Annotated in this window: 33 protein-coding genes, 1 pseudogene and 1 riboswitch; of the genes and pseudogenes, 26 read left to right on the top strand and 8 right to left on the bottom strand. The window is 40.2% G+C overall.

All coding sequences use genetic code 11. The features are described from left to right. Positions 1–105: 105 nt before the first annotated feature. Both V7121_RS23020 and V7121_RS23015 read right to left on the bottom strand, forming a co-directional pair. Entirely contained in the window at positions 106–1,557 is a 1,452-nt protein-coding gene (locus V7121_RS23020; protein WP_420490747.1) for a cbb3-type cytochrome c oxidase subunit I, read from the bottom strand. 240 nt (positions 1,558–1,797) lie between these two features. Continuing rightward, positions 1,798–2,291: pseudogene (locus V7121_RS23015) on the bottom strand (nitric-oxide reductase large subunit); the annotation flags it as partial. A gap of 392 nt (positions 2,292–2,683) precedes the next feature. Between V7121_RS23015 and V7121_RS23010 the strand changes: the two are divergent. From V7121_RS23010 to V7121_RS23000, 3 genes are all read left to right on the top strand, one after another. Further along, the gene (locus tag V7121_RS23010) at positions 2,684–3,487 is read left to right on the top strand and encodes a basic amino acid ABC transporter substrate-binding protein (RefSeq protein WP_335503362.1); all 804 of its coding nucleotides are present in this window, start codon (positions 2,684–2,686) and stop codon (positions 3,485–3,487) included. Positions 3,488–3,592: 105 nt separating this feature from the next. Beyond that, positions 3,593–4,249 carry an amino acid ABC transporter permease gene (locus tag V7121_RS23005; RefSeq protein WP_335503359.1) on the top strand — a complete coding sequence of 219 codons (657 nt, stop codon included), beginning with the start codon at positions 3,593–3,595 and terminating at the stop codon, positions 4,247–4,249. After that, positions 4,246–4,968 (top strand): amino acid ABC transporter ATP-binding protein, encoded by a 723-nt coding sequence (locus V7121_RS23000; protein WP_335548029.1) that lies wholly within the window; start codon positions 4,246–4,248, stop codon positions 4,966–4,968. The genes V7121_RS23005 and V7121_RS23000 overlap by 4 nt, the downstream gene beginning before the upstream one ends. A 33-nt stretch (positions 4,969–5,001) precedes the next feature. On the opposite strand, the gene V7121_RS22995 is transcribed toward V7121_RS23000, so the two are convergent. Continuing rightward, positions 5,002–5,268, bottom strand: a complete 267-nt coding sequence (locus V7121_RS22995; protein WP_335548027.1) for a zinc ribbon domain-containing protein — start codon at positions 5,266–5,268, stop codon at positions 5,002–5,004. 17 nt (positions 5,269–5,285) lie between these two features. Continuing rightward, entirely contained in the window at positions 5,286–5,792 is a 507-nt protein-coding gene (locus tag V7121_RS22990) for a hypothetical protein (RefSeq protein WP_335503349.1), read from the bottom strand. A 159-nt stretch (positions 5,793–5,951) separates the two neighbouring features. Here V7121_RS22990 and V7121_RS22985 point away from each other — a divergent pair, with 159 nt between their 5' ends. The 3 genes from V7121_RS22985 (at position 5,952) to V7121_RS22975 (ending at position 12,118) form a co-directional block, all read left to right on the top strand. Next, positions 5,952–7,631: an acyl-CoA dehydrogenase family protein gene (locus V7121_RS22985; protein WP_335548025.1), complete on the top strand. Its 1,680-nt coding sequence runs from the start codon at positions 5,952–5,954 to the stop codon at positions 7,629–7,631. A gap of 371 nt (positions 7,632–8,002) precedes the next feature. Then, the gene (locus V7121_RS22980) at positions 8,003–10,756 is read left to right on the top strand and encodes a dynamin family protein (RefSeq protein WP_335548023.1); all 2,754 of its coding nucleotides are present in this window, start codon (positions 8,003–8,005) and stop codon (positions 10,754–10,756) included. Between the two features lie 135 nt (positions 10,757–10,891). Next, positions 10,892–12,118: an RtcB family protein gene (locus V7121_RS22975; protein WP_335503339.1), complete on the top strand. Its 1,227-nt coding sequence runs from the start codon at positions 10,892–10,894 to the stop codon at positions 12,116–12,118. 115 nt (positions 12,119–12,233) lie between these two features. On the opposite strand, the gene V7121_RS22970 is transcribed toward V7121_RS22975, so the two are convergent. After that, positions 12,234–13,196 carry a D-2-hydroxyacid dehydrogenase gene (locus tag V7121_RS22970; protein WP_420490745.1) on the bottom strand — a complete coding sequence of 321 codons (963 nt, stop codon included), beginning with the start codon at positions 13,194–13,196 and terminating at the stop codon, positions 12,234–12,236. A 138-nt stretch (positions 13,197–13,334) separates the two neighbouring features. Continuing rightward, entirely contained in the window at positions 13,335–14,708 is a 1,374-nt protein-coding gene (locus V7121_RS22965) for a GDSL-type esterase/lipase family protein (protein WP_335548019.1), read from the bottom strand. A gap of 298 nt (positions 14,709–15,006) precedes the next feature. Here V7121_RS22965 and V7121_RS22960 point away from each other — a divergent pair, with 298 nt between their 5' ends. Further along, positions 15,007–15,774 carry a 3-hydroxyacyl-CoA dehydrogenase gene (locus V7121_RS22960; RefSeq protein ID WP_335503330.1) on the top strand — a complete coding sequence of 256 codons (768 nt, stop codon included), beginning with the start codon at positions 15,007–15,009 and terminating at the stop codon, positions 15,772–15,774. Positions 15,775–15,853: 79 nt separating this feature from the next. On the opposite strand, the gene V7121_RS22955 is transcribed toward V7121_RS22960, so the two are convergent. After that, a complete protein-coding gene (locus V7121_RS22955) occupies positions 15,854–16,060 on the bottom strand; it encodes a zinc ribbon domain-containing protein (protein WP_335503328.1) in 207 nt (68 codons plus the stop codon). Between the two features lie 146 nt (positions 16,061–16,206). Between V7121_RS22955 and V7121_RS22950 the strand changes: the two genes are divergently transcribed. The 7 genes from V7121_RS22950 to recQ all read left to right on the top strand — a co-directional run bounded on the left by V7121_RS22950 (position 16,207) and on the right by recQ (position 27,161). Next, entirely contained in the window at positions 16,207–17,952 is a 1,746-nt protein-coding gene (locus V7121_RS22950; RefSeq protein WP_335548017.1) for a sigma 54-interacting transcriptional regulator, read from the top strand. Between the two features lie 176 nt (positions 17,953–18,128). Next, the gene (locus tag V7121_RS22945) at positions 18,129–19,652 is read left to right on the top strand and encodes a class I adenylate-forming enzyme family protein (RefSeq protein WP_335548014.1); all 1,524 of its coding nucleotides are present in this window, start codon (positions 18,129–18,131) and stop codon (positions 19,650–19,652) included. A 67-nt stretch (positions 19,653–19,719) separates the two neighbouring features. Continuing rightward, the gene (locus V7121_RS22940; protein ID WP_335548012.1) at positions 19,720–20,865 is read left to right on the top strand and encodes an acyl-CoA dehydrogenase family protein; all 1,146 of its coding nucleotides are present in this window, start codon (positions 19,720–19,722) and stop codon (positions 20,863–20,865) included. Between the two features lie 14 nt (positions 20,866–20,879). After that, positions 20,880–22,037, top strand: coding sequence for a thiolase family protein (locus tag V7121_RS22935; protein WP_335548010.1), 1,158 nt, complete (start codon positions 20,880–20,882; stop codon positions 22,035–22,037). Positions 22,038–22,224: 187 nt separating this feature from the next. Further along, a complete protein-coding gene (locus V7121_RS22930) occupies positions 22,225–23,799 on the top strand; it encodes a fatty acid--CoA ligase (RefSeq protein ID WP_335548008.1) in 1,575 nt (524 codons plus the stop codon). A gap of 15 nt (positions 23,800–23,814) precedes the next feature. Further along, the gene (locus tag V7121_RS22925; RefSeq protein ID WP_335548007.1) at positions 23,815–24,909 is read left to right on the top strand and encodes a CaiB/BaiF CoA transferase family protein; all 1,095 of its coding nucleotides are present in this window, start codon (positions 23,815–23,817) and stop codon (positions 24,907–24,909) included. A gap of 119 nt (positions 24,910–25,028) precedes the next feature. Continuing rightward, complete coding sequence (gene recQ, locus V7121_RS22920) at positions 25,029–27,161, top strand: DNA helicase RecQ (RefSeq protein WP_335503309.1); 2,133 nt, start codon at positions 25,029–25,031, stop codon at positions 27,159–27,161. Between the two features lie 157 nt (positions 27,162–27,318). On the opposite strand, the gene V7121_RS22915 is transcribed toward recQ, so the two are convergent. Further along, a complete protein-coding gene (locus V7121_RS22915; RefSeq protein WP_335503306.1) occupies positions 27,319–28,119 on the bottom strand; it encodes a formate/nitrite transporter family protein in 801 nt (266 codons plus the stop codon). A gap of 215 nt (positions 28,120–28,334) precedes the next feature. Here V7121_RS22915 and yfkAB point away from each other — a divergent pair, with 215 nt between their 5' ends. The 12 genes from yfkAB (at position 28,335) to V7121_RS22855 (ending at position 41,467) form a co-directional block, all read left to right on the top strand. Continuing rightward, entirely contained in the window at positions 28,335–29,456 is a 1,122-nt protein-coding gene (yfkAB, locus tag V7121_RS22910; RefSeq protein ID WP_335503303.1) for a radical SAM/CxCxxxxC motif protein YfkAB, read from the top strand. An 89-nt stretch (positions 29,457–29,545) separates the two neighbouring features. Beyond that, positions 29,546–29,652, top strand: a riboswitch (SAM riboswitch). A gap of 127 nt (positions 29,653–29,779) precedes the next feature. Next, positions 29,780–30,892, top strand: a complete 1,113-nt coding sequence (locus tag V7121_RS22905) for a sugar ABC transporter substrate-binding protein (protein ID WP_335503301.1) — start codon at positions 29,780–29,782, stop codon at positions 30,890–30,892. A gap of 68 nt (positions 30,893–30,960) precedes the next feature. After that, the gene (locus tag V7121_RS22900; protein ID WP_335548005.1) at positions 30,961–32,463 is read left to right on the top strand and encodes a sugar ABC transporter ATP-binding protein; all 1,503 of its coding nucleotides are present in this window, start codon (positions 30,961–30,963) and stop codon (positions 32,461–32,463) included. A 2-nt stretch (positions 32,464–32,465) separates the two neighbouring features. Further along, positions 32,466–33,470 carry an ABC transporter permease gene (locus tag V7121_RS22895; protein ID WP_335548003.1) on the top strand — a complete coding sequence of 335 codons (1,005 nt, stop codon included), beginning with the start codon at positions 32,466–32,468 and terminating at the stop codon, positions 33,468–33,470. 221 nt (positions 33,471–33,691) lie between these two features. Then, on the top strand, positions 33,692–34,219 hold the full coding sequence (locus tag V7121_RS22890) for a PadR family transcriptional regulator (RefSeq protein WP_335503292.1): 528 nt from the start codon (positions 33,692–33,694) through the stop codon (positions 34,217–34,219). Between the two features lie 4 nt (positions 34,220–34,223). Further along, positions 34,224–35,831, top strand: coding sequence for an MFS transporter (locus V7121_RS22885; protein ID WP_335503289.1), 1,608 nt, complete (start codon positions 34,224–34,226; stop codon positions 35,829–35,831). Positions 35,832–35,876: 45 nt separating this feature from the next. Then, positions 35,877–36,215 (top strand): YrdB family protein, encoded by a 339-nt coding sequence (locus V7121_RS22880; protein WP_335503286.1) that lies wholly within the window; start codon positions 35,877–35,879, stop codon positions 36,213–36,215. Positions 36,216–36,441: 226 nt separating this feature from the next. Next, positions 36,442–37,431 carry an SIS domain-containing protein gene (locus tag V7121_RS22875; protein ID WP_335503284.1) on the top strand — a complete coding sequence of 330 codons (990 nt, stop codon included), beginning with the start codon at positions 36,442–36,444 and terminating at the stop codon, positions 37,429–37,431. 65 nt (positions 37,432–37,496) lie between these two features. Continuing rightward, positions 37,497–38,789 carry an ABC transporter substrate-binding protein gene (locus tag V7121_RS22870; protein WP_335548001.1) on the top strand — a complete coding sequence of 431 codons (1,293 nt, stop codon included), beginning with the start codon at positions 37,497–37,499 and terminating at the stop codon, positions 38,787–38,789. 72 nt (positions 38,790–38,861) lie between these two features. After that, entirely contained in the window at positions 38,862–39,743 is an 882-nt protein-coding gene (locus V7121_RS22865) for a carbohydrate ABC transporter permease (protein WP_335503278.1), read from the top strand. Positions 39,744–39,762: 19 nt separating this feature from the next. After that, positions 39,763–40,629, top strand: coding sequence for a carbohydrate ABC transporter permease (locus tag V7121_RS22860; RefSeq protein ID WP_335503275.1), 867 nt, complete (start codon positions 39,763–39,765; stop codon positions 40,627–40,629). 16 nt (positions 40,630–40,645) lie between these two features. Beyond that, entirely contained in the window at positions 40,646–41,467 is an 822-nt protein-coding gene (locus tag V7121_RS22855; protein WP_335503273.1) for a PfkB family carbohydrate kinase, read from the top strand. Positions 41,468–41,514: the final 47 nt, after the last annotated feature.

The raw sequence follows: 41,514 nt of genomic DNA, 5'->3' as shown, positions 1-41,514 counted from the left end.
CCCTACGATAAGTCAACATCGAATCGCTTACGCTCTTCGTGTTTCCTTTATCTCAGTTGGAGCGCTCCAGGCCATACGCCGCTGACCAGGGCGCTTCCGCTTTTCTTAGACGTTTTTGTGTTCACTTTCGGCATAATCTAGTCTGTCATTCGTTAGGGACCAGCCTGTTTTTAGGCCGATGATAAACCATACTAGGGCAAGAGCCCCAATCGAAAAGATGGTATCGCCAATAATCCTCATCCAGACGAAGAAGTGGACGATATCCCGAGACATAAATTCAGCGGATCGCGCGTACCACATCCCATGCTGGACACTTGCCCAAGTTTGCATTAAGCCAATTGGAATTAGGCTAATTAGCACCATTAAGGATAGCCCAATATTTATTGCCCAGAAGGCAAGTTTCAGTGGACCGGTTCTCCATTCCTTTTTGACAGTCAAGCCGCGCAGGCAGAAGAGCATTAAACCGATGCCCAGCATCCCGTACACTCCAAATAAGGCTGTGTGACCGTGAACCGCAGTCGTGTTAAGTCCCTGCATATAATAAAGTGCGATTGGAGGGTTAATGAAAAAGCCGAATAACCCTGCCCCTACTAGATTCCAAAAAGCAACGGAAATGAAAAAGTAGATTGGCCATTTATAGGCAGCCACCCACTTTTTCGCGCGGCTTCGGGTCAGGTTTTCGTAAGCTTCAAAACCGATTAACACGAGTGGTACGACTTCAAGTGCGCTGAAGGATGCTCCGAAGGCGATGACTCCGGTAGGTGTACCACTAAAGTATAAATGGTGGAACGTCCCGATAATTCCTCCAAATAGGAAGATGACGGTAGAAAACAGAACAGAGGTAGTAGCTGTCCGAAGTCCTAATAATCCCATTCTTGTAAATAAGAACGCCATTACCACCGTGGCAAAAACTTCAAAGAAGCCCTCAACCCAAAGGTGGACTACCCACCAGCGCCAATATTCTGCAATCGCTAAATTACTGTGCTGCCCCCACAATAAGGCTGGTATATAGAATACTGGAATAGCCGTAGAAGCAATCAAAAAGAGTGCTAGCAGATGACGGCTTTCTTTTAAATTTTTAAAAGCAGGCCAGATGGAGCGAACCATCAGGAATAACCAGAGGAACAATCCAATCGTCAGAAAGATTTGCCAGAAGCGTCCCGTGTCAGTATATTCGTACCCTTGATGTCCAAACCAAAAGTTGGTTGTATGACCGAGCTTTTGTTGAACAGCCATCCATTGCCCAACCATGGAGCCGACAACAATGATAAGTAAACAAACAAATAAGAAATTGACACCAAAACGCTGGAATTTTGGTTCATAGCCAGAGACAGCTGGACCAATAAATAAACCGGTGGCCAGCCAGGCTGTGGCAATCCACAAGATACCTAATTGAGTGTGCCAGGACCTAGTCAATGAATAGGGAATATAGTCAGCAATAGGGATGCCGTAAAAGGCACTTCCTTCCACTTGATAATGCCCTGTGACGGCCCCTAGTAACACTTGGACAAGCCATAATGCGGCAACTACCCAAAAGTATTTCTGTGTTGCTTTCATAGATGGTGTTGCAGACAAGGCGAGCAAAGGATCCTTTTTAGGAAAAGATTCTTCGTCCTCGTGATGTTTTTGGGTCGCGTAATACCACGCCAAAGCACCAACCCCTGCAAGGAGTAATACAAAGCTAACGACAGACCAGACAAGCATTTCGCCTGTTGCTTTATTTTCAATCAGGTCCTCATTCGGCCAATTATTTGTATAGGTAACATCATCTCCAGGCCGGTTTGTTTCAGTAGCCCAGGTTGTCCACCAAATATAGCTGATAAAAGCCCGTAAGCGCGTTGCATCCTTAATCACATTCTTTGGCATGGCATAGGCTTCACGCAATTTATCTACCGAAGAATCATCTGTAAATAAAGCCGCATAATGATTGCTAACCTGCTGAATCGCTTGAATCCTTAAAGGTGATAAGGTAATTTCATTGGTTTCTTTATTGTATGTGTTAGGCCTGATTTCATTTTTGAGCCGCGCTCTAAGGGCCGCTTTTTTTCATCGTCAAGCGCTGAATACTTTTTACCATAATCCTTCTGTGCCCAGTTATTTAACAGCCACATTGATTCCCGGTGCAGCCAATCAGCATTCCAGTCCGGTGCAACATAGGCACCATGGCCCCAAATGCTCCCTAGCTCTTGGCCGCCAATAGACTGCCAAACATTTTGACCATCTTGAATATCCTGCTTGGTATAGAGAACTGTTCCGTCTGAGGAAACGACCCTCTCAGGAATAGGTGGCATGGTTTGATAGAGCCTGCCACCGAAGTATCCAAGTATTGCAAAAGAAACTATAAATACAATTGCTAGGCTAATCCAGAGCTTTGAATACCGCATGCAATAAACCTCCTACTAAATCTGATTTAGCTTGATTGGTAACAGAAGAACTTTCACAAAAGGTAATCTTAACCAGTAATATTTCCTAAAGTTTGGAATAAATGCATTAAGTATTATTATATTTCTAGCAACGAAAGTATTATTCTACAATGTTAAATACTTTATTGGATTACAGTACTAATATAATAAAATATCTAATATATTGAATATTAAAACAAAACAGGTTATAATCATTTTATTCAAAATATTATCAATGTTTTTAATAATTACTTTTATGAAAAAACAATGGAGGGGAAAAAATGAAGAAGTTTAAATTAGTTTCAACTGTATTAATGGTAGCGCTACTATTAGTTCTTTCAGCGTGTGGGACGAGCAAAACAGGGGCAAGCGAAGAAAAGAAGACATTAAAGGTTGTAACGGATGCAGCCTACGCCCCATTTGAATACCAAGATAAAGGAGAAGTCGTTGGTTTTGATATTGATTTTATAAATGCAGTAGCCAAGGAGGCAGGCTATAAAGTTAATGTCAAGCATGTAGGTTGGGATCCTTTATTTGTAGAAATTAAAGGTAAAACAGCTGATATTGGAATTTCAGCTATCACGATTAACGATAAACGAAAACAAACTTATGATTTTTCAGTCCCATATTTTTTATCAACTAATAAAATTATGGTTCCTAAAGGGAGCACGATAAAAACTGCTGCCGATTTAAAGGGGAAAAGGATTGCCGTGCAAAATGGTACAACTGGTCAGGAAGCCGTAGAGAAACTATTAGGCACAGAATCTAATAACCTTAAAAAATTTAAAGATAACAATCTAGCAATCATGGAGTTAAAAGGCGGCGGTGCTGACGCGGTTGTTGCTGACAATACGGTTATTGAGGAGTATGTAAAAAATAATCCTAATGAGAATTTTGTGATCATTGAAGATGCTGCTGCGTTTGAAAAGGAATATTATGGGTTGCTGTTTCCAAAAGGCAGTAAGCTAAAGGCGGACTTTGATAAAGGCGTTAAAGGGATAATGGAGAATGGAGAATACGCAAAAATCTATAAGAAGTGGTTTAAGGTAGACCCTGATTTAACAGATATCAAAGCACAACAATAATAGGTGGGACAAAAATTGCGTAACGCTTCCAAAAGAAAGCAGTTACGCAATTTTTGTTAAAGGTAATGCACAACTCACATGTAGGATTTTTTAGGGGGATTCATGATGGATATTCGTTGGGACATACTTGCTGAATATGCACCATTTTTTGCAAAAGGAACGCTGCTCACCATCGGACTTTCGATTGCAAGCATCATAATTGGTTGTTTACTCGGTTTGTTCATTGGATTGGGTAAATTGACGAAAAATAAATGGATAGCCTTTCCGTTTAATTGCTATATCACTTTTTTTCGCGGAACGCCATTATTAGTACAAATATTATTAGTTCATTTTGGGCTTGTCCCACTTTTTGTAGGGGAAACAAATGGGATTATTGCGGCAATTACGGCCCTTTCCTTAAATTCAGCTGCCTATGTTGCTGAGATTTTCCGCGGCGGAATTCAATCGATTGATAAAGGACAGATGGAGGCAGCACGTTCACTAGGGATGAATCATGTGCAGGCTATGCGATTTGTCATTCTCCCACAAGCTTTTAAAAGGATGATTCCACCTCTAGGTAATGAATTTATCGTCTTGATTAAAGATTCATCCCTTGCGGCCATCATTGCTGTAAAAGAACTCATGTATTGGGGACAAGCGATGCAGGGACAATATTATCGCGCTTGGGAGCCCTATATTACCGCCGCACTTATTTATCTAGTTTTAACTTTTTCTTTAAGTTTACTGTTATCCCGACTTGAAAGAAGGTTGGCCACAGAATGATTACCGTAAAGAATTTAAAAAAATCATTTGGTAGTAATGAAGTTCTTAAAGATATAAATGTAACTGTTAAGCCTAAAGAGGTAGTTGTCGTCATTGGTCCATCGGGTTCAGGAAAATCTACCTTTCTTCGCTGTATTAATTTGCTAGAAACGATTACAGATGGACATATCTTGATCGAAGGAATTGATATTACCGATAAAAAAACGGATATCAATAAAATCAGGACTGATGTAGGTATGGTGTTTCAGCAATTTAACCTATTTCCACATAAAACAGTAATCCAAAATATCATGCTCGCCCCAATGAAAGTAAAGAATGTGCCAAACGAGAAGGCTAGAGCAAAAGCAATAGAACTTTTACGAAAAGTTGGCTTAGAGGATAAGGCAGAAGCCTATCCAGATTCTTTATCCGGAGGACAAAAGCAGCGGGTTGCCATCGCAAGGGCACTAGCAATGGAGCCGAAAATCATGCTTTTTGATGAACCAACGTCCGCACTTGACCCTGAAATGGTCGGTGAGGTATTGGAAGTTATGAAGGACCTGGCAAAAGAGGGAATGACTATGGTAGTCGTCACACATGAAATGGGCTTTGCTAAAGAAGTCGGAGATCGGGTGATCTTTATGGACGGCGGTTTGATTGTGGAAGAAAATATTCCGGACGAATTATTTGATCATCCGCAAGAAGAGCGGACAAAGGCATTTTTAAGTAAAGTTTTATAACATGAAAGGAGGCCGAAGCCTCCTTTTTCAATGTTATTTTCCTTGGTTCCATCTTTCCAATTTAGGAATGTTCCTTGTAAACATCCCAGCAATAAACTTCGGCATCCCAAATTCAACAATCTTTTGCTTTACCCTGTCTTTCATTTCTTCAACAGTAATATCAGGAAGAGTGAATTCTCCGTTAATATAGCAATGGCTGCAGTACTTGGTACTTTTTGTTCCGTTTTCTTCTGTTCCACCCCCTCGTTCATCCTTTGCGAGGGGCATTCCACAGCTTTGACAGTTTTTATAAATGGCCATCTTTTAATCTCCTTTCACTATTCAATTTCAAATACTTCAACTATACGATCAGCTTTTATCCGGTTTTGACATAGTTTAAATATTTGTCCTAAAAATACATCTAAATCAAGTGCCGATGAGGGTAGTTTAATTTGGATGGTGGTTGCACCAAACATTTGCTTAAAATAGGCTTTTCTTTGTTGATTTTTCCCGTCTCGTTTCAATGGCTGATAGGTCCAAATAAGATGTGGAACTCCGTCTATTTCCTGAATTTGTCGTATCTCTGCGCAGGTCGTGGAGTGATCATGAGCATAAATAACTAAATAATAGTTGTCATTACGGTGCCAATCAATGAATACAAAGTAATAACCTGTATCGTTATCAGGCCTTGTAATCTCAAATGCTGCAATCGTAGGTTTCCCATTTGTCCATTGATGAAACTTCGGCAAACAGCCGTTTATTACTTCAAGTTTGTTAATATCATAGGCCGGTGATTTCGAACCCTCAATACAGTTCGCTAAAAATATAGCTTGTTTCTTTTCCAACGACGATTTCCCCTTTAGGTCTTTGAACCAATTATACTTTGATTGCATTTAAAAAAGAAAGAATGTCTCAATTGCCTAAATTTATTTTTATCTGAAATAGAAAGTGGTATACTTTATTTATTGACTTTTCTGAAAATTAATAGGAGGAGGTTATATAAAATGAACTTTTATTCAGATGATAGACAGTTTCAATCGTTACTTAAAGAACTGCTTGATCCTGCATTTTTCGCGTTTGCTGATAAAGAGCTGACAGCGTTTGGTGAAAAATGTGCCACGGTCATTGATGCTCGTGCTCGATTTACGGACAGGGAAGGACAGCCGCGCTTAATCAAATATGATGCGTACGGGGAAGATATTTCTGAGGTATGGGTAAACGAGGGTTACCGGCGAACCGTGGAAGAAACCTATCAAACTGGAATTGTTGGCTATGTTCATAAGAAAATTCCTGAACTCGGGGAAAAGGGGAATTACATTTATTCTTATGCCCAAGGGTATCTGCTCTCGCAAACAGAGCCAGGATTTTATTGCCCGGTCACATTGTCCATGGCCACTGCTTATTTACTTAACCAGTATGCCTCTGATGAAATCAAAGAGCGGTTTTTGCCGCATGTCCTCTCAACAGGAGAAGTTCCTCTCTATGAAGGAGCCACATTCCTAACTGAGCGCCAAGGGGGTTCCGATGTTGGGGCGAATGAGACAAAGGCGGTGGAAGCTGGAGATCATTTCAAACTCTATGGTGAAAAGTACTTTGCTTCAAACGCCGGTATGTGCGGGGTGGCTATGGTATTAGCAAGGAAAGAAGGGGCACCATCCGGAACAAAGGGGCTGACTTTATTTGCGGTACCCTGGCGGAACCAGGATGGCTCACTAAATGGAATCCGGATACGCCGTTTAAAGGATAAACTTGGTGTTAAAGCCGTCCCTTCGGCTGAGGTCGAATTCGACGGTGCCGATGCTTTTGTGGTCGGAGATCCGGCGAAAGGTTTCTATTACATGATGGAGGCTCTTAACCTATCAAGAGTCTGCAATGCGGTTGCCTCCTTAGGAATTATGAGAAGAGCTTACCATGAAGCAAAGGAATATGCTTTGAAGAGGGATGCTTTCGGAAGTAAACTCGCCAACTATCCAATGGTTAAGGATACTTTAACAATACTCGCGGTAAAGCTGGAAATCGAAACCCGCACTCTTTTTACGTATCTTCCTTTGTTTGAACGAGTCATGAACAATCAAGCGAACCAGAAGGAGACGATTCTTAACCGTCTCTACATTGCTCTTTTGAAAAAAGAAACAGCAGAACAAGCGATCCATTTTTCTCATGAAGCCATTGAAATGCATGGCGGCAATGGGTATATCGAAGATTTTGTTACTCCAAGATTGTTACGAGATGCCCAAGTACTAACCGTTTGGGAAGGAACAGCAAATATTCTCGGGTTAGAGGTCCTGCGCTTAATGGAGAAGTTTAAAGCAGACGAACTGTTTCTAGAAGAAATGGACCAACGTTTACGGGCTGTTGCCCATTTGCCATCTGAATGGACTAATCTGGTCGAAAATAGGTTGATCCAGTTACAGAACTTATCGAAATCATTACATATTGCATCGACAGACCAAAAGACCTTTCATTCGAAAAAGGCGGCCGAGCTGATGGTGAAAATTTTTGAAAGTATCGTAGCCCTTGAGCAGGCAGCCAGTGGCGACTCGCGCGCAGTCAAGGTTATGGAGATCTTTTTAGAAGAAACATGGAAATCCTCCTACTTGTTTAATGAGGAAATGAGGACTGTGAATTACTTTGCTGAGATTGTACTGAATTCAAAGAGTGAAAAGACCGTGCCTGTTAGATAGGATGTTATGTTAGTAAGCTTGCCGTTTTTCAGGCGGGCTTATTTTTGCATTATTAGGCAGGGTATTTTCCATTTAATATCCAGGAAATGTCGTAAGTTTCGAAAAATATGTAATAACAATCCAGAAATATGTAATAAGTTTCAAAAAATATGTAATAAAATTATAAAAATGTGTAATAAGATTTAAAAAATATGTAATAAGTGTTACTTTGACTCCAAAATGAAATACGGCTGACATCTTTTTTATAAATTGCTCTGGTAGAATCGTAATGATTGGGACTTATATTCAGGTAATCCGTCGAATAGTATATTGAATAATTATGGCTCTTTTCCATATGAATGACAGAGAGTGTTGTAATTGGAGGGAAAGATATGACATTGGAGACGCAATTAATACAGAAAACGTATTATAAAATGTTCATTAATGAACATGAAAATATCGAGCCGATTCAGGTGCTTGGCGACCTGTTTCAAGAGGAAGCATGTAAGGACCTGCCAGAACTATCGTCGATTCGCTTTGCGCAGGGGGAAGTTTATTTCCATTATAAAGACTATGAGGCTGCTATTTTTAAATGGGGAAATATTATCAATGAACTTGAACCATGGGCAAAGAAAAACATAGCTGATGCCTATTATCGGTTAGGATTGTTGCCGACTGCTGAAGATCTTTATTGTGCAATTGCCAGTGATAATCTTACCTTAAATACCGAAGTGGCCTTAAATTTGTTTTCGTTGTATATAGAGCGTGGAAAGCTTGATTTGGCCTTATCCGTGATCAAAAAAACAATTAATGCAAACCCGGATTATCCGAATGTAACCGAAATTGCACGAACGTTTTTTGAAGAGCAGCAGGATTGGAATCATGCAATTGAACTAGCGGTTAACGAGACACTAAGAACGGGTTCGTTGAAGTGGTTTGATATCGTGATTAGTTATGTAGAAAGGGGTCTGGCTAAGAACCATGCGCCAAATTATTTTTCCCATGCTATTCAGGTAGTGTATAGCCTGGAAAAACAAAAATTCGAGAAACTCGTATCCGCTCTTTGGGATAGTTATGATAATGAAGAATCCTATTTTACTTGGATCAGAGAAATGAATCATTTGTTTTTAAACCTTGATATCAGTCGGGATGAAAATCTATCCGAGCTGTCAACTCTTCATAAAGAAGCATTTTTTAGTTTAATTGATGGAAGGTACTTTATAAAAAACCTTCAGGAATATATACCAGACTTACTTACAAATTGGTTACGTCTGGCCGATGATAAGAATACGGTTCTAGCGGCAGCGGCCGTGCTTTCCTGGAATGAGCTTTTTCCAGCAAGCTTAAGTATGTCGATCGTTAATGAGGCTGAAAAATTAATCAGTGTAACGGGAACAGAAATGGACGAATTAGAGGAGTGCCTGACACTCTTTGATGCGATTACCAATTGGGCCCAAGCAAATGAGATGGGGGAGAATAATCGAGTAAAATGGATAGTTGAGCAATTGGTTGATTTTGATACTCAACATTTTCTGATTACTGGGTTAAGTGGAAGTGGAAAGTCAACTTTTGTGAATTTGGTTCTAGGAGAAGATGTACAAGACAGTCCAACTTCATCCATTGTCATGTTTAAAGATTCCGCGGAAGAAGAAATCATCGAAATCACTGACCGTGAGATTACTAGTTTGACCGGTTTTTCAGAATTTCAAGAACGAATGGACCGCCGCCGCAACGCGTTGGAATCAATCATTGAATTTAAGCGTCCCAATGCTTTTTTACAGGATAATAAGGTCGCATTTATTGATACTCCTGGTTTGAAAGGGAACTATCATGATTCTTATGAGGTCTTAAAGAATTTACAATTGGCTGATACTGTCCTGTTTGCGCTTGATGCGAATGCACAATTTACAGATAAAGAAAGATCTATGCTTTCGAAAATCCAAGAGTTGGCTCCTGATATTCCGGTTCATTTTCTACTCTCTAAAACAGACACAATTGTTAATGAACAGGAAGCAATCAGAGTGTTCGACGAAACAAGGGCAAGGATTCATTCCTATTTACCGGATGCTTTAGTGTTTGCTTTTTCATCCGAATATGAAAGAAGCCAGCAGCTTAAGGAAATTCAAGAATTTATTCAATCGATTAAAAATACCAGAAACATTGCAGATAAACGTTTGGCAAAATTATTGTTCTTTATTCGGACAACGATTGCCAGTCTAATGCAAAAACGAATCGATGTTGAAAATCAGTTGGTGGAATCTGTACGATGGAATGAAGAAATGCTCCAGAAGTTAACTGGAGCGGTAAATCAACTGAAGGATACGGAGACGCAGAAGACCAAAGCAGTTGTACAGTCCTATCGTGCGATCAAAGAAACGATAGAAAGGGATATTTCCGAATCTGTTCCCACCATGCTTCAAGAATGCTCTGCTTTCATCAAGGAAGATAGTAATTTTAGTAAGATTCACCTCGAACTCAATGACGAGATGAACAAAAGACTTGAAGACTATCTGGATCAGACTGTGTTGCCAAAATATTATCGTTTACTGCAAGAATGGATTGACGGCTGTAAAGAGGAGTTTGATCAAGGTCAGGAATTCTTAAATGAAATCGGTGAAAGCTTTAATTATATGTATGGAGAAGAACGCCTCAATCTTGAGTGTGATTTTAAGGTGCTCGAGGATTGGCACCGCGATACGGATCGGATGACAAGCCGATTCCAGCTAGAACCAATCAATATTTTATTGCGCAGAACCCCATCGCAATTTTTATTAAAAAGTGCTGGGAAGCTGTTTAGTGCCTTATCACAAAATAAAGCGATGCTTTTTAACAAATATAAAGCTTTTGTTGAAAATGAGGATTATGAAGAAACGATTACAGCGGTGAATCAACAGTTCTTCAGGCAATTTGAGTTGTTTGAAAGGTCCCTTGAGCGAGACATATCTTTATTTTTCAAGAGTCCATTAAATCAGTTAAATCGTTCTGTCGAAGAAGCGCGTTCAGGAATTCAAACCAACCAAGGAATGCTGACAAATATGAACACCAATCCAGAAATGTTCCGTGATCCATTGACATTATTTGAAGTTAGATTGCGTCAGTTTGAATGGATGACCGTAGCTGGAAAAGGTATGCAAACGATTTATTGATAGTATTGAAAAAGGAGGGTGTCCAAGTACATCCTCCTTTTAAACATGTAGACAAAAAATTGTCGCAAGAATTCCGTTGCTCAAATGTCCATAAAATGGTAGCCTGTTGGTAATCTGCTTTGAAGGAGGGAAAACGTGATTAAAGTAACGGGTACACAAACAGAGGCAAAAGTATTTTCAAACTATCCTCAAGAAACAGCACTTGAGCAAATACAAGAGCTTTGTAATCAAGTATTTTTAAAGGATACAAAGATTAGTATTATGCCAGACTACCATGCCGGCAAAGGCTGTGTGATTGGAACGACGATTCAACTAAAGGATAAAGTTGTTCCGAATCTAGTTGGTGTGGATGTCGGCTGCGGCGTGCTGACCGTTAAGCTTCAGGATAAAAAAGTTGATTTTAATAAATTGGATCAAGTGATCCGAACCTATGTCCCGAGTGGACAGGAAATTCATACAGATGAGACAGTAGGGTTTATTAGCACGAGTTTTCCCGCTATTCAAGAATTTCAAGCAGAGCATATTTTGAGTGAAAATCGCAGCCGGTATAGCTTAGGGACACTAGGCGGCGGCAATCATTTTATTGAAGTCTCTGTTGATACCAATGGCTATCATTATTTAACCATTCATACTGGGAGCCGCTATGTCGGGTCGAAAATAGCCACTTACTACCAAAAGGTAGCAATTTCTAAACTTCGTCAGCACGATTTATCTGAACTCATTGGCCAGTTAAAGGCGGAGGGACGCCAAAAAGAAATCCAGGCCATGATCCAAAGCATTAAAGAAAAGAATCCCGTTATTCCGAATGATTTAGCGTATTTAGAAGGCGAGGATTTTGATCACTATATCCATGACATGAAATTAGCTCAGGCCTTTGCAAAAGCAAACCGCGAAGAGATTGCCAGAGCAATTACAGAAAATATGGGATTTGAGGAGCAGGACCGCTTCGATACCGTGCACAATTATATTGACACCGATAACCTAATTCTACGAAAAGGGGCTGTTTCTGCTCAAAAAGGGGAACGTCTTATCATTCCAATTAATATGAGGGACGGGTCAATTTTGGCAGTCGGGAAAGGGAACGATGATTGGAATTGCTCGGCCCCGCATGGAGCAGGCCGTGTTCTTAGCAGGACCAAAGCGATGAAAACTCTTAACATGGATGATTTTCAAAAAACAATGGCAGGTGTGTGGACAACGTCTGTTTCAGAAGAAACCTTAGATGAGGCGCCAATGGCCTACAAATCCATGGATGAAATATTAGAAAAGGTTGAAGAAACGGTAGAGATTGCCGGATTCATTAAACCCGTATATAACTTTAAAGCCAGTGAAAAGTACACACCTGAAAGATTTAAAAAATAAAAAAGATAAATATTTTAAGTAGTTAAGGGTACCTCAATTTAAGGTACCCTTGACTATGTCCTAAGAGAAGCGTTTAAGATTTTCTGTGCTTTAGTGCCAATAAATGAAGCTTGTTTTAATAACCTTTCGAAAAATCTACAAGATTAATTGGTGGAACCTTACTAGAAAGATAGGCCTTTAAATTAGGAATTAAGATATTTTCAACTACCCGCTGATTATACTGTTCGGTAGATCCGGATGTATGCGGGGTAACAATCACATTTTCCATCTCCCATAACGGACTTTCCTTGCTTAACGGTTCGGTTTCAAACACATCGAGTCCAGCTCCCGCGATCGTTCCTTCCGTTAGAGCCTGGATAAGGTCAGTCTCCACGACAATCTCACCGCGGCCAATATTAATAAAGAAGGCTGACTCTTTCATTTGCTTGAATTGTTCTGCTCCAAACCACCGACAGGTTTCCTTTGTGAGCGGTAACGTAACAACCACATAATCACATTTAGGAAGCAGATGATCTAATTGGTCCGGGGTAAACATTTCATCAACATTTTGGACAGCTAATCCCGAGTGCCTGACACCAAGTACCTCCATGCCAAATGCCTTTGCGATTTTCGCAGTTTCTTGCCCAATCGTGCCCACACCAATGATACCAACCGTTTTTCCATGTATTTCTTGACCCATATGGGCATGATGCCAAGTTTTCTTCTGCTGATTTCTAACATATGTATGGATTTTCCGTGTTAATCCCAACATTAACCCAAAAATAGTCTCAGAGATTGGATACGCATGAACGCCATTTGCACTAGTCAGGAAGATGTTTCTTGAATTCAGTGCTTCAAGCGGCATGGAATCAACGCCTGCACTCCAAGATTGCAGCCACTTAAGCTTGGACTGGGGGTGAAGACAATATTCAGCTAGCCCTTTACTCCAGCCAGCAATGATTTCCGCATCCATTACGTGATCTTTCCAAATGTTTTTGTCTTTACCTGCAATCACTTCCCAATCGGGAATAATTTCCTTGATTTGTGCTATGTGATTTTGATCAATATTTCGGGTGATAACCATTTTTTTCATTATCAGGATTCCTCCATTTTAACAATGTTTACTTTATTTAATGATAACGGAATTTCCAAAGAATGATAAGAATTTTGTCATGTAGCAACTCGAAAGACGAAAAAGGTCAGGACCTCCTGTTAACTGAGCCCTGACCTGTATCTTTTAGATATTCTCTCTTCTTCTAGCGTTTTGGATTTTCAAAACAATCAAACCAGCAAAAATTAAGCCTAAACCTGAAACTAAATAGTTGTACATTGGTGATGCGGTGTCCGGTAAGGTGTTTCCAGATTCTGCAGCCGTGTCACCAGTTGCAGGACTGCTGGTATCTACTGGAGCAGGATTCGAATCGTTCCCATTATCGCCAGGAGCAGGGTCTGGAGTGCTTCCAGTATCACCTGGTGTAGGATCTGGATTATTACCTGTATCACCAGGCGTTGGATCTGGGGTGTTACCAGGATCGCCAGGATTCGGATCTGGTGTGTTACCAGGATCATCTGGATTAGGTGTTGGATCCTCAGTGCTTATATTTTCAATTTTTATCGATGTAACTGTCTTCGCACCTTTATTATCTCTAACATAAACCGTATAAGTCCCATTTTCAGTTACTTCGAATTTGTTGTCTGTGATATCTGTACCAACATCGACCGAGGCAAAATCTTCAATTGTCTTTTCACCCTCAATCCATTGCATCGCGAGGGCTTTCGTTACAGAGGATACAGTGATGGTCACAGGTTCAGTTGTTTGTTCTGTAGTTGAAGGAGTTAATGAAACGGTAATAGCTTCAGGAACCTGTGCTGCTAATAGTGACGTAGATAATTCTGCTAGCACTTGTTGGCCTGTTTCATTTGGATGTACATCGCCGCCGTGAAAAATATACTCAGTTTGATTACCTTTAAAAGCTGTATAGGCGTCGGCTATTAGTGAGCCCGATTGTGCAGCAACATTTTGGATTCCTAGGTTTACGGATGGAAGGAATAGTTCGCCAATTGGATAGAGGGAAGCTAAAGAATCTGTAAATGGATTGTAAATGTTGTAAACAATAAGATATGCATCAGGATTTTGAGCTTTAATCGTCGCAATGATTGTGGTTAAGTTGGTAAATAGTTGATTAGAAATTCCCTGAATGATTCCCTTGAAAACGACAGGGTCTTTCGGTGTGGTTGGATTATTTCTAAGCGTCTGGATATTGGGATCTTGCAAAAAATCATTACTGCCAATATCAAGTGTAATGACATCCGCGTTTTTAATAGCTTCGAGGTTTTCGGGTTTGCTAATTTCCGTTAACAATTGTCCAGATGTCCAGCCTCCACCACTGATGTTTTTCGCAACATCGAATTTCCCATTTCCAATTAAATAGGGAAATGCCTTTAACGATTGATGAGAGTTGTCTCCCTCTAAATTCCAACCATATGTAATTGAATCTCCTAGTGAGACAATGTTGGGCTTGACGTTGTTTTCCGCAAAAACAAACGATGAAAAGAGTGAATGCAGTGCGAGCATTAGTATGAACAATACTGAAAAGCGTTTGACCCTCAAAAATATTCCTCCTTCTAGCATTTTTTCTTCCAAAATCTATTATAATCTTCCTTTTTTCGAATATTCAATATATATCATTCTACAAAATATGCAATTAGACCTATGATGATAGAACGTAAGGAACTATTTGATATTTGTCACCTGTTCAGGATTTGGTCACTTTTCTAGATTATCTGTCCAAACTACAAACACTAATGAAAAATAAGCTCCCTCAGTGTAGCCAATATTTTATGGAAACTGTTGTGGCACAATACTTGCAAAATAGTAAAATATAAAAATTTTCTATGGGGGCTAAAATATGCATATGAATACATGCCGGGGAGTCGTTACTGGAGGTGCTTCAGGACTTGGAGAGGCGACGGTTCGGGCGATTGTTCAAAACGGAGGAAAAGCGGTTATTTTTGACCAATCAGAAGAAAAGGGGGTTCGACTTCAAAATGAATTAGGGGAAGCTGTTTTGTTTATAAAGACAGATGTCACGAATGAAGAGGAAGTCACAGAGGCTGTTCATCAAGCATCCGAATTTATGGGCAGTGTAAATACAGTTATAAATTGCGCAGGAATTGGAATCGCGGAGAAGGTGATTGGTAGAAATAACGTGCATAATCTGGACCTTTTTTCAAAAGTCATTCAGGTGAATTTAATCGGTTCATTCAATGTCATTCGGATCGCAGCTGAGAAAATGATCAGCAATGAGGCTAACGAACAAGGGGAGAGAGGGGTCATTATTAATACCGCTTCGATTGCTGCCTTTGACGGACAAATTGGTCAGGCAGCATATAGTGCCTCAAAAGGCGGGATTGTCGGCATGACCCTGCCAATTGCGAGGGAACTTGCTCGCTACGGAATTCGAGTCATGACGATTGCGCCTGGATTATTCCACACGCCCATGTTTGATACCCTCCCGCAAGAAGCGAAGGATTCACTTGGAAAAATGGTGCCTTTTCCATCAAGGCTCGGGTCCCCGAATGAATATGCGCAGCTAGCCCAAAGTATCATTGAAAATGCAATGTTAAATGGAGAAACCATTCGGTTGGATGGGGCTATTAGAATGCAGCCAAGATAATGAAGTAAACTGGAGATAAAAGTAGATACACGACTTGCCAATAGAATAAGGGGGAACCCAATGGGATTCCCCCTCTCAATCATCCTCCAAAGAATAAGTCCATGATATTGGAAGCCGTGGACGTTTTCTTATTGTAAAACTCCGAATAACCACAATTCTTACAAAAGATGACAGTAAAGGTGTTGTGTTGTAAGTCAAACATTTTTGACAAACCAGTCCCGGTCATTGCGACATCCTTTGTTCCCGTATCTCTGCTCCCACATTTAATACAGCCTTTTTCACTCATATCATCACTCCCCTATGTAGGTTCACTCCTTCAATCTACGATTTAGGTCTATAGAAGTTTCAAAATAATTTCCTTATTGTTAAAAAATTCAAAAATGTCCCACTTTTTTGTTACAATAAGAATATGTAAAAAGTGGGGGGTAAAAAATGCTCCAATTGAAAGATATTATTACACCAGTCGATTATGTAATTACTGAGGGGACAACTCTCACTGAAGCGATCAGTCTAATGAATAGAAATAAGTGGAACCTGCTGCCTGTAACTGATATCGATAGAAAACTTATTGGTGTTTTTACACGCACTAGTTTATTTCAAATGGTTCTAGACGAGAAGCCCCTAACTACTCCAATCAAACACTACATAAAAGAACAAGTAGAAACGCTGCCTATCAATACCCCTTATGAAAAAATTGATAAAATTGTGAAAAATAGTCAGGTGGGCACCGGTGTAATCATCGATGAGCAAGAACATGTGGTTGGAATGCTTACAAAAACAGATATGGTCATGTCTCTGCTTCAAACATCACAGGAATTAAAAATAGTTCAAACTTTAAAAAGAACATTAGAAACAGCTTTAATTCATGCTTATGACGGGATTGTTATGACAGATGAAAAGAAAATCATCCAGATGGTCAGTCCTCCTTTGCTCGAATTATTTAATCTTCAACCTGAAGCAGTCCTATACAAACCTGTTACCCAAGTATTACCGGTGCTCTTTCTAGACAATGTTTATCAATCTGAAACAGCAGAAGTCAGCGGTTTTTTAGAGATTAACGGCATCAAATATATTGTTCACAGGATTCCAATCTTAGAGGATGGAAAAGTCATTGGAGCAATCGGAAAGGTGGTTTTCCGCCAATTAAATGAAGTCAGCGAGTTGTTTAAAAAGCTGCAGAAGGCGGAAAGTAAGGCGAGTTTTTATCATCAGCAATTTCAAAAATCAGAGTCAGCCAGGTTTACTTGGGATCATTTATTCACCATTGATCCCTATATGGAAAAATTAAAGAAGAGCGCAGTTAAAGCTGCAAAGGGCAGGTCCACGATTCTGATTCGCGGGGAAAGCGGCACGGGAAAAGAGTTATTCGCCCAAGCGATTCATAACAGCAGTGCTAGAAGTACAGGAAAGTTTATTGTGGTCAATTGTGCAGCAATACCTGAGGATTTGCTAGAATCAGAGTTTTTTGGTTACGATGAAGGGGCATTTACAGGTGCAAGGCAAAAAGGTAAACTTGGCAAGTTTGATTTGGCAAATGGCGGGACCCTTTTCCTTGATGAAATAGGAGATATGTCGCTTTCCTTACAGGCCAAATTACTGCGCGTGCTTCAGGAAAGAGAGTTCTACCGGGTCGGAGGAACGATAAGAATTCATGTGGATGTCAGAATTATTGCGGCCACGAACCGTAACCTTGAGGAAATGGTCAGTGAGGGACTTTTTAGAGAGGATTTATATTATCGTCTTAATGTCATTTCATTAAATGTCCCGGCGCTCCGCGATCGACTTTATGATGCAGACCATTTGATTGGCAGATTTATTATTGAGTTGAATCAAATTCTCGGAACCAGCATTACAGGGATGGAGGATAGGGCAAGAGAAGCCATGTTAAGCTATGCTTGGCCTGGAAATGTCCGTGAACTCCGAAATGTTATGGAACGGTCCATGACCTTCGCTGAAAATGGGAAAATTAAGTTTGAGGATCTTCCCGATTATTTAGTAAAGCAGGTTTCTAGCAATGAACCTCCTCAAAATGTATCACTTGTCGAGAACGCTGAGCTCGAAGCGATTAAAAAGGCGCTCGTCCAAGTGCAAGGGAATAAGGTTAAAGCAGCTAGATTGCTAGGAATCAGCCGGTCCGGTTTATATGAAAAAATAAAAAAATACAAACTTCCCAGATAAGGTGAGAGTGTCCAGGAATTGGACACCTTTTTGTACTATATGTGTACATGGAAAACATATAGTCATTAAGGACTGAAGTTTATCAGGTCTGATGGACTACTTGGTGCCATTCAGTTGATTGGCATAAATATTGCATAAAAGTTGTAGAAGCCATTTTTTTGAGGGAGGTTGCTTAAATGAATATTGGAAGCCTTTTAGCGCAAAATGCCCGCAAGTTTCCTGAACTGCTAGCAATTGAATGTGAAGGAAGAAGTTATACGTATCGTGAGTTCAATGTAGAAGTCAATAAGCTTGCTAACGGCTTGCTAGAGCAGGGAGTGAATAAGGGCGACAAGCTTGCATTGATGATGAAGAATTCGGACCACTTTGTATTTACTTTTTTTGCTGCTGCAAAAATTGGTGCTGTTGCCGTACCTGTTAACTTCCGCCTAACCGCTTCAGAGGTTCACTACATATTAGAACAATCCGACACCTCTATCGTTGTGTGTGACAAGGAGTTCGAACACATAATTGCTGATGCGAAAAAAGGAACAGATGTCAGGTTAGCAATTACCATCGGGGAACCACAAACAACTGGTTACGATTCATATGAACGTATTCTTTCTAAAAATGACAGTGAACCAAGTGTTGAGGTTTCAGAGCAGGATGATTTAGAAATCCTCTACACCTCAGGGACAACGGGACGCCCTAAGGGTGCATTATTTGATCATAGTCAAATCTTTAAAGTAGGGATTGCCGTTGTAATAAATATGGGGATTAGACAGCATGAACGTATTCTTCACCTTGCCCCGCTGTTTCACTCAGCCCAATTAAATCTGTTCCTTATTTCCGGCGTTGCCCTTGGTGCCACACATATTATTCATCGCGATTTTCATCCAGTCAAAACACTCCAAGCGATCCAAGAACATAAAATTACCCACCTTTTTGCCGTTCCAGCTATGTATAACTTTCTACTCCAAGTTCCTAATGCGACGGAGTATGATTTATCTTCCATTAAGAGAGTTGGTTACGGGGCAGCCCCAATGGCACCGGAACTGGTAAAAAAAAGCATGCAGCTCTTTAAAACAGACCAATTTTATAATCTCTGCGGTTTGACCGAAGCAGGTCCGGGCGGGATTCTCCTTGATCCAGAAGGGCACAAACACCACCTCGGCAAGGGAGGAAAACCTATTTTCTTGACGGAGACAAGGGTGGTTAATGAAGAAGGCAATGATGTGTTACCAGGAGTTATTGGTGAATTCATTGTTCGCAGTGACATGGTGATGAAGGAGTATTATAAAAAACCAGAGGAAACCAAGGGTACCCTTAAAAATGGCTGGCTCTATACGGGCGACTTAGCCACGATTGACGAAGAGGGCTATATTACATTGGTCGACCGAAAAAAAGACATGATTATCTCAGGTGGAGAAAATGTGTATTCCGTTGAGGTGGAAGGTGTTCTCTTTGAACATCCGGCCGTGCTCGATGCAGCAATCATTGGACTGCCTGATGAGGTTTGGGGCGAAGCCGTTTGTGCGATTATTGTACCAAGGGATGGTGCTGTGATTGATGAGCAGGAATTGAAGACCTTCTGTCGTCAAAAACTAGCAGGCTATAAAGTTCCGAGGCGTATTTTTATCGAAGAGCAGCTGCCAAGGAACGCCTCAGGGAAAGTTCTGAAATATCAATTACGTGAGAAGATGAGAAATGTAACCATATAGACTCTGTTTAGGTAAGTTTTTCATCAAAAAATGTAAACGTTACCACTTGAGAGGAGAGGTATTTTAAATGAAACATCCCTATTTAAATGAAGATCATGAAATATTTCGCAATGCATTGAGAAAGTTTTTGGACAAAGAAGCATATCCCTTTTATGAGCAGTGGGAGGAAGAACGGATGATTCCGCGCTCCTTCTGGAAGAAGATGGGTGAACAGGGATTTCTGTGCCCAGATATCGATGAAAAATATGGCGGCAGCGAGGTCGACTGGGGATTTGCAGTCGTCATCAATGAAGAACTGGAAAAAGTGGGCTCAGGCCTCATTGGCATCGGTCTCCATAATGATATTGTCGTTCCTTATATCACCGCTTACGGGACGGAGGAACAAAAGCAGCGCTGGTTACCGAAATGCGTGACAGGTGAAATTATTACCGCGATTGCGATGACAGAACCAGGTACAGGCTCTGACCTCGCCAACATCAAAACGACAGCAAGGCTGGACGGAGACCATTATATTGTCAATGGACAAAAAACGTTCATTACCAACGGAATTCAATCCGACCTGATTGTTGTCGCCGTCAAAACAGACATCCATGCTGTACCGAAACATAAAGGCGTCAGCCTGTTGGTCATTGAGAGGGATGCACCTGGATTTTCACGAGGAAGAAAGTTAAACAAGGTCGGTCTCCATTGCCAAGATACCGCAGAATTAATCTTTGAAGATTGCCGTGTCCCAAAGGAAAATCTGCTCGGGGAAGAAGGCAAGGGATTTCTGTATTTAATGGAAAAACTTCAACAGGAACGGCTGCTTGTTGCTATTGGGGCCCAAACGGCATCTGAAGTAATGCTGAAAATGACAATCGATTATGTAAAAAGCAGGGAAGCATTTGGAAGGCCGGTCAGCCAGTTCCAAAACACCCAGTTTAAGATTGTTGAAATGGCGACCGAAATTGAAATGGGCAGAGCCTTTTTGGATCAGTTAATTGCTGAACATATAGAAGGGAAAAATGTAGTAACGAAGGTCTCGATGGCCAAATGGAAGCTAACAGATATCGCGAAAAGGATTGCAGCTGAATGTATGCAGCTCCATGGCGGTTATGGATATATGGAAGAATACGAGATTGCGAGACGATTCCGTGATATTCCTGTTTCCAGCATCTACGCGGGCACCAATGAAATCATGAAAACCATCATTGCGAAAAATCTAGGATTATAGAGAGGGAGATTACTATGCGTGAAGTTGTAATTGTCGAAGGTGTACGTACACCTGTAGGTAGAAGAAATGGCGTGTTGAAGGATATCCGTCCGGATGATTTATCCGCGATGACCTTAAAGGAACTTGTTAATCGAGCAGGAATCGACCCAGCATTGGTTGAGGATGTGATTTGGGGTTGTGTAACCCAAGCAGGCGAGCAAGCAGGTGATATTGCTAGAGTGGCTGCGCTTATCGCGGGCTTTCCTATTGAAGTCCCAGGAACCACAATTGATCGTCAATGCGGTTCCAGTCAGCAAGCTGTCCATTTCGCTGCCCAAGCCATCTTGGCAGGAGACATGGACGTAGTGATTGCTGGCGGTGTTGAAAGTATGTCCCGTGTTCCAATGGGTTCCAACTACAAGGGGGCCGAGGAGCCATTCAGTCCCCAGTTAAAGTCGAAGTATGAAATGATTCATCAAGGTTTATCAGCCGAGCGGATTGCTGAAAACTATGGATTTACCCGTGCTGTACTGGATCAATTTTCTCTCGAAAGCCATCAAAGAGCACTAAAGGCGCAGGAAGAGGGATATTTTTCAAGGGAGATTTTCCCGATTGAAGTAAAGCTTCCAGACGGAACAACGACCATTATCAAAGAGGATTCAGGTCCAAGAAAAGGAACTTCTCTAGAAGCATTGGCTGGCCTCCGCACATCTTTTAAAGAAGATGGGGTTATTCATGCCGGAAACTCCAGTCAAATCAGTGACGGGGCTGCAGCTTTACTACTAATGTCCCGTGAGAAAGCAGAAGAGCTTGGATTGAAACCGCGCTTCAGTGTTCACACACGCGTGGTGGTCGGTTCAGATCCAACCTTGATGCTGACAGGACCAATCCCAGCTACACAAAAGGCACTTGAAAAGTCAGGTTTATCGATTGAGGATATTGATGTATTTGAAGTCAATGAAGCCTTTGCCCCTGTTCCGATTGCCTGGCTGAAAGAGACTGGTGCAGATCCATCAAAGCTTAACCCTAATGGAGGAGCAATTGCGCTCGGTCATCCGCTAGGCGGTAGCGGGGCTCGTTTGATGGTGACAATGATGCACGAGCTTGAGAGGACCGGCGGACGATATGGATTGCAAACCATGTGCGAGGGTCACGGGATGGCGAATGCGACAATTATTGAGCGTTTAGATTAGCAGGAATTAACGTTTCGCAAACAAACTCGTTGGTTTCGCAAACAAATCACTAAGTTTCGGCAGACAAATTGAGTTTCGCAAACAAACTACTGAGTTTCGCAAACAAACCTGTGAGTTTCGCAAATAAACTACTAGGTTTCGCAAACAAACCGCTAAGTTTCGCAAACAAACTAATGGAGGCGATTCAATGAGCACGACAATCGGGAAAATTTTTGATTTAACAGTGAAAAAATATCCGAACAAACAAGCCATTTACGATGTCAGAAAAAACGTCCGCTACACGTATAAGGAATGGAACGAACAAATAAACAGACTCGCCAATGCCCTCATAAAAGAAGGCGTTCAAAAAGGTGATCGGGTATCCACCTTCATGTTTAATACCGAAGAGTTAGGAACCGCTTTTTTCGCCTGTGCGAAAATCGGCGCCATATTCAATCCAATCAATTTCCGTTTAACACCGGAAGAAGTTGCCTTTATACTTTCGGATGCCGCTCCCAAGGTGGTTCTTTTTGAAAAAGCCTTAGAATCAGTTATTTCAGCCATTGCCAATCGCTTTGGAAAAACATCCTTCTGGTTTATTGATGAAGAAACACCTGCATATGCGGCAAGTTACCAGGAAAAAATAGCGATCTCTTCAACCGCAGCAGTTCAGGCAGACGTGAATGAAAATGATCTTTACGCGTTTATTTATACTAGCGGGACCACAGGTAGACCCAAAGGAGTTATGCATACCCACCGCAATATGGTTGACCAAAGTATATTCTGTATTGCCTCATGCAAACTTAGTGCAGAAGATGTTGGACTCGTAACGGCACCGATGTTCCATTGCGCTGAACTTCATTGTGCCTTCCTGCCAAGAATCCATGCTGGGGCAAGTAATGTCATCCTGCATCAATTCAATCCAAAAGCCATCCTGCAATTAATTGAACAAGAAAAAATCTCAAAATTCTTTGCGGCTCCAACGATGTGGAATATGCTGCTTCAAGAAGACCTTAGTAAGTATGACCTATCAAGTCTAAAGCTTGGTTTGTATGGTGCGGCCCCAATGGCACCAGCACTTGTCCATGCACTTCATGACAATCTAGGAATCTCATTAGTTCAAGCCTATGGAATGACCGAAATGGGTCCTGCAATCACCTTCCTATCCGAGACAGATCAATTGAGGAAAGCAGGTTCGGCTGGGCAAGCTGCCTTAAGCCACGATATTCGGGTCGTCCGTACTAGAGAAGACGGTCCCTCAGATCCTGATGATATCGTCCCAGTCGGTGAAACGGGGGAAATAATTGTCCAAGGACCGTGTATGATGGTTGGTTATTTTAACCGCGAGGAAGCGACAGAAAAAGCATTGTATAAAGGCTGGTACCATTCAGGTGACATTGGTTACCTTGATGACGAAGGGTATCTTTATGTTAATGACCGCGTCGATGACATGATTATTAGCGGTGGGGAAAACATCTATCCTAGGGAAGTGGAAGACCTCTTGCATGCCCACGCGGGTGTTTTAGATGTGGCAATCGTGGGTCAGCCTGATGACCGATGGGGTGAAACCTGTACTGCATTTGTGGTAAAAAAGGATCCAAATATAACAGAGCAGGAACTGGATGAATACTGCAAAAATAGTGATCAACTTGCCAATTATAAACGGCCGCGTAAGTACATTTTCTGTGAAGCACTGCCGCGGAATGCCAGTGGTAAGATAATGAAATTCGTTTTAAGAAAACAATTGGAGGAGCTGTTTACTCCAGGAACTACAAATTCGTAAAAGAGGGTCATAACTATGTTAAAAGGTATTAAAGTTATTGATTTTACGAACTACTTGCCAGGCCCCTTCGCCACTTTACGTCTAGCGGAACTTGGTGCCGAGATTATTAAAGTTGAGTCTCCGGAAGGCGATCCTGCCCGGCATACAGGGCTTTCCAAACAGGGGGACGGCCTAGTTTTCCTTGCGAACAACCGTCAGAAAAAAAGTATCACCCTTAACTTAAAAGAGCAAGCAGGGCTCGACACTGCTTTAAAATTAATTACTCAGGCTGATGTCGTACTCGAAAGCTTTAGACCTGGTGTGATGGGGAAGCTCGGTCTAGGATATGAGGCGGTGCAAAAGGTAAAGCCAGATATCGTTTATTGCTCGATCTCAGGCTATGGACAAAAGGGAAGGTTAAGCGGGTTAGGAAACCATGACCTCAATTATATGGCTTTAAGCGGGGTTTTAGCCCAGTTAAAGGATAAAGCGGGCAAACCTGTCCATCCATCGATTACTGTTGCTGATTATATAGGCGGTTATGCAGCCAACGAACGAATTCTGACCGGACTTGTTTCGAGATCGTTAACAGGAAAAGGAAGCTATCATTCTATATCGATTACGGATCAACTAGTCTCTTTATTGGGGAATCATGTCATGGTGGAAAAAGAAACGAAGGCAGGAAATGGCATTAATGTACTGAATGGAAGCATAGTTTCCTATGCATTATATGAAACGAAGGATGGTCGCTTTGTGAGCCTTGGTGCGCTCGAGCCTAAGTTTTGGGTTACTTTTTGCCAAGCTAATGATCGGAAGGAATGGATCCAAGCCCACTATTCCTCAACAGATGATTCAAACCCTGTATTTCAGGAAATCACTGCTCTTTTTAAAAGTAAAAACTTCTATGAGTGGATCGAATTCGCCCAAAAGGTGGATTGCTGCATGGCCCCTGTATTAGAGATTGGGGAACTACACACCAATCCATACTTTCAAGAGAAGAAACTCATCTTTGCTTCATCCTGGGGAGACTATCAAGTAAAAATGCATAGTGATCTAGAGCAGGAATCCATTGCACCGCCGCCCCGGAAAAATGAGCATAAAGATGAAATACTGAATAATATTTTAATTTAAATGGAGAAAATAGACTGCCGAGAATTAATTGGCAGTCTATTTTTTAATAAATGCTTTTTAAAAATCGAAAAACTAGCAGTATAATAGAGTAAGATGAAAAATTGAAAGGAGGAAAAAAGTTGTTTGAAAAAGCACTGCCATTACTAGAGTCACACTTCGGTTATAGCTCCTTTAGGACAGGCCAAGAACAGGCAATCCGTTCCGTTTTATCCGGCGAAAACACAATTACAGTTATGCCAACGGGTGGAGGGAAATCGATTTGTTATCAAATTCCTGCACTTGTCCTGCCCGGTACCACGATTGTTATTTCCCCACTAATTTCTTTAATGAAGGATCAAGTAGATGCCCTCAATCAAGTCGGTATTCCCGCTACATTTATTAATAGTTCGTTAAGTTATGGAGAAGCAAATAGGCGGATGCAAGAAGTCAGTCAAGGGAAATACAAGCTTTTATATCTAGCACCTGAACGATTAGAATCACGAGATTTCCTTGAAGAACTATACAGCATGGACATTCCGTTAGTTGCAGTGGATGAGGCACACTGTATTTCACAATGGGGACATGATTTTCGGCCAAGCTATCGCCATATCCAACAATTAATTCATAGCCTTCCTCAAATGCCGATTGTATTGGCCCTTACTGCTACAGCAACACCAAAGGTCCGTGAAGATATATGCAGCTTATTAGGCATTGATGAAGAGAATACGATAATAACGGGATTCGAGCGGGAAAATCTGTCGTTTACAGTGATCAAGGGGCAGGATCGGGACAAATATATTAGAGACTATCTAAAACAAAACGATAAAGAGGCAGGTATAATTTATGCGGCAACAAGGAAGAATGTTGACCAAGTTTATGAGAAGCTGCTTAAAGCCGGTATTAAGGCAGCCCGCTATCATGCGGGAATGGGTGATGTAGAACGAAACCGTGAGCAGGAGCGATTCTTAGCAGATGACGCAACTGTCATGGTGGCAACCTCTGCCTTCGGAATGGGGATCGACAAATCCAATATCCGATATGTGATCCATTATCAACAGCCTAAAAATATGGAAAGCTATTATCAAGAGGCAGGCCGTGCCGGCAGGGATGGCCTCAAAAGTGAATGCATTCTGCTCCATTCCTCACAGGATGTGCAAATTCAACGTTTTTTAATTGATCAATCCAGTGACCGAAGTAGAATGACCCAAGAATTAGAAAAGCTCCAACAAATGGTCGATTACTGTCATACTGAAAACTGTTTGCAGGAATTTATTTTAAGGTATTTTGGTGAAACGGAGACCGAACCCTGCGGACGGTGCGGGAATTGCTTGGATACGAGGACAAGCATCGATGTAACAAAGGAAGCGCAAATGGTGATGTCTTGCGTGATTCGGATGGGACAGCGCTTCGGTAAAACGATTACGGCCCAAGTGTTAACTGGCTCGAAAAATAAAAAAGTAACTGAGATGGGTTTTGACAGACTGCCAACCTATGGAATCATGAAGGACAGGAGTTCAAAGGATGTCAGTGACTTTATCGAATTTTTGATCTCGCAGGAATTAATTGCAATTGAGCAAGGGCAATTTCCCACCCTGTTCGTTTCACCAAAAGGAAAAGATATTCTTTTAGGTAAACAGCTGGTCCATCGCCGTGAAACGGTACTAGTCAAACAGGTAGCCAAGGACGATCCATTATTTGAAGTGCTTAGAGAGGTACGGAAGCAGATTGCCGAATTAGAGAAAGTTCCGCCGTTTGTGATTTTTTCCGATGCTTCCCTAAAGGATATGTGTGCAAAACTCCCGAAGACAACGGAAGAATTTTTACAAGTGAGTGGTGTGGGAGAATTGAAGCTTAAAAAGTATGGTCTTGAATTTATCCAAGCGATCCGTACTTTCTGTGAAACGCATGCAGACTATCAAAGTGAGATGGAACCAGTGGAGAAAGCTACTAAGAAGCCAGCCAAGAAAGCTGGGGTAACTGATTCTCATATGGAGACGCTCAAATTACACCAAAGTAATCTTTCAATAGATGAAATTGCTGAACAGAGGGATTTGGCAGTCAGCACGGTTGAAGGTCATTTGCTTCAATGTGCGCAACAAGGTTTGGATGTTGATTTTTCAAAACATATACCTGCTGATTACTTGCCGCTATTAGAAAATGCCTTGGCAGAAGCTGGACGGGATCGTTTAAAACCAATCAAGGAGCTACTTCCAGATGAAGTAAGCTATTTTATGATCAAAGCATATGTTTATTTTATTAGCAAAAAGAAATAGGTTTTGCAAAAGGATGCCATCCATCCGAGAAATATTACATTTATTTGTATTTTTAGAATATTCTTAATTGTTGTCGATTACCCTCTGATATTGTTGATATTTCCCCGGTAATTTGTCGATATCCCACTTAATAAAAAGAACAGGGCAGCCATAAGACTTAGCTGCCCTGTTCTTTTTCATATTCATCTAAAAATGGCTTATTCGCATAATAGTACATCATGGCCATGAAAACAGCTCCACCAATTAGGTTGCCAATGGTCACGGGCACGAGATTGTGAATGACTCCACCCCATGATATCGTCCCGGGATGATTTAAAACTAAGGCAATCGCAAACGTACACATGTTAGCGATACTATGCTCATAGCCGGAAATAAAGAAACAAAAGACAAACAGCATCATTGCAAACATCTTCGGCCCATCTCCTTTTAACCCCATTGGGAGAAAAAAGGCCATACACACAAGCCAATTACAAAGAATCGCTCGGAAAAATAATTGGGTTGTAGGGACCTGCATTTTAATTTCAACAACATGGAGTAAAAAACCGTTAACCTCTGAACTTTCATAAAGTCCTGTTGTAAAGATGATAAAGGCGAAGACTGCTGCACCGAGAATATTTCCTGCATAACTACAAACCCATAGTTTGAGGACATCAATCCAAGCCATCTTCTTTCGAAGCGCTGCATAGGTGTAATAAAAAGTATTTCCGGTAAACAAATCCCCGCCGCCATAGGCAATTAAAATGATCGCTGCACCGAAAGTAAGTGCCGCCATCGGATAGGCCAATGGGTTATCCTTAATATAAAAGAAGTTCCCTGTTTTAAAGGCCACGATAACACCAAAACCAATAAACATACTAGCCAATGTTGCACGTAAAATATAACGAAGAACACTTTGACGAAAGATTTTCATCTTTTTCAGGGCGAGTTTTTCTGCTTCTCCTAAAGGCTGCATTTCCATTTTGACTTTCCCACCATTCACGATTAAGTATTATCCATTTATCTTTTATCCAAAAGCGCGTGGTTATGTATGGAGAGGTAAGATTTTCTTCAAACTAGCATAGAATATTTATTTTTTTTCACACATAAACATTTGTAATGGTTGAAAATAGCAAAAACATCCGGAAATCAGCTATAATAGAGAGGTTTTTTGAAGACTGATTTTAAGGAGATATTATGTCGACATTGAAAAAATTTACCCCTTTATATGATCCATGGGAAGCCTATTTAGATATTGAGCAATACGGTAAGCCTCAGCTCACCAATATCGAATTTACCACTACAACCCTTTGTAATATGCGCTGTGAACATTGTGCTGTAGGCTATACACTGCAAACAAAGGATCCGCAGTCTCTGCCACTTGAACTTCTCATTCAAAGGCTGGAAGAAATCCCAACCCTTCGTTCGCTAAGTATTACTGGGGGCGAACCAATGCTATCACTTTCCTCGGTAAAAAATTATGTAGTACCGATTTTAAAATATGCCCATGAGCGTGGTGTTCGAACACAGATTAATTCTAATTTGACCCTAGAACTGGATCGATATGAATTAATCGTGCCTTATTTAGACGTCTTACATATTTCGCATAACTGGGGGACTGTCGACGATTTTATCGAGGGCGGTTTCGCCAGAATGGAGCGGAAACCAGAATATGAACAACGAGAAAAATATTTTAAAAGAATGATAGAAAATAGCCGTGAACTGGTAAAAGCAGGGGTGATGGTATCTGCAGAAACGATGTTGAACAAGCGAACCCTTCCGCATTTAGAAAAAATCCATCGTCAGATTGTCGATGAAATGCTTTGTCAGCGTCATGAAATTCACCCTATGTACCCAAGTGACTTTGCAAGCAATCTTGAAACCTTATCACTAAAGGAAATTAGGGAGGCAATCTATGATTTACTGGATATAAGAGACGAAAACGTTTGGATGCTTTTTGGCACGCTGCCATTTTACGCCTGCAGCAGTGAACAAGAGGATTTAGCTCTATTACAACGTTTGTATCAGAGTAAAAACGTCACAGTCAGAAATGATCCTGATGGTCGTTCACGGTTGAATGTGAATATCTTTAACGGAGATATTATTGTGACTGATTTTGGAGATACACCACCACTAGGAAATATTCAAACAACGAATCTATTAGATGCATATAACACCTGGCAGTCGTCATCCATTGCACAGGAACTAAGCTGTCATTGCCCGGCGGTTAAATGCCTTGGTCCGAACATTCTTGTTAAGAATAGTTATTATCAAGACGTTGATTTCACCAACCTAGAAAATAAAATCATAAGGAAATAATAACTTAATTAAAAATATTCAAAACACTATTGACAACTTGTGAATAGGAGACTAAAATCAAATTTATTAACTTAACAGAATAATTTGTTCTCTTATCAAGAGTGGCAGAGGGACTGGCCCGATGACGCCCAGCAACCGTTCCGATTGGAATTGGTGCTAAATCCTGCAAAACAATTTTTGTTTTGAAAGATAAGAGAGGAGTAGTCCCTTAATTTGTGATGAAACCTCTCTTTTCTGGAGAGGTTTTTTTATTTATTAAAAACCAACTTCTCCAATAGGAACAGTGAAGTATTGATAAGGATAAACAAGGGGGAGCTGTAAAAATGAAAAGAAATATTTTTAAAAGTACGCTCGTATCAGCATTAGCCGCCACACTATTACTCACTGGCTGTGCTTCAGGGGAAGAAACCAAACAAGCTAGTGGTAAAAAGTTTTCACTTGAAGGTGTACCAGAGAAATTTACAAGTGGAGATCCATTGAAAATTAAGGTCATTCGTAAAATTGGCGGCGACGATCACACGGCTCAATTTCTAGCGGGTGCAAAAGAAGAAGGGGAAGCTCTTGGTTTTCAAGTCGATGTGTTTACAGCAAATGGAGACACCGCAAAATTCCATGATGCGATTAATCAGGCCATAGATCAAGATTATGATGGATTTATCATCTCGCATGGTGACGATGATGCAACAGTTAATGATGTAAAGAAGATTACTGAAAAAGGTAAAAGTGTGGTTACATTTGACTCGAATGCAAATCTAGCAACGGTGAAAGGTGTCACTCTTACCTCTCAAGATGATGAAGCATTAGCAACATTAGCTCTTGATCAACTCGTCAAAGAAACGAACGGCAAAGCAAATATTGCTTACCTTTGGGTAGATGGTTTTCCACCAATGGTGAGACGTAATAAAGTTTATCAGGATGTTTTAGCAAAAAATCCGGGATTAAAAGAAGTAGAACGCTTTGGCGTCGCATCTGCTGATACAAGTGTGCAAACTCAAAATGCTGTTGCAGCGATGTTAAATAAATATCCAAAAGGCAAATTAGATGCCATTTTCGCTACTTGGGATGCCTTTGCAATTGGTGCAGCGCGTGCATTGAAAGAAGCTGGCCGTGAAGAAGTGAAGATTTATGGTATTGATGTTTCTAACGCAGATTTACAAGAAATTCAAAGAAAAGACAGTGCTTGGAAATATACAGCAGCTGTCGATCCTAAACTAATCGGTGCTGTTGACATGAGAATCCTTGCTAAAAAGCTTGCAGGAGAAGAAACTCCACAGACATTTGATTTAGAAGCTTCACTAGTTTCCCAAGAAAATCTACAACAATCAAAGGATCCTGTAAATATGATTAGTCTTGCGAAAAGTATCCCAGGATGGGGGAAATCGACTGCATTTGAGGAAGATTGGATTAAGACGTTAAAAAACCATTATAAAAAATAGTCAGTTAATAACAAGACACTCTCTTTTTCACTGATTAAGAGAGTGTTTGCTTAAGGAGGTAGACTTTAATGAGTTCAACATTAGAGATGAAAAACATTTCGATTGAATTTCCAGGCGTTAAGGCACTGAAACAAGTTGACTTTTCAATGAAGACAGGAGATGTTCAGGCTTTGATAGGCGCAAATGGCGCTGGGAAATCAACCTTAATGAATGTTCTCGCCGGTGCTTATGACCACTATACTGGAGAAATCCTCTTAGATGGAAAGAGACTTAAAATCCGTTCCCCGAAAAATGCACAGGACGTTGGAATTCAAATCGTTTACCAAGAAGTAGATACAGCTCTCATATCATATTTAACAGTTGCTGAAAATATTATGTTGCTCGATACAGTCCACAACATGGGGAATAAACAGTGGATGAAATGGAAGGACCTTCATCAAAGAGCAGCAGATATATTAGCGAGAATGAACATTACACTTTCAACAAAGAAGCTAGTTAGTGAATTAACATTAGCCGAAAAGCAGATGATTCTAATTGCTAGGGCTGTTTCAAATCAGTGTAGGTTTCTTATTTTGGATGAACCGACAGCACCATTAAGTCATAACGAAACGACGGAATTGTTCCGGATTGTCCGTGATTTAAAAAAACAAGATGTAGGAGTTATCTTTATTTCCCACCGCTTACCAGAAATTTTCGAAGTCTGTGATGACGTTACTGTTATGAGGAATGGGGAATTTGTTGCGAAAGAGAAGGTGGCAAAAACAAATACCAATAAAGTGGTTGAGCAAATGCTTGGTCAAAAATTGGAGGAGCAGTTTCCAAAAAGGTCTACAAAGATTGGAAACACGGTCCTTGAAGTGAAGGGTCTTTCGGATAAAGGCAAGATAAGAGATTTAGATATTCATGTTAACTCAGGGGAGATTATTGGAATTGCTGGCCTCGTCGGGGCTGGAAAAACGGAATTGTGTAAAGCATTATTCGGCGCTGAGAAATTATCGGCGGGGGAAGTTATTCTGAATGGGAAGACAATAAGATTTAAAAACCCCTATGATGCGGTCAAGAAGGGAATTGCTTTAGTTCCAGAAGAGCGGAGAAAAGAAGGAATACTCGTACTTGAATCCGTTGAAACGAATTTAACAGCGGCAAATTTAGGATACTTTGCACGTGTGTTTAGCTTATTAGATCGAAAAAAAGAAACAGCAACCGCCAGACAGCTGATCCGTCGCCTCGGCATTAAAACTCCGTCAGAAGAAACAAAAGTCCAAAATCTTTCTGGTGGAAATCAGCAAAAGGTGGCGATTGGAAAGTGGCTTGTAGCTGAAGCGGATGTGTATATTTTTGATGAACCAACCAAGGGTGTCGATGTCGGAGCAAAGAAGGATATCTTCGAGTTAATCGCTGAACTGGCAAGCAGGGGAAAAGCGATTATTTATGCATCTTCCGAGCTATCTGAAATAGTAGGGATTACTGATCGGGTTTATGTTTTATATGATGGTGAGTCAGTAAAAGAGGTTGAAACAAATCTTACAAACGAAGAAGAACTTTTATTTTATTCAACAGGGGGCAGGTAAAAATGGAGGCAAATATCGCAGCAAAGAATCATGAGGCCCCAGCCAAAAAAGTATTTGAGTTATTCCACTTCTTATATAAATACGGGACAATTATAACGATTCTTGCACTTATCATTATTTTTTCGGTTGCCAATCCAACTTTCATTCAAGGAAGTAATATCATCAATATCTTACGTTCTATCTCGATTGTAACAATCATCGCCATTGGAATTACGATTTCTTTGTCAGTGGATGGATTTGATTTATCGGTAGGGTCGGTTGCATCCTTATCAAACGCGATTGTCATTTCGATGTTTGTATGGTTTTCACAAAACACACTGGTAGCGATTATTTCTGCCATTGCCGCATCATTAGTTGTAGGTGCGGTAAACTCGTTTATGATTGTAAAACTAAGAATTCCAGATATGCTGATGACACTAGCAACCATGTTTATTATCCAAGGTACGGCACTGACGTATACCAAAGGAGCAACCGTGTCGCAGAATATGGTGATGCCTGATGGCTCAATGGCAAGTGGTCTGATTAGTCCCTTTTTCACAAAAATTGGCGAAGTGCCATGGATTATCATAATTATGGCAGTTGCGGTGATTCTTGTGCATATCTTTTTGAATTATACAAAGCATGGCCGCTATATGTACGTAATCGGTGGAAACAAAGAGGCAGCAAGACTTTCAGGGATCCCAGTCAATAAATACAAAGTGGCTGCGTACCTGCTTTCGGCATTGTTTGCTTCCGTTGGCGGGATTGTGCTGGCTTCGAGGGTGTTAACATCAGAAATTAATTCTGGCGCACCGTACCTAATGGATTCAGTTGCAGCTGCGTTTATTGGCTTTTCGGTGCTCGGGGCAGGAAAGGCCAATGCGTTTGGAACATTTATTGGTGCCGTCTTAATTGGGATTCTCCAAAACGGACTCGTGATGATGTCGGTTCCATATTATGCGATGGACATTGTCAAAGGCACCGTCTTGGCCTTTGCATTAGCGATTACGTATTATAAACAAAAGTAGTTGAGGGCAAGTTTGAGACCTATTCACATTGTGGATAGGTTATTTTTTTATGTAAAAATGGAAAGAGGCAGATAAAATCCAAAAGTGGCGGATAAACCATCAAAAGCGGCAGATAAATCTCAGCGGCGTTTTAAAATATGTAAAATTATCCAAATTATATATTGACAATAATTATATTAACAATGATAATATAAACATAAATAATATGAGGTGAAACTGAAATGAATATACAAGATGTAATCTTAGGCTTTTTATACGAAGAACCAATGAGCGGTTATGATATTAAACAAATGATGGAAAACTCAGTCTCCTACTTCTTCGATGCTTCCTTTGGTGCGATATATCCCGCCCTAAGAAAGATGGAAAAGGAAGGACTCGTTGAAAAACAAATTATCCAGCAAGACGGAAAGCCGAACAAGAATTTATTCGTCATTACCGAAAGCGGAAAAGAACAATTTCAACATTACTTAAACAGCCCCATCAATCCAACAATCACAAGGTCAGATGTTCTTATCCGGATTTTCTTTGGCCGATTTACGACCAAAGAGAAACTCATTGAGTGGTTAGTGGGAGAACGTGAAAAGAGTCAGGCAATGTACAACAATTTAAAAGGAATTGCAGATCAATGGGGTTCAGAAATGGAACATCATAAACGGTTTACTTTAGAGTTTGGAATCCGTCAAGCAGAAATGATTATGGGAATGGTGGATGAAGAATTAAAAAAATTATCTGAACAAAAAGGGGATTGACGGAATGAAAAGAACAGGTGGAATGAAAATCGTTTTGCTCATGTGTATAGGGTTATTTGTATGTATGCTGGATTCAACGATTATGAATATTACCCTGCCGGCGATTCAGAAAAATTTAAATACTTCATTGGAAACGAGTTCGTGGATGCTAAATGTATATACGATGACGATAGCCGTTTTAGCCATCCCATTGGCGAGGTTTGCCGAAATGTTTGGGAGAAATAAATTTTATATTTTCGGGCTGTTTGTTTTCGGTTTTGGGTCAGCCTTGTGCGGATTAGCAGGCAATGGTGATTTCTTAATTGCAGCGCGTTTCATTCAAAGCATTGGGGCAGCGATTTTAATCCCATGCAGCATGGTTATTGGGATTGCCGCCATGCCGCTTGAAAAACGGACACTTCCACTAACTTTACTTGGTGCAACCCAGGGATTAGCTACAGCTCTTGGGCCGACAGTTGGTGGTCTCATTACCGAAAAGCTAAGCTGGCATTGGGTTTTTTATGTCAATGTTCCAATTTGCTTACTTGCTATTGTCGGAGCTTTTCTTATCCTAACTATTAAGAGAGAAAGTCGTGTAACATCTAAGATAGACTGGTTGGGTTTGCTCTTTTCTATCGCATCTCTTTTCCCCTTGAATCTCGTTTTAATCAAAGGAAATTCGTGGGGCTGGGAAAGCATGCAAGCAATCATCTGTTATTTTATCACCATTGTTTCTTTTGGCCTTTTTATATTAGTTGAGAAAAAGTCCAAAGACCCGATGGTTAATTTAAATCTCTTTAAAGACCGCTTGTTTACAGGCTCAGTCATCACAGTGACAACTGGCTTTATCTTCCTCATCGGTGTAATGGTCCTACTACCTCAGTTTCTAACAAACTTCCAGCACAAGACAGAGCTCCAAGCCGCATTACTCGTCACTCCCGTATCAGCAGCCATCTTTGTATTTTCCCAGATCGCCGGTTTACTAACAAAAAAAATTGGTTATACCTGGCCAGTCATATTTGGATTTGGAGTTATGGGCGGAGCCTATTATCTATTACACAATTTAAATCTATATAGTTCATCAAAAGAAATTATTTTACTCTGTAGTCTTCTAGGATTGGGATTCAGTTTTGTTATATCATCGGCAACGATTGCTAGCACCTCCTCTTTCGAAGGGGAGATGTTAACAGCTTCCCAAAGTGTATTTTCCATGTTAAGACAAGTAGGTGTAGTTTTAGCGGTGGCTATTTTTGTTGCAGGGCTAACCAATAACATACAGGCTAAAAAACAAGAAGTTGTCCATTACGCAACTAAAAAGCTTGAAAAACTCGATATTCCAGAAATTGTCAAAACACAGATTTTAAGCGAAACGAAAAAGTCAATTAATTCACAGCAACTTACTCATACCAATGAAAAGCAAGTTGATCAAGAGATTGGTCAAAGTGGGAACATGGTTACTATTTATCGGAATCAAGTAGAGAATTATGCATTAAAAACAATTTCCTTGAGTTTTGCAGATTTGTATAGAGCGAGCATTCCGTTTGTTCTTATTAGTAGTTTAACGGGAATCATTTTTGGGGTGCGAAAGAAGAAGCCGGCAAAATCTTTTGTGAATACCACTGCAGCAGAATGAATATTTAGTAGGAAAGGACCTTGGATTGTGAAAGGAGGGGATCAAATGGAGGTTTTAAAAGTAATCAATTTAGGATTAAGATTTCTTTTGGAAATCATGGTCCTAGTAATCTTATGTTATTGGGGATTTAAAGTTTCTGAGGGAACTATATTAAAACTAATATTGGGAATTGGCCTGCCAATACTTATCGCTGTTATATGGGGGATGTTTGGCGCTCCCAAAGCAGCATATCTATTAAGTGGCTTCCCTTTTCTTCTATTAGAAATTGTCGTATTCGGGTTACCTATTATTGCATTATTAATATTAGATAAACCAATGCAGGCCAGTATATACGGGATCATCACGGTTATTAATCTTGTTTTAATGAAATTTTGGAATCAATAAAGTTTACTTGATAACACCCATCCACACTATCAAACACCTTCCAGTCCGGAAGGTGTTTCTTTGTCGAGAAATGTCGTTTCATTTTTCTGAAAATTCGATTGACTAGCACTTGAAAGTATAGTAATTTATATATAACAACATATAACGTTATATAAAGATGTATGTTGTATCTGAAAGTTAATTGGTGTTCATTCACTAAAATATTTTATCAGGGAGGCAACAAAAAATGACGACTGAGTTAGTAGTTGACGTTAAAAATCAAGTTCAACAAGCTTTAGCAGAGGTAGAAAAAAGAAATATTTCCAATGTTTTCTTTGTAGCATGTGGAGGATCTTCTGCAATCATGTATCCAAGCAAATATGTGATTGATCGTGAAGCGAAAGTTCTTGATTCCCACCTGTATAGTGCAAATGAATTTATCCATCGCAATCATGCAAAACTTGGAAGTAATTCCTTGGTCATCCTGTGCTCACATTCAGGTACTACACCTGAAACCGTTGAAGCAGCAAAATTTGCTCGATCAAAAGGCGCCTTGGCTGTTTCTTTAACTAACGTGGAAGGATCACCATTAGCCCAAGCATCTGATGTTGTGTTGAAGTATCAATGGGGTGAGGAAGCGAATGCTTTTACAACCAACTATTCCGTTTTATATCAACTAGTATTTGGTGTCCTAAAAGTGGTTGAAAATAACGAAAAAGCTAGTATAGTAGAAGAAAGTCTTGAGAATTTACAAAATGTATATGAAAAAGCAGCGGCCCTTTACCAACCAAAAGCCGAAGCCTTCGGACAAGATTATAAAGATGAAAAAATTATTTATACAATGGCGAGTGGCGTGAACTACGGAGTTGCCTATTCCTATGCAATCTGTATCCTTATGGAGATGCAGTGGATTCATTCCCATGCTATCCATGCGGGTGAATACTTCCATGGTCCATTTGAAATTATTGATGAGGAAACACCGTTCATTATCTTGCTTGGTTTAGATGAAACTAGACCTTTAGAAGAAAGAGCACTAGAATTCTCTAAGCGTTATGGCAAGAAATTGGTTGTGCTTGATGCAAAAGACTTTGATTTCACTGGTGTAGCAGAGGAAGTACAAGGATACATCGCTCCATTAGTATTAAATTACGTGTTAAGAAAATATGCGGATCAGTTGGCAGAAGCACGCAATCACCCTCTATCAAAAAGAAGATATATGTGGACAGTTGAATACTAAACCAAGATGAAATAACAATAGAAGCTAAAACATAGAAACGGATACCTTTCTGGAGGGGAAGCTTAATGAAGAAGTTATTGATTTTAAGTATTATATCTATCCTTTTTCTATCCTCGTTTGCGGGCTGTTCAAAGAGTTCAAGTTCAACGAATGGAAAAGATGTTGTTGAACTTAAATTCTTCCACCGCTGGCCGAATCAACCTAAAAAGCAGTATTTTGAAAAAGCTGTAAAAGAATTTGAGAAAGCTCATCCAAATATTAAAATTAAAACAGAGGCCGTTTTAAACGACTCTTATAAAGAAAAGATTCGTGTTGTTTTAGGATCAAGCACCCCTCCAGATGTATTCTTTTCTTGGAGCGGAGAATTTGCCTATAACTTCGCACGTCAGGGACAATCACTAGACTTAACCAATTATGTAAATGAAGACAAAGCGTGGTCGGACCAAATCATTGCTTCCCAATTTAACGCGTTCACACTTGATAGCAAAATTTATGGGATTCCTTGGTCAACCGATGGAAAGGCATTCTTCTACAATAAAAAGATATTCAAAGATTTAAATCTTGAAGTTCCAACCACATGGTCCCAGTTGATCGATGTCTCTAAAAAGATAAAGGCTGCTGGACTTACACCAATTACATTTGGAAGTAAAGCGCCATGGACCATCTCTCATTATATTGGAACATTGAATCAATTGATGGTGCCGCAGGACGTCCTGGATAAAGATTATGATCCGAAAAATCCTGAAGGTGATTTTTCACATCCTGGATATGTAAAAGCATTAGAGAAATTCATGGAACTTAAGCCTTATTTTAATAAGGGAGTAAACTCTGTGGACCATGAATATTCTCGTGAATTATTTAATAGTGGTAAAGCAGCAATTGGTTTCTTCCAATTAGCAGAGATTGGGCTGATTGAACCATCATTAAAGGAAAACTTAGGTGTATTTAATGTACCTGGAGTGGAAGGCGGCAAAGGAAATCCTAATTCCATTACGGCAGCACCAGAAGGAATTATGATTTCTTCGAAAACAAAACATCCAAAAGAAGCAATGGAATTTGTTAAATTCTTAACTTCAAAGGAAAAGGGTATAGAGCAATTAAAAGAAGTCAGTGAATACAGTGCGGTTAAAGGCACAACAACCGAAGCGAATGCATCCAAGCTTCAACAGGATGCCATCAATTTAATTTTAAATGCTGAGCAGACTTACTTGTGGTTTGATACAGCCGTAGATATTAAAATTGTTGATGCCTATCTAAATGGCACACAGCTCATGTTGGACGGAAAGAAAAGTCCAGAAGAAGTAATGAAAGATGTTAGAGCAGCAGCAAAAGAAGTAAAGGCGTCAGCAAACAAATAGGAAGCCTGAAAGGTGGTTGCCAGTTGACCACCTTTTTTCCAAAGATACGCCTTTTAAAAAAGGGGAGTTATTATGCAAAATACAAACAAGTGGTTACCATACCTATATATTGCACCTTGCTTAGTCTTTTTGGCCCTTTTTGTTTACTATCCAATTGTTGAAAACTTTTTTTATAGTTTCTATGATTTCTCTGCTTTTTCCGTAGAAAAAACCTTTGTTGGCTTCGAAAATTTCCTTAATCTTTTTAAAGATGAAGTTTTTTATATAGCTTTAAAAAATAATCTCTGGTATGCGGTGATCTCGATTGTTTTTCAGGTCTTTGGCGGCCTTATTTTAGCTGCAATCCTTGAAGATAAACTTGTCCGGCTCGTTAGTGGATTGTTCCGTACCGTGTTTTTTCTGCCAGTGGTCATATCAATGACGGTTATCGCTTTACTATTTACGTTTGTTTATAATCCGGATATCGGAATCTTAAATGGTTTATTAAATATGCTAGGTCTTGAAAATCTAACCAGGTCGTGGCTGGGCGAATCCGAGACAGCTATTTTCGCGGTTATTGCTGTATCCCAATGGCAAAGTATCGGCTACATTATGATGTTATTCATTGTTGCTATTCAAAATATCCCGCAAGAATTGTACGAGGCTGCAGATATTGATGGAGCTAGTAAAATCAGAAAATTCTTTGCAATTACCGTTCCACAAGTAAAAGAGATGTTCTTCGTTACCACATTGATTACGTTAACTGGTGCTTTTACCGTTTTTAATGAACCGTATATCTTGACAGGCGGCGGACCAGGTAATTCTAGTGAAGTTTTAGGAACCTTACTTTATCATTCAGCTTTCGGTAAAGACCAAATGGGTTATGCATCAGCAGTGGCAACTGTTATCTTACTTATTACCTTAATCGTTTCCTTGGTTCAGCTAAAAGTATTTAAAACAGGAAAGGATGTTTAAAGTGGAGACAAGCAAAGTAATGGACTACCAACATTCGATCCCAATTTCATCAAAATTTAAGAAGCAAAAAAATGTGGTTAAGGGACTGCCTATCTTCACCATCCTTATCGTCTATTTTGTTGTAATTGCGTATCCACTTTTTTGGATGGTCATTAACTCATTTAAGTCCACTCCAGAAATCTTCTCTAGTAGCTGGGCATTACCTAAGGAGTGGTTATTTTCCAATTACACGGAGGCATGGAATACAGGGATTTCTGGGTATTTTGTCAACAGCTTAATTGTTACAGCAACTACTTGCTTCATTACGGTATTAATAAGTGCACTAGGAGCTTATAGTTTATCCAGGTTTGAGTTTAAAGGAAAGAATATCCTATTAGTATTCTGTATGGGTGGAATGATGCTCTCTCCACAAGTTAGTCTCGTTCCATTATATAAGCTCATTCAATTACTCGGGATTCATGATACGTACTTTGCGATGATTTTTCCATATGTGGCTTATCGTATTCCAATTACCATCCTTTTAATTAGAGCTGCTTTTCTTGAAGTACCAAAGGAATTAGAGGAATCAGCCTTTTTGGATGGCTGTAATACATGGACCATTTTCACAAAAATCTTTGTACCATTAAATAAGCCGATTCTTCTTACGGCAGTGGTGTTAACAGCTTACTATACTTGGAACGAGTTTATGTTTGCGTTAATCTTTGTGGATTCTGATGCACTGAAAACAATCCCTGCAGGATTGATGCAATTTAGGGATGCGCTTCAAACCAACTGGGGAGTTCTGATGGCTGGTTTAATGATTTCAGCTCTACCAATTATTCTCTTATTTATGTTCATGCAAAAGTATTTTATTAGAGGCTTATCATCAGGAAGTGTAAAAGGTTAAGGAGGAGTGGGAGCAGATGAAGATTATTGGAATAGGTGATAGTGTGGTTGACGTTTACCAGGATCGCAATGAAATGTTTCCTGGCGGAAATGCTTTAAATGTTGCGGTTCTATCTAAACAAAATGGAGCGGAGTCAGCTGCATATCTAGGAATTGTGGGCACGGATGTAGAAGGGGATCATATTTTAGACTCATTAAATAAGATCAGTGTGGATTGCAGTCATGTTAGAAGGGCCGTTGGTGAAAGTGGAAAGGCTTATGTTGATCTTAACGCAGAAGGAGACCGAATCTTCATTAAATCAAATAAAGGCGGTGTTCAAGCGAAACTAAAGCTCAACCTAGCAGCGGATGACTATGAATACATTAAAGCGTTTGATGTGGTACATACGAGTATTTATAGTCATTTAGATGAAGAATTGCCTCAACTTAAACAGTTCCTTCCAGTTTCATATGATTTCTCTAACCATTTTACCAATCAACTATTAGAAAAGGTTTGCCCGCACATTCAGTTTGCTTTTATATCTGGCAGTGATCTTTCAGAAGCTGAAATAGAGGAGATTTTCCTTAAAATTCACGATTTAGGAACGCCTTATATCATCATCACAAGAGGTTCAAAGGGCGTAGTGATGTCGTATAATAACAAAAGGTATAAACAAGGAATTGAAGAAGCGAATGTGATTGATACGCTTGGGGCGGGCGATTCTTTCATTGCAGGGTTTTTGACCAACCATTTCAATGGATTTACGATTGAGGAATCATTGCTAGCAGCAGCAAAGATTGCGGCTAGGACCTGTGAAGTGAACGGTGCATTTGGACTTGGAAAACAATTGACTTTCTAAAATATAAAAGGAATGAAATGGAAATCCATTCATTCCTTTTATATTTT

This window comes from Neobacillus drentensis, assembly GCF_036962125.1.
Classification (GTDB): Bacteria; Bacillota; Bacilli; order Bacillales; family Cytobacillaceae; genus Neobacillus; species Neobacillus drentensis_B.
Note: the sequence above shows the minus strand (reverse complement) of the source record. Positions and strands in the feature narration are given on the sequence as shown.

Coding starts and splice junctions, on each gene's coding strand:
- V7121_RS22930 (WP_335548008.1), top strand. CDS start 22,225: ATGAGCACGACAATCGGGAAAATTTTTGATTTAACAGTGAAAAAATAT.
- V7121_RS22890 (WP_335503292.1), top strand. CDS start 33,692: ATGAATATACAAGATGTAATCTTAGGCTTTTTATACGAAGAACCAATG.
- V7121_RS22915 (WP_335503306.1), bottom strand. CDS start 28,119: ATGGAAATGCAGCCTTTAGGAGAAGCAGAAAAACTCGCCCTGAAAAAG.
- V7121_RS22940 (WP_335548012.1), top strand. CDS start 19,720: ATGAAACATCCCTATTTAAATGAAGATCATGAAATATTTCGCAATGCA.
- V7121_RS22955 (WP_335503328.1), bottom strand. CDS start 16,060: ATGAGTGAAAAAGGCTGTATTAAATGTGGGAGCAGAGATACGGGAACA.
- V7121_RS22950 (WP_335548017.1), top strand. CDS start 16,207: ATGCTCCAATTGAAAGATATTATTACACCAGTCGATTATGTAATTACT.
- V7121_RS22885 (WP_335503289.1), top strand. CDS start 34,224: ATGAAAAGAACAGGTGGAATGAAAATCGTTTTGCTCATGTGTATAGGG.
- yfkAB (WP_335503303.1), top strand. CDS start 28,335: ATGTCGACATTGAAAAAATTTACCCCTTTATATGATCCATGGGAAGCC.
- V7121_RS22865 (WP_335503278.1), top strand. CDS start 38,862: ATGCAAAATACAAACAAGTGGTTACCATACCTATATATTGCACCTTGC.
- V7121_RS22935 (WP_335548010.1), top strand. CDS start 20,880: ATGCGTGAAGTTGTAATTGTCGAAGGTGTACGTACACCTGTAGGTAGA.
- V7121_RS22925 (WP_335548007.1), top strand. CDS start 23,815: ATGTTAAAAGGTATTAAAGTTATTGATTTTACGAACTACTTGCCAGGC.
- V7121_RS22905 (WP_335503301.1), top strand. CDS start 29,780: ATGAAAAGAAATATTTTTAAAAGTACGCTCGTATCAGCATTAGCCGCC.
- V7121_RS22995 (WP_335548027.1), bottom strand. CDS start 5,268: ATGGCCATTTATAAAAACTGTCAAAGCTGTGGAATGCCCCTCGCAAAG.
- V7121_RS22945 (WP_335548014.1), top strand. CDS start 18,129: ATGAATATTGGAAGCCTTTTAGCGCAAAATGCCCGCAAGTTTCCTGAA.
- V7121_RS22855 (WP_335503273.1), top strand. CDS start 40,646: ATGAAGATTATTGGAATAGGTGATAGTGTGGTTGACGTTTACCAGGAT.
- V7121_RS23020 (WP_420490747.1), bottom strand. CDS start 1,557: ATGAAAGCAACACAGAAATACTTTTGGGTAGTTGCCGCATTATGGCTT.
- V7121_RS22875 (WP_335503284.1), top strand. CDS start 36,442: ATGACGACTGAGTTAGTAGTTGACGTTAAAAATCAAGTTCAACAAGCT.
- V7121_RS23000 (WP_335548029.1), top strand. CDS start 4,246: ATGATTACCGTAAAGAATTTAAAAAAATCATTTGGTAGTAATGAAGTT.
- V7121_RS23010 (WP_335503362.1), top strand. CDS start 2,684: ATGAAGAAGTTTAAATTAGTTTCAACTGTATTAATGGTAGCGCTACTA.
- V7121_RS22960 (WP_335503330.1), top strand. CDS start 15,007: ATGCATATGAATACATGCCGGGGAGTCGTTACTGGAGGTGCTTCAGGA.
- V7121_RS22870 (WP_335548001.1), top strand. CDS start 37,497: ATGAAGAAGTTATTGATTTTAAGTATTATATCTATCCTTTTTCTATCC.
- V7121_RS23005 (WP_335503359.1), top strand. CDS start 3,593: ATGGATATTCGTTGGGACATACTTGCTGAATATGCACCATTTTTTGCA.
- V7121_RS22900 (WP_335548005.1), top strand. CDS start 30,961: ATGAGTTCAACATTAGAGATGAAAAACATTTCGATTGAATTTCCAGGC.
- V7121_RS22895 (WP_335548003.1), top strand. CDS start 32,466: ATGGAGGCAAATATCGCAGCAAAGAATCATGAGGCCCCAGCCAAAAAA.
- V7121_RS22980 (WP_335548023.1), top strand. CDS start 8,003: ATGACATTGGAGACGCAATTAATACAGAAAACGTATTATAAAATGTTC.
- V7121_RS22880 (WP_335503286.1), top strand. CDS start 35,877: ATGGAGGTTTTAAAAGTAATCAATTTAGGATTAAGATTTCTTTTGGAA.
- V7121_RS22985 (WP_335548025.1), top strand. CDS start 5,952: ATGAACTTTTATTCAGATGATAGACAGTTTCAATCGTTACTTAAAGAA.
- V7121_RS22860 (WP_335503275.1), top strand. CDS start 39,763: ATGGACTACCAACATTCGATCCCAATTTCATCAAAATTTAAGAAGCAA.